Annotated in this window: 49 protein-coding genes and 2 pseudogenes (1 of these 51 running past the window's edge); 21 read left to right on the top strand and 30 right to left on the bottom strand. The window is 59.6% G+C overall.

Going from position 1 to position 56,534, the window contains the following annotated elements; all coding sequences use genetic code 11:
• From AC1Q6Y_RS23025 to AC1Q6Y_RS23015, 3 genes are all read right to left on the bottom strand, one after another.
• On the bottom strand, positions 1–1,519 hold the 5' portion of the coding sequence (locus tag AC1Q6Y_RS23025; protein WP_492625220.1) for a DUF5666 domain-containing protein. 143 nt of this gene lie to the left of the window's left edge; only the first 1,519 of its 1,662 coding nucleotides appear in the window; it begins with the start codon at positions 1,517–1,519; its stop codon lies beyond the left edge, outside the window.
• A complete protein-coding gene (locus tag AC1Q6Y_RS23020; RefSeq protein WP_492625219.1) occupies positions 1,516–2,358 on the bottom strand; it encodes a DUF6502 family protein in 843 nt (280 codons plus the stop codon). The genes AC1Q6Y_RS23025 and AC1Q6Y_RS23020 overlap by 4 nt, the downstream gene beginning before the upstream one ends.
• A 219-nt stretch (positions 2,359–2,577) precedes the next feature.
• A complete protein-coding gene (locus AC1Q6Y_RS23015; protein ID WP_218498384.1) occupies positions 2,578–3,150 on the bottom strand; it encodes a hypothetical protein in 573 nt (190 codons plus the stop codon).
• 267 nt (positions 3,151–3,417) lie between these two features.
• Here AC1Q6Y_RS23015 and AC1Q6Y_RS23010 point away from each other — a divergent pair, with 267 nt between their 5' ends.
• Positions 3,418–4,050, top strand: a complete 633-nt coding sequence (locus AC1Q6Y_RS23010) for a dihydrofolate reductase family protein (RefSeq protein WP_492625218.1) — start codon at positions 3,418–3,420, stop codon at positions 4,048–4,050.
• A gap of 90 nt (positions 4,051–4,140) precedes the next feature.
• Complete coding sequence (locus AC1Q6Y_RS23005) at positions 4,141–4,947, top strand: glycosyltransferase family 2 protein (protein WP_218498382.1); 807 nt, start codon at positions 4,141–4,143, stop codon at positions 4,945–4,947.
• Between the two features lie 75 nt (positions 4,948–5,022).
• Here AC1Q6Y_RS23005 and sorB read toward each other — a convergent pair whose 3' ends face one another.
• From sorB to mqo, 3 genes are all read right to left on the bottom strand, one after another.
• Positions 5,023–5,661, bottom strand: a complete 639-nt coding sequence (gene sorB / locus AC1Q6Y_RS23000; protein ID WP_492625217.1) for a SorB family sulfite dehydrogenase c-type cytochrome subunit — start codon at positions 5,659–5,661, stop codon at positions 5,023–5,025.
• 10 nt (positions 5,662–5,671) lie between these two features.
• The gene (sorA, locus tag AC1Q6Y_RS22995) at positions 5,672–6,931 is read right to left on the bottom strand and encodes a SorA family sulfite dehydrogenase catalytic subunit (RefSeq protein ID WP_492625216.1); all 1,260 of its coding nucleotides are present in this window, start codon (positions 6,929–6,931) and stop codon (positions 5,672–5,674) included.
• A gap of 636 nt (positions 6,932–7,567) precedes the next feature.
• Positions 7,568–9,214 (bottom strand): malate dehydrogenase (quinone), encoded by a 1,647-nt coding sequence (gene mqo / locus AC1Q6Y_RS22990; protein ID WP_150815240.1) that lies wholly within the window; start codon positions 9,212–9,214, stop codon positions 7,568–7,570.
• Positions 9,215–9,605: 391 nt separating this feature from the next.
• Here mqo and ilvD point away from each other — a divergent pair, with 391 nt between their 5' ends.
• Complete coding sequence (gene ilvD, locus AC1Q6Y_RS22985) at positions 9,606–11,288, top strand: dihydroxy-acid dehydratase (protein ID WP_492625215.1); 1,683 nt, start codon at positions 9,606–9,608, stop codon at positions 11,286–11,288.
• 191 nt (positions 11,289–11,479) lie between these two features.
• Here ilvD and AC1Q6Y_RS22980 read toward each other — a convergent pair whose 3' ends face one another.
• Complete coding sequence (locus AC1Q6Y_RS22980) at positions 11,480–12,130, bottom strand: DUF2238 domain-containing protein (protein WP_150815242.1); 651 nt, start codon at positions 12,128–12,130, stop codon at positions 11,480–11,482.
• Positions 12,131–12,287: 157 nt separating this feature from the next.
• Here AC1Q6Y_RS22980 and AC1Q6Y_RS22975 point away from each other — a divergent pair, with 157 nt between their 5' ends.
• Complete coding sequence (locus tag AC1Q6Y_RS22975; RefSeq protein WP_102672517.1) at positions 12,288–12,719, top strand: nuclear transport factor 2 family protein; 432 nt, start codon at positions 12,288–12,290, stop codon at positions 12,717–12,719.
• A 155-nt stretch (positions 12,720–12,874) separates the two neighbouring features.
• Here AC1Q6Y_RS22975 and AC1Q6Y_RS22970 read toward each other — a convergent pair whose 3' ends face one another.
• Both AC1Q6Y_RS22970 and AC1Q6Y_RS22965 read right to left on the bottom strand, forming a co-directional pair.
• Positions 12,875–13,963: a polyamine ABC transporter substrate-binding protein gene (locus AC1Q6Y_RS22970; protein ID WP_492588081.1), complete on the bottom strand. Its 1,089-nt coding sequence runs from the start codon at positions 13,961–13,963 to the stop codon at positions 12,875–12,877.
• A gap of 54 nt (positions 13,964–14,017) precedes the next feature.
• Positions 14,018–15,319: an NAD(P)/FAD-dependent oxidoreductase gene (locus tag AC1Q6Y_RS22965; RefSeq protein ID WP_492625214.1), complete on the bottom strand. Its 1,302-nt coding sequence runs from the start codon at positions 15,317–15,319 to the stop codon at positions 14,018–14,020.
• A gap of 163 nt (positions 15,320–15,482) precedes the next feature.
• On the opposite strand from AC1Q6Y_RS22965, the gene AC1Q6Y_RS22960 reads away from it, so the two are divergent.
• Positions 15,483–16,382, top strand: coding sequence for a LysR substrate-binding domain-containing protein (locus AC1Q6Y_RS22960; RefSeq protein ID WP_492625213.1), 900 nt, complete (start codon positions 15,483–15,485; stop codon positions 16,380–16,382).
• Between the two features lie 121 nt (positions 16,383–16,503).
• On the opposite strand, the gene AC1Q6Y_RS22955 is transcribed toward AC1Q6Y_RS22960, so the two are convergent.
• The 3 genes from AC1Q6Y_RS22955 to AC1Q6Y_RS22945 are packed head-to-tail and all read right to left on the bottom strand — an operon-like array spanning position 16,504 to position 19,477.
• On the bottom strand, positions 16,504–18,012 hold the full coding sequence (locus AC1Q6Y_RS22955) for a tripartite tricarboxylate transporter permease (RefSeq protein WP_492625212.1): 1,509 nt from the start codon (positions 18,010–18,012) through the stop codon (positions 16,504–16,506).
• A gap of 15 nt (positions 18,013–18,027) precedes the next feature.
• Positions 18,028–18,510 carry a tripartite tricarboxylate transporter TctB family protein gene (locus AC1Q6Y_RS22950; RefSeq protein WP_154910566.1) on the bottom strand — a complete coding sequence of 161 codons (483 nt, stop codon included), beginning with the start codon at positions 18,508–18,510 and terminating at the stop codon, positions 18,028–18,030.
• 1 nt (position 18,511) lies between these two features.
• A complete protein-coding gene (locus AC1Q6Y_RS22945; RefSeq protein WP_057715393.1) occupies positions 18,512–19,477 on the bottom strand; it encodes a Bug family tripartite tricarboxylate transporter substrate binding protein in 966 nt (321 codons plus the stop codon).
• Between the two features lie 331 nt (positions 19,478–19,808).
• On the opposite strand from AC1Q6Y_RS22945, the gene AC1Q6Y_RS22940 reads away from it, so the two are divergent.
• Positions 19,809–22,205, top strand: a complete 2,397-nt coding sequence (locus AC1Q6Y_RS22940; protein ID WP_492625211.1) for a DUF3772 domain-containing protein — start codon at positions 19,809–19,811, stop codon at positions 22,203–22,205.
• A 106-nt stretch (positions 22,206–22,311) separates the two neighbouring features.
• Here the strand turns inward: AC1Q6Y_RS22940 and AC1Q6Y_RS22935 are convergent, their stop codons facing one another.
• The 7 genes from AC1Q6Y_RS22935 to feaR (AC1Q6Y_RS22905) all read right to left on the bottom strand — a co-directional run bounded on the left by AC1Q6Y_RS22935 (position 22,312) and on the right by feaR (AC1Q6Y_RS22905) (position 30,617).
• Complete coding sequence (locus tag AC1Q6Y_RS22935) at positions 22,312–23,802, bottom strand: aldehyde dehydrogenase family protein (protein ID WP_057715395.1); 1,491 nt, start codon at positions 23,800–23,802, stop codon at positions 22,312–22,314.
• 48 nt (positions 23,803–23,850) lie between these two features.
• On the bottom strand, positions 23,851–24,240 hold the full coding sequence (locus AC1Q6Y_RS22930; RefSeq protein ID WP_090454817.1) for a c-type cytochrome: 390 nt from the start codon (positions 24,238–24,240) through the stop codon (positions 23,851–23,853).
• 237 nt (positions 24,241–24,477) lie between these two features.
• Positions 24,478–25,215, bottom strand: coding sequence for an AAA family ATPase (locus tag AC1Q6Y_RS22925; protein WP_057715397.1), 738 nt, complete (start codon positions 25,213–25,215; stop codon positions 24,478–24,480).
• Complete coding sequence (locus AC1Q6Y_RS22920) at positions 25,215–25,958, bottom strand: ABC transporter permease (RefSeq protein WP_492588072.1); 744 nt, start codon at positions 25,956–25,958, stop codon at positions 25,215–25,217. Before AC1Q6Y_RS22920 ends, AC1Q6Y_RS22925 begins: the two co-directional genes overlap by 1 nt.
• Positions 25,959–25,969: 11 nt before the next feature.
• Positions 25,970–27,169, bottom strand: coding sequence for a YcaO-like family protein (locus AC1Q6Y_RS22915; protein ID WP_492588071.1), 1,200 nt, complete (start codon positions 27,167–27,169; stop codon positions 25,970–25,972).
• A gap of 786 nt (positions 27,170–27,955) precedes the next feature.
• Positions 27,956–28,813: an McbB family protein gene (locus AC1Q6Y_RS22910; RefSeq protein ID WP_492588070.1), complete on the bottom strand. Its 858-nt coding sequence runs from the start codon at positions 28,811–28,813 to the stop codon at positions 27,956–27,958.
• A gap of 895 nt (positions 28,814–29,708) precedes the next feature.
• Positions 29,709–30,617 (bottom strand): transcriptional regulator FeaR, encoded by a 909-nt coding sequence (feaR, locus tag AC1Q6Y_RS22905; RefSeq protein WP_492625210.1) that lies wholly within the window; start codon positions 30,615–30,617, stop codon positions 29,709–29,711.
• A gap of 281 nt (positions 30,618–30,898) precedes the next feature.
• On the opposite strand from feaR (AC1Q6Y_RS22905), the gene AC1Q6Y_RS22900 reads away from it, so the two are divergent.
• From AC1Q6Y_RS22900 to AC1Q6Y_RS22875, 6 genes and pseudogenes are all read left to right on the top strand, one after another.
• Complete coding sequence (locus tag AC1Q6Y_RS22900; RefSeq protein WP_057715399.1) at positions 30,899–32,221, top strand: alginate export family protein; 1,323 nt, start codon at positions 30,899–30,901, stop codon at positions 32,219–32,221.
• A gap of 54 nt (positions 32,222–32,275) precedes the next feature.
• Positions 32,276–33,001: pseudogene (locus AC1Q6Y_RS22895) on the top strand (cache domain-containing protein); the annotation flags it as partial.
• 363 nt (positions 33,002–33,364) lie between these two features.
• A pseudogene (locus AC1Q6Y_RS22890) lies at positions 33,365–34,402 on the top strand (methyl-accepting chemotaxis protein); the annotation flags it as partial.
• Positions 34,403–34,924: 522 nt separating this feature from the next.
• Positions 34,925–36,238: an amino acid permease gene (locus AC1Q6Y_RS22885; protein ID WP_492625209.1), complete on the top strand. Its 1,314-nt coding sequence runs from the start codon at positions 34,925–34,927 to the stop codon at positions 36,236–36,238.
• Positions 36,231–37,511: an aspartate aminotransferase family protein gene (locus AC1Q6Y_RS22880; protein WP_492625208.1), complete on the top strand. Its 1,281-nt coding sequence runs from the start codon at positions 36,231–36,233 to the stop codon at positions 37,509–37,511. Before AC1Q6Y_RS22885 ends, AC1Q6Y_RS22880 begins: the two co-directional genes overlap by 8 nt.
• Positions 37,512–37,520: 9 nt before the next feature.
• Positions 37,521–38,537: a phosphotransferase enzyme family protein gene (locus AC1Q6Y_RS22875; RefSeq protein ID WP_492625207.1), complete on the top strand. Its 1,017-nt coding sequence runs from the start codon at positions 37,521–37,523 to the stop codon at positions 38,535–38,537.
• A 193-nt stretch (positions 38,538–38,730) separates the two neighbouring features.
• Here the strand turns inward: AC1Q6Y_RS22875 and AC1Q6Y_RS22870 are convergent, their stop codons facing one another.
• The gene (locus tag AC1Q6Y_RS22870) at positions 38,731–39,027 is read right to left on the bottom strand and encodes a DUF6124 family protein (RefSeq protein ID WP_492625206.1); all 297 of its coding nucleotides are present in this window, start codon (positions 39,025–39,027) and stop codon (positions 38,731–38,733) included.
• A 474-nt stretch (positions 39,028–39,501) separates the two neighbouring features.
• Positions 39,502–40,011 carry a 4-hydroxyphenylacetate 3-monooxygenase, reductase component gene (gene hpaC, locus AC1Q6Y_RS22865; protein WP_057715405.1) on the bottom strand — a complete coding sequence of 170 codons (510 nt, stop codon included), beginning with the start codon at positions 40,009–40,011 and terminating at the stop codon, positions 39,502–39,504.
• A 258-nt stretch (positions 40,012–40,269) separates the two neighbouring features.
• Here hpaC and AC1Q6Y_RS22860 point away from each other — a divergent pair, with 258 nt between their 5' ends.
• Positions 40,270–40,899: a response regulator transcription factor gene (locus tag AC1Q6Y_RS22860; RefSeq protein WP_053161157.1), complete on the top strand. Its 630-nt coding sequence runs from the start codon at positions 40,270–40,272 to the stop codon at positions 40,897–40,899.
• Positions 40,900–41,181: 282 nt separating this feature from the next.
• Here AC1Q6Y_RS22860 and feaR (AC1Q6Y_RS22855) read toward each other — a convergent pair whose 3' ends face one another.
• The 9 genes from feaR (AC1Q6Y_RS22855) to AC1Q6Y_RS22815 form a co-directional block, all read right to left on the bottom strand.
• Positions 41,182–42,099 (bottom strand): transcriptional regulator FeaR, encoded by a 918-nt coding sequence (gene feaR / locus AC1Q6Y_RS22855; protein WP_218498465.1) that lies wholly within the window; start codon positions 42,097–42,099, stop codon positions 41,182–41,184.
• Between the two features lie 152 nt (positions 42,100–42,251).
• Entirely contained in the window at positions 42,252–43,202 is a 951-nt protein-coding gene (locus AC1Q6Y_RS22850; protein WP_492625205.1) for a PDR/VanB family oxidoreductase, read from the bottom strand.
• 158 nt (positions 43,203–43,360) lie between these two features.
• Positions 43,361–44,101, bottom strand: coding sequence for an SDR family NAD(P)-dependent oxidoreductase (locus AC1Q6Y_RS22845; RefSeq protein WP_218498463.1), 741 nt, complete (start codon positions 44,099–44,101; stop codon positions 43,361–43,363).
• 10 nt (positions 44,102–44,111) lie between these two features.
• A complete protein-coding gene (locus AC1Q6Y_RS22840) occupies positions 44,112–44,612 on the bottom strand; it encodes an aromatic-ring-hydroxylating dioxygenase subunit beta (protein ID WP_492625204.1) in 501 nt (166 codons plus the stop codon).
• A complete protein-coding gene (locus tag AC1Q6Y_RS22835; protein ID WP_223503127.1) occupies positions 44,609–45,892 on the bottom strand; it encodes an aromatic ring-hydroxylating oxygenase subunit alpha in 1,284 nt (427 codons plus the stop codon). The genes AC1Q6Y_RS22840 and AC1Q6Y_RS22835 overlap by 4 nt, the downstream gene beginning before the upstream one ends.
• Positions 45,893–45,915: 23 nt before the next feature.
• On the bottom strand, positions 45,916–47,040 hold the full coding sequence (locus AC1Q6Y_RS22830; RefSeq protein ID WP_492625203.1) for an amidase: 1,125 nt from the start codon (positions 47,038–47,040) through the stop codon (positions 45,916–45,918).
• The gene (locus AC1Q6Y_RS22825; RefSeq protein ID WP_492625202.1) at positions 47,037–47,507 is read right to left on the bottom strand and encodes a nuclear transport factor 2 family protein; all 471 of its coding nucleotides are present in this window, start codon (positions 47,505–47,507) and stop codon (positions 47,037–47,039) included. Before AC1Q6Y_RS22825 ends, AC1Q6Y_RS22830 begins: the two co-directional genes overlap by 4 nt.
• A gap of 3 nt (positions 47,508–47,510) precedes the next feature.
• Positions 47,511–47,882: a hypothetical protein gene (locus tag AC1Q6Y_RS22820; protein WP_057715413.1), complete on the bottom strand. Its 372-nt coding sequence runs from the start codon at positions 47,880–47,882 to the stop codon at positions 47,511–47,513.
• A 31-nt stretch (positions 47,883–47,913) separates the two neighbouring features.
• Entirely contained in the window at positions 47,914–49,077 is a 1,164-nt protein-coding gene (locus AC1Q6Y_RS22815) for an acyl-CoA dehydrogenase family protein (RefSeq protein WP_492625201.1), read from the bottom strand.
• 339 nt (positions 49,078–49,416) lie between these two features.
• Between AC1Q6Y_RS22815 and AC1Q6Y_RS22810 the strand changes: the two genes are divergently transcribed.
• From AC1Q6Y_RS22810 to AC1Q6Y_RS22775, 8 genes are all read left to right on the top strand, one after another.
• On the top strand, positions 49,417–50,898 hold the full coding sequence (locus AC1Q6Y_RS22810) for a sensor histidine kinase (protein ID WP_492625200.1): 1,482 nt from the start codon (positions 49,417–49,419) through the stop codon (positions 50,896–50,898).
• A 363-nt stretch (positions 50,899–51,261) separates the two neighbouring features.
• A complete protein-coding gene (locus tag AC1Q6Y_RS22805; protein WP_057715416.1) occupies positions 51,262–52,410 on the top strand; it encodes an amine dehydrogenase large subunit in 1,149 nt (382 codons plus the stop codon).
• A gap of 11 nt (positions 52,411–52,421) precedes the next feature.
• Entirely contained in the window at positions 52,422–52,961 is a 540-nt protein-coding gene (locus tag AC1Q6Y_RS22800; RefSeq protein WP_102672308.1) for a MauE/DoxX family redox-associated membrane protein, read from the top strand.
• 5 nt (positions 52,962–52,966) lie between these two features.
• Positions 52,967–53,593: a methylamine dehydrogenase accessory protein MauD gene (gene mauD / locus AC1Q6Y_RS22795; RefSeq protein ID WP_090454794.1), complete on the top strand. Its 627-nt coding sequence runs from the start codon at positions 52,967–52,969 to the stop codon at positions 53,591–53,593.
• Positions 53,594–53,611: 18 nt separating this feature from the next.
• Positions 53,612–54,133, top strand: a complete 522-nt coding sequence (locus AC1Q6Y_RS22790; RefSeq protein WP_008050506.1) for a methylamine dehydrogenase light chain — start codon at positions 53,612–53,614, stop codon at positions 54,131–54,133.
• 227 nt (positions 54,134–54,360) lie between these two features.
• Entirely contained in the window at positions 54,361–54,882 is a 522-nt protein-coding gene (locus AC1Q6Y_RS22785; RefSeq protein ID WP_150815140.1) for a cytochrome C, read from the top strand.
• Positions 54,883–55,002: 120 nt separating this feature from the next.
• A complete protein-coding gene (locus AC1Q6Y_RS22780; protein ID WP_057715420.1) occupies positions 55,003–55,221 on the top strand; it encodes a DUF4287 domain-containing protein in 219 nt (72 codons plus the stop codon).
• Positions 55,222–55,332: 111 nt separating this feature from the next.
• Entirely contained in the window at positions 55,333–56,004 is a 672-nt protein-coding gene (locus AC1Q6Y_RS22775; protein WP_090454791.1) for a class I SAM-dependent methyltransferase, read from the top strand.
• Positions 56,005–56,534: the final 530 nt, after the last annotated feature.

The following is a 56,534-nucleotide window of genomic DNA, read 5'->3' as shown; positions in this document are numbered from 1 at the left end:
CTTTCTCCACCTTCTCCACCTTCTCTACCTTCTCTACCCTCTCCACTTTCTCGATTCTGCCGGATTGCTCGACCCTCTCGACTCGCTCTGACTTGCCGGACTTGTCCACATCCACATCCACATCCACATCCACGTCCACGTCCACGCGTTCAATCTTGTCGCCACCGCCATGACTGTCACTCCCCCCGTGGCGAGCATCGTCGACAACGCGGCCTTCGCTCTCGGAGCGGCCGTTCCTGTCACCGCCCGAGCTCCCTGAACTCCCCGAGCTGTCAGAGTTGCCGGAGTTGTCGGAGCCACTTGAGTCGATCGAGTTGCCCGAGCCGCTTGAGTCGATCGAGTTGCCCGAGCCACTTGAGTCGTCGGTGTCTAGCTCGTTGGTGCCATGTCGTCCGTGCCGGTTGCTCACTGGTGAATCGGAGCGATCGCGGGGCAATTCAATACGCGTTGCCTGCACCTCCCGCGCGCCGGTGAACACGCCGTTGATCCGCACCCGTCGATCCAGCGCCAGCTCCGAAGCCTGCACACCGACAAACACGGTGTCGTGCGCCAGCGTCACATTAATGCCGCCCACCACCAAATGGCGGTCCTGCCGGCCCTGTACCAGACCCTCGATCACCGCATTGTGTGCCCGGCCAATGAAAGGCAGGCTCGGATCGGGGCGGCTTTGGTTCACGTCCAGCTCGCGGCCGGACCAATGGCCGCGCACCAGCATTTCCTGCGCCGGGCCTGGGTAATTGCTGAGCTTGAGCCCCTGGAGATAGCCACTGCGATCCACCGGGCCGATGGCACTGGCCTCCTTGAGGCCGGGCGCCCGATCGATGCGACTGGCCACCACTTCGCCACGAGCATCGCGCAGCCCGCTGACCCGCACGGGATCCCCCGGACGCAGGCCGGCAGCGACCTGGGCACCGTTGGCCAGGCGTACCGGTTGCCCCATGACGCGCATCGGCATGGAGTCGCGCGGCAGGGCTGTCAAAGGGCCTTCGTAGGCGTGCAGTATAGAAATGCGCCCGGCCTCCAGACCGCGCCGGGAGTTGAACGCCTCCACGGCAATCACTTGGCCTACCGCCAGGCGGGCACTGGAGCTGGCGATGCCGTTCTCGCTGACAGGAACGTTTTTGTTGAAGTGCACTTCCACACCATTGACGCAGATCGAGGCGAACCCGGTGATGGTGCCGACAATGCCGGTGCCACCGATTCCTCCGTTATCGTTGCTGATGCCCGTGCCACCCACTCCGCCTGCAACGGCACCGGTGCCGCCAATGCCGCCAGGGCTCTTTTTCAGTGGTACGCCGGTACCACCGATCCCGCCGTTGTCGGTGTCGATGCCGGTACCGCCCATGCCGCCAGGTGCTGCGCCCGTGCCGCCGGTGCCACCAGGTGCCTCGATGACCGGCACTTCGCTGGTGCCCGCATCATTCTGGCTGACACAGGCTGGGGCGGCTTGCAACACACTTGCAAGCCCGAGGCCCAGAACGAGGGCGACTGCACGAATCAGGCGCAATTTGACGGTCATGGTTCAGGGGCTGTTGGCGAATTGGGATCGGAAGCTTCAGTGTAGAAGTACAAGCCGACTGTGATGCGCTGGCGCGGTTCAAGGCTGGGCAGGTCCCGGAACTCCAGTTCGGCAGCGAGTCGGTTGAAGCTCAACAGGGCCTGCATTCCCTCGCTGGCCACGGCTTCGCGTAACGCCTCGACGCTCATCGGGGCCAGTGCGTCATAGTGGACGCTGCGTTCAAAAAAGGCCGGGGCTTCGCTGCTCAGGTTGTGAACCGCAGCGCAGGCATGATCGTGCAGATTGTGCCCCAGATAAGCCGCTTTCTCATCGAAGCCCTTTTGCGGCACGAAGGCCTGGGCTTCAAGGTGCACGCGCTCTTGTTCGTCAAGGCGCACGACCCCCAGGCGCAGCCACTCGTCCAGCACCACCCGTGCCCTGATATCGGTACTGACCTTCGCCACCAAGGCGTCAAAGGAGCGGTCGCCGCCGACACTGGCCAATCGAGGCAACGGCAGTGGCTGGCCGGCGTCGTTGCAGAAGGGCGCGCTGGCCCAGGCGTTGACCAATTGCGCACCGAACGTGATGTTTTCCGGAAGCGTGGAAGCAGCCGGATCAGCGGTATTGCGCAAGCGCCGTACATCCTTGCGGTGCACACCGGTGAGTAGGCTGATGCGGCTGTCGGTCGGTGCCTTCTCGCCCAGGCGGAACTCACGGTCCGCCACTTCGACGAAAACCTCCTTGAGCAGGTCGGCAAACACCAGGTAGGTGACGCCTTTGCGCAGCATCAGGCGCACCAGCGGCTGCATGACATGCCGCAAGGCTTTGAGGAGCGAGGTGGGCAGCGTTGACGATTGCATTCAGCGAATTCCTGGGTAGATAACCCCAGTATAGCCGCGTGGGAAATAATCCCATGAATTTACCGAGAGCCGTGCCAACGCAATACCCGTTGCTATCCGGGAGCAGCTTGGGAGCAATTCGTCAGACTTACAGCTTCGCCTGAATTTTATGCGCGGGAACTTTTCCCGCGCAATGAAGCTGACCCGAATTTACAGGTATGAAATACGCCGTGCTGATCGCTACCCCGGTACCGAGGATTTTGGCGCATCGACACTGCCCGCCCTGCCGGCAACTGCCAGTGCCACGCAACAGGCCAGCAACGAGAATGCGACGAATGCGCCCATCACATGCAGGTAAGGCAACACGTGATTCCAGGCTCGAGCCACGCCCAGGAAAGCGGCGAATAGCCAACCGCTCATGGAAAGCGCACCCAACAAGGCGAGCCGCGTGCGGCCTGCACTGCGCAGTGCGACGAATGGAGCCTTTTGCAGCAGCGGGAAGCCGACTCGATGCAAGAGTGCACCGTTGAGGCTCAGCAGCGCGACGACCGTCACCTTGGCCCAGAGTTTCTGATTGAGCAGATACGCGTCGCCTTCATTGAGGTAACCCTGAAGCACCAGCAACAGTCCACTTGCCCAAAGGGCCAGCAGTGCAAGGCTGACGATCTTCTGAGTTTCATCGAGGTATTCAAGCCTCGCCTGGTCCAGTACTTCCTTGCGCCAACTCCAAAGCTTGTGATCCGCCTGCAACACCCTCCCCAGGGCAATACACGTAGCGAGCAGATGACCGTACACGAGAAGCATTTTGAGCATTGCCTTGACCTTATTATTGTTTTGGCGCTGCGTTCCCTGCTTCGCTGAATTGAAACCGAATGATACAAATTTGCAATTGCACCTTCAAGACAAATCCTCGCTAACACGCACCCACACAGACCACCATACGACCTTCGTCGTATATGGGCCGCGCACTTTGTTGTCGATCTCACAGCGTCTGGTTCGACTACCTTTCAGGGAACGGTCTCAAGGAATTGCAGACTTCCCTGTCTAAACGCTTAAACCGGAATGAATCAGGAGAAGAGCATGCGCACACTGACCGTTGCCGCATTCGTGAGTCTGGACGGCGTCATGCAAGCGCCTGGCGGGCCCGAAGAGGATTCCAGTAGCGGATTCCGCTTCGGTGGCTGGATCGTGCCCTACGCCGACAAAACCACCGGCCAGGCCGTAATGGACCTGTTTTCACAGCCATTCGAGTTGCTGCTGGGGCGTCGCACCTACGACATCTTCGCCGCCTATTGGCCGAACATTCAGGCCGATTCAACCCATCACACCATCGCTGACCTGTTCAACGCCGTCCCCAAGCATGTGGCCACCCATCGCGCCGACTCGCTGGCCTGGCACAACAGTCATGCGCTGAAGGGCAACCTGGTCGACGCGATCAACGCGCTTAAACACCAGGACGGTCCTCAGCTACTGACCCAAGGCAGCGGCGATCTGGTGCGCCAACTGCTTGCCGCCGGCCTGGTGGACGAGCTGCGGCTGATGATTCATCCCATCCTGCTGGGGCGCGGCAAGCGCCTGTTCGACGACAACGCACAAGCGTCTGCCTTCACCCTGGTGAATTCGATCAGCTCACCCGGGGGCGTGCTGATCGCCCGCTACATCCGCAGTGGCGAAGTACGCACAGGTTCGTTCGAAGGCGTCAGGCAGCGATAGCCCGCATCTGTGTCGCCCAGGTGAAATTAAGCTTGGGCTAAGGTTGCCCCTTTAGTCTTCGACACTTTCGGGTAGTCGAGCATTTCGAAGATGGGTAGTGTCGATACAAACGCCAAGCCACCGTTCAGCATCGTTCTGGTCAATTACAAAACCCCGGAGCTCACCAGGATCTGCCTGGAACTGTTGCAGGAGCATGTCCAAAAATCAGGCATTGCGGTCTGGGTGGTCGATAACGGTTCGGCGGACGCCAGCGTCGAGTATTTGCGCTCGCTCGACTGGATCAACCTGATCGAACGCGATGCCCCCACCAAAGAACCGGGGCACATCGCCCATGGCAAAGCGCTGGACATGGCGCTGGCCAGGGTCAATACCGACTACCTGTTCCTGATGCACACCGACACGTTCGTCTTCGATGCAAACGTCTTTGCGATGATGATGGACCACTGCACCAAGGATCAAAACGTCATCGCGGTCGGTTGCACGGAGCAACTCAACCGCGGACTGCCAAGGACCGTTTGGCGCTTCACTTCACGCCTGATCAAGCACCACTACCGACGCCTGAAGCAATCGCTCGGCCTGCGCTCGAAGGACCCGAAGCCCTACAAGGAAACCCACTTGAAAAGCTTTTGCACGCTATGGAATGGCAGGCTGATGAAGCAGCAGGGTTTGCATTTTCAGATCGATGACCGCGTGCCCGGTTATGAGCTGCAAGACCGCGTGATCAGGCTTGGCTACAAAGTCGTGTTCCTTTCGCCCGGCAAAATCTTCAAGTACCTGGACCACGTCCAGTCTGGCACCGTCGCTGCTGCGGGCGGATATGGCCAAGGTCATCGACGGACGAAAATGTACCAGGACATTCTCAAGCGCTTCAGTGCAACCCACTCCTCGATGTCTTGAATAAACCAGCGCCCACAAGAAAGCCCGCTGACCGTCGCCGGTTCAGTGGGCTTTTCGCAGCAGGCTGAGACTGACCTACTGCTGCAGGATAAAAGTCGCCAGGCTTTTCAGGTCGTCCGGGCTCAACTGCGCGAACGGCGGCATAGGCACATCCCCCCACTTTCCGCTGCCGCCGTGCTGGATGCTGGACATAAGCCTGTCCATTGCCTGCGGGTCCTTGGCATATTTGGCCGCCACATCGCGGTAGGCCGGGCCTACCACCTTGTGATCGGTCGCGTGGCAGGACAGACAGGCGTTGTTCTGCAGCAAGACCTTGGCATCGACTTTTGCCCCAGCCCCAGCCACCACCGGGGCGCTCGAGGCCGCCAGAACATCGGCATCATTGGCCTTCGCACTGCCGTAGGTCACCGCCAGGTAAGCGCCGATAACACTCACATCCCGGTCGCTGATCGGGGCACCGTACACGTGCTGCATCTTGCCCGCTTCAGCGGTCCACTGCGCCAGGCTCATACCAGGCGGCTGGAAGTTGATGTAGTCGGCCGAATGGCAGACGGAACACTTCTGCTGCGCCAAAGCGTAGCCAGGCATCGTGCTGGGCTTGAACGCAGCCGTTTCAGGCGGCAGCGTGATGGTCAGCGGTGCGGCGCCAGCCAGGGTCGCCAGACAAACCTGAGCCGCGCAGAGCAAGGCGGTCATGCATTTCACAAGTTTCATGCGGCCCTCCTCAGGCGACGGTCACGTGGGTGGTTTCGACGACGTGGCGGCGGTAGCCCGCTGGGTTCCAGTCGGCCTGCAGCGGTTGCGTCTCGCCAGCACTGTTGCTGGCCCGCACCATCAACGGTGTGGCGCCCTTGCCGGTAAAGGTGATCGGCAGCGTCCACTCACGGAAGGAGTAACGGCCAAGGTCCTGCCCGAGCGTGGATTCACGCCAGGTTTTTCCGCCGTCGATCGACACCTCCACCTTGTTGACCCCAAAGCCACCGTCGAACGCGATGCCCTTGAGCACCACGCTTTTGTTCAGCGGCAATACATCGCCGTGTTTAACACTGGTGATGAAACTGCGGACCGGCAATCTGGAAATCGGCTGGGTTTTCGCCGCCGTGGTGCCTGGGGCAATGCAGAAGCAATCGTTATCCGGAACCCGGTAACCCTTGGCCATGAAGAAACCGTCGTAGGTGTGGTCGACGACTTCGATCTCACTCAGGTGCTTGACCCAGTACGTGCCGAAGTAGCCTGGCACCACCAGACGAATCGGGTATCCGTTGAGAAATGGCAGGTCGGTGCCATTCATCGACCAGGCGATCATCGGCTCGCCGTCCATGGCATGGCTGATGTCCAGCGCCTTGATGAACTCCGGCGTGCTCGGCAGCACCGGTTTGTCCAGCCCACGGAAAGTCACCTGCGCGGCACCGGCTTTCACACCGGCCTTTTCCAGCACCGCCTTGAGCGGTACCCCCACCCACCGCGCATTGCCCATGGAGCCATTACCCAACTGCGCGCCGAACACCCGAGGCATCGAGAAGCCACGGCTGTTACCCGAACACTGATTGACGGCCACCACTTCCACCGGGGCGGCAAGGGCCTTGAGCTCGGCAAGGGAAAGCGACAGCGGCGTGTCGACCGAGCCCTTGATCGTCAGGCGGTAGCTGTCCGGATCGATGCTGGTAGGGAAATTGGCCAGGTGGTAACGCACGAAAAAGGCGTCATTGGGCGTGATCGGCCCTTCATTGAACACCGGGAACGGCGTCTCCAGATGCGGCGGCCGAGTGGTCACCAGGGTCAACGGGCGTTTTTGCGGGTATTGCACCAGCGGTCGTGGGCCTGCGGCAAAGGTCACGTCTTCGACGGATTCGCTGGCCGCTGCGGATTCGTCGGCTGCCCTGGCCAGGCTTGCCAACGGCGACGCCGCCAAAGCCAAAGTGAAAGCATCGCGTAAAACCCGCCGGCGGCTCGGCTGGCTGCTGTCTACAAAACTGAACTTCATTCTGCGCTCTCTATGATTGTTTTATTGAGATGCAACTGATTGTGGGAGCGAGCTTGCTCGCGATGATCGTTAACGAAAACGCGTGCTTACTGACTAAACGCAGCGCACTTGAGTCCATCGCGAGCCAGCTCGCTCCTACAAATTCCCGCCAGGGCGGAGAGGTATCAGGCTTACGGTTTCGCCTTACCGAGGTCGGAAAACAAACCAGTATCGTCAGGGCCAAACTGACTGCTTCTCATTGAGCGTCAGTGACTTGACAATTGATGACAAGAACTCCTGATATGGCCGGCGTAGACACTCCGAGTTCAAAGCGCTGCCTGTGCCATCGCCCATAAAAAAACCCACTGACCGTCGCCGGTTCAGTGGGCTTTTTCACATCAGTCTAAAAACTGCCCTCGTCTGCTGCCGCCAAGGCAATGGTCTGTCCAAATTGCATAAACGCCAGTTTGTAGGAGCGAGCTTGCTCGCGATGGACGTCAACGATAACGCGCGCTGCCTGAGTGCCCGCGTTGTCCTGGCGTTTTTCGCGAGCAGGCTCGCTCCTACAGGGAATCAGGGGTATTTCGAGGGATCCGAGAGCAAAAAAGCCCACTGACCGTCGCCGGTTCAGTGGGCTTTTTTTGATTTAGCTTCTAGTTACAGAGCCATATCACTCGCAGCATTAGCCTTCGGCGCTTTCGCATCCGTATCGACAGTCACTGGCTTCACAGCCGGCGCAATCACCGCTGGTGGCGGAGTCAGTTCCAGCACCTTGGCGGTGTAGGCCCACTCTTCAGCAACCTTCTCAGGGCTGGCGTTCAGTTGGGTGCCGTAGCTCGGCACGATCTGGTGCAGTTTTGCCTGCCACTCAGGGGTCGCGACCTTGTCCTTGAACACTTTCTGCAGCACGGTCAGCATGATCGGTGCGGCGGTCGAAGCGCCTGGGGAGGCGCCCAGCAGGCCGGCGATGCTGCCGTCTTGCGAAGCGACGATTTCGGTGCCCAGTTTCAGCACGCCACCGGCGGCTTCGTCACGCTTGATGATCTGCACGCGCTGGCCGGCCTGCCACAGGCGCCAGTCTTCAGCCTTGGCGTTCGGGAAGTATTCCTTCAGGGCGTTGAGGCGGTCTTCGTCAGACAGCATCAACTGGCCTGCCAGGTACTCGACCAGCGGGTATTCCTTGATGCCGACCTTGGTCATTGGCCACACGTTGTGGGTGGTCGTGGTGGTCAGCAGGTCCAGGTACGAACCTTCTTTCAGGAACTTGGTGCTGAAGGTCGCGAACGGGCCAAACAGGATCACGCGCTTGCCGTCCAGCACGCGGGTGTCCAGGTGCGGAACCGACATCGGCGGAGCGCCAACAGAGGCTTTGCCGTAGGCCTTGGCCAGGTGTTGCTCGGCGATGGTCGGGTTCTCGGTCACGAGGAACGAGCCGCCTACCGGGAAGCCTGCGTATTCCTTGGCTTCAGGAATGCCGGACTTCTGCAGCAGGTGCAGGGCACCGCCGCCGGCGCCGATGAACACGAACTTGGCGTCGGTTTCGGTCTTGCTGCCGTCTTTCAGGTTTTTGTAGCTGACACGCCAGCTGCCGTCTTCGTTCCGGGTGATGTCCTGTACTTCGCTGGACAGCTTCAAGTCGAACTTCGGCGTGGTTTGCAGGTGCGCAACGAACTGGCGGGTGATTTCGCCGAAGTTCACGTCGGTACCCAGCGGGCTCCAGGTGGCCGCGATCTTCTGGCTCGGGTCACGCCCTTCCATCATCAGCGGCACCCACTTTTTGATCACAGCCGGGTCTTCGGAGTACTGCATGCCGGCGAACAGCGGGCTCGCTTGCAGGGCTTCGTAGCGTTTTTTCAGGAACTTGATGTTGTCATCGCCCCACACGAAGCTCATGTGCGGTGTGGAGTTGATGAACGAACGCGGGTTCTTCAGCACGCCTTGCTGAACCTGCCAGGCCCAGAACTGACGGGAGATCTGGAACGCTTCGTTGATTTCAACGGCCTTCGGGATCGAAACCTTGCCGTTCTCGTCTTCAGGGGTGTAGTTCAGCTCGGCCAGGGCGGAGTGACCGGTACCGGCGTTGTTCCAGCCGTTGGAGCTTTCCTGGGCGACGCCGTCGAGGCGCTCGATCATTTCCATCGAAGTGCCGGGTTCCAGCTCATTGAGCCACACACCCAGGGTCGCGCTCATGATGCCGCCGCCGATCAGCAGTACGTCGACTTTCTTGGCTTCTTCGGCCTGGGCTGTCGTCATCCCCAACGACAAGGCCAGCCCCAGCAGGGCTGTGTTCACTTTCTTAAACATCTGTAGCACCTATGATAAAACGCCATCCGCCCTTCCATCCTCATGCGCACAGCCCCGTGTTTCACGGCAGTCACGGGTGCGGCACTCAAGGATTGCAGGGTGGGCACACAAGGCCGACGAACCGCATCGACCCCACTTTAATGTCCCTTCTGAACTGACTTTTTATCTTTATTGGCTTCAGCTACTTGAGCGACAGTGATTCTGCTCGCCCGTCTCAAGGACAGGAAAACTGAATAGATCAAACCAAGTTGTCGCGAAGAATATCACGACAAGGCTTACCCGCGCGTCTGTTCCCGACCGGTTAGCCCGGGCCCGGGAGCCCGGCCTTCTATACTCATCCTGTTTTTCTCAACGAATGTGTGAGCAACAGCCATCAGCAATAGGAGCAGTCATGAGCGACAAAGACGATCTGCGCAAGTACTCCTCTCAGGTAATCGACGGCGTAGAGGCCGCACCGGCACGCGCGATGCTGCGGGCCGTGGGCTTTACCGATGCAGACTTCACGAAGCCGCAGATCGGCATCGCCTCGACCTGGGCCATGGTCACGCCCTGCAACATGCACATCGACAAGCTGGCGCTCGAAGCCGAAAAAGGCGCGAATGCCGCCGGTGCCAAGGGCGTGATCTTCAACACCATCACCATTTCCGACGGCATCGCCAACGGCACCGAAGGCATGAAGTATTCGCTGGTGTCCCGCGAGGTGATCGCCGACTCCATCGAAGTGGTCACCGGTTGCGAAGGTTTCGACGGCCTGGTGACCATCGGCGGCTGCGACAAGAACATGCCGGGGTGCCTGATCGGCATGGCGCGGCTGAACCGACCTTCGATCTTTGTCTATGGCGGCACCATCCAGCCGGGGGCTGGCCACACCGACATCATTTCCGTGTTCGAGGCCGTGGGCCAACACGCGCGGGGCGACATCAGCGAGATTCAGGTCAAGCAGATCGAGGAAGTGGCGATTCCCGGTCCCGGTTCCTGTGGCGGGATGTACACCGCCAACACCATGGCCTCGGCCATTGAAGCCTTGGGCATGAGCCTGCCCGGTTCCAGCTCCCAGGACGCCATCGGCGCCGACAAGGCCTCGGACAGTTTCCGCGCCGGCCAGCAGGTCATGGAGCTGCTCAAGCTCGACCTCAAGCCTCGCGACATCATGACCCGCAAAGCCTTCGAGAACGCCATTCGCGTGGTGATCGCCCTCGCCGGCTCGACCAACGCCGTGCTGCATCTGCTGGCCATGGCCAATGCGGTGGATGTCGAACTGACCCTGGATGACTTCGTCGAGCTGGGCAAGGTTTCCCCGGTGGTCGCCGACCTGCGCCCCAGTGGCAAATACATGATGAGCGAACTGGTGGCCATCGGCGGCATTCAACCGCTGATGAAGCGCATGCTCGATGCCGGCATGCTGCACGGCGATGTGCTGACCGTCACCGGCCAGACCCTGGCGGAAAACCTGGCCAACGTACCCGACTACCCGGCCGGCCAGGACGTGATCCGGCCTTTCGACCAGCCGATCAAAAAGGACTCCCACCTGGTCATTCTGCGCGGCAACCTCTCGCCCACCGGCGCCGTGGCCAAGATCACCGGCAAGGAAGGCCTGCGCTTCGAAGGCACGGCCCGGGTCTATCACGGCGAAGAAGGTGCACTGGCCGGCATTCTCAATGGCGAAGTCCAGCCCGGCGAAGTGATCGTGATCCGCTACGAAGGGCCAAAGGGTGGCCCGGGCATGCGCGAAATGCTCTCGCCGACGTCGGCGGTCATGGGCAAGGGCCTGGGCAAGGAGGTTGCGCTGATCACCGACGGGCGTTTTTCCGGCGGTTCCCACGGTTTCGTGGTCGGTCACATCACGCCGGAAGCCTTTGAGGGCGGACCGATTGCACTGGTCGAGAATGGCGACAGGATCATCATCGATGCTGAAACCCGGCTGATCACGGTGGATGTCTCCGATGCCGTGCTGGCCGAGCGCAAGTCGCGCTGGGTGCGGCCGCCATCCAAGTACACACGCGGGGTGTTGGCCAAGTATGCGAAGACGGTTTCCAGTGCTTCGGAGGGGGCTGTGACGGATAAGTATCTTTAGGCCGCTGGTCCTGCGTTTTCTGGGCTATTGCCATCGCGAGCAAGCTCGCTCCCACAGTTGATCTCCATTTGCCGAAGATCCCCTGTGGGAGCGAGCTTGCTCGCGATGGCGTCCTGTCAGGCAACCTCTACCTCAAAACCTGAACCGATCAACCGACCGCGACAGCTGCCCCGCCGAAGCCGTCCACCCGATCACCTTGCAGTCGTCACCGGTTGCTTTTGCGCCATGCCCCGCAAAGACACCAGCAACAGGCTGACAAACGCACCGGCGACCGCGATGGCCATGTCCTTTTGCGAATCCCAGGGATCGTTTTGCGCACCGACGAAGGCCTTCGCCGTGTCTTTGCCCAGGAAAGCACCGCCGATCCATTCCACCAGCTCGTACAAGGCGGATGTCGACAGCATGATGTTCAGGGTCACGAAAAACAGCCAGAACCCGCGCAGTGGCGTCAGCCGCCACAGCACTTCGCGCACCGGATAAACCAGCAGCAGCCCATAGCTCAGATGTACCAGGCGGTCGTAGTGATTGCGATGAGCACCTGTCGCCCGGTCGAAACTGAAGCCCAACCACGCCGAAGACCATTGTTCGTAAGGCACCAGGGAATAGGTGTAGTGGGCGCCCAGTTCATGCACGCACAGAAACGCAAACACCAGCGTGATGGACACCGCAGACAAGCGGAACCGCCGTGAAACCGCCACCAGCGTCCCCACCAGCAACAGCACCAGCAGGTTCTCCAGCGCCCAGTCCACGCGGCTGCGGGGAGCAAAACCCGACACCACGACAATCACCAGAAACACCATGAGCAACGTCAGGTCGTGCCGTAAACGCGGGTCAGGCTGCATGGCGCAATACCTCGAAGTCAGGGCATCGCCCTTTTAACTTCGAGGTACGGTCACCGGGCAAGTTCGCTTTTTTCCTCCATCGCATGCTACGTTGTACGATGACTGACGAATACTCGAGCAGTCGTCGCGCTATCCCTACAACAACAAGGAAACACCCATGAAAAAAGCAACAGTGCTGATTGGTTTTCTGTGCCTGTTCAGCGGCTACGTCGCCGCCACCCCGGCCGCCGCGGACAAAGACGTGGCCCAGGCGGTCGACCACCTGACCCAGGCCATGCTGCACAAAGACATCCCGGAGCTGAACGCCTTGACCGCCGAGAACCTGACCTACGGGCATTCCAGCGGCAAGATCCAGGACAAGCAGGCCTTCATCGCCGACATCGAAACCGGCAAAAGCGCCTTCAAGACCCTTGAGATGCAAAACCAGACCATTACCGTCTCGGGCGATGTCGCGCTGGTCCGCCACCACTTCTCGGCCCAAGCGCTCAAAGGCACCGAAGTGGTGCCGACGGAAATCGAAAACTTCCAGATCTGGCAAAAGCAGAACGGCAAATGGCTGCTGGTAGGACGGCAAGCGTTCAAGTTCTGATGCATTGCTAAAACCACCCCATAACCTGTGGGAGCGAGCTTGCTCGCGATAGCGTCATGCCAGTCGACATTGATGTTGAATGGACTACCGAATCGCGAGCAAGCTCGCTCCCACAGGTTCAGCGTCACTTCAGATTGATCGCGATCATAAGACGATCAGGTATTGGTTTTCAGCTTGGTCCACAACCTCGTGCTCAACCGTGCGATGGCCGCGGGCAAGTCCTCGACGGTGAACAGCTTGTCCATCACGTTTTTCGGCGGGTAGATCGCCAGGTCCTGCTTCACCGCCGGGTCAACGAAGGCATCCGCCGCACTGTTGGGGTTGGCGTAATGGATGCTGTTGCTGATGTTGGCAATCACCTTCGGCTCCAGCAGGTAGTTCATGTAGGCGTAGCCGTTGCGCTCATGGGGCGCGTTCTTGGGCATGACCACCATGTCCAGCCACAAGGTGGAACCCTCGTCCGGGATCGAGTAGGCAATATCGATCCCGTTTTTCGCCTCCCTGGCACTGGCGGCGGCCTGCACGATGTCGCCGTTGAAACCGATCACCGCGCAGACGTTACCGTTGGCCAGGTCGCTGATGTATTTGGACGCATGGAAATACTGGACGTAAGGCCGGATCTTCAGCAGCGCCTGCTCGGCTTTCTTGTAGTCGGCAGGCTCATGGCTGTGGGGCGGCAGGCCCAGATAGTTAAGCGTGATCGGCAGGATCTGCGTCGGGTTGTCGATGATCGCCACCCCACATTCGCTGAGTTTCTTGATGTTGTTCTCGTCGAAAAACAGGCTCCAGGAGCGAGTTACGTCGGTATTGCCGAAGATCGCCTTGATCTTCTCGACGTTGTAACCGATGCCCGCCGTGCCCCACATGTAGGGGTAGCCGTACTGGTTGCCCGGATCGTTGACCTCAAGCTTCTTCATCAACGCCGGGTCGAGGTTTTTCCAGTTGGGCAACTGGCTCCGGTCGAGTTTCTGGATGGCACCGGCCTTGATCAGGCGCGACAGGAAGTGGTTCGACGGGCTGACCACGTCATACCCGGTGTTGCCGGTCATCAGCTTCGATTCCAGCACTTCGTTGCTGTCGTGGATGTCGTAGGTCGCCTTGATCCCGGTTTCCTTGTTGAAGTTGACCAGGGTGTCGTCGGCGATGTAGCCGTTCCAGTTGGAAATATTGACGGTTTCGTCGGCATGAGTCACGGCGGAAAAGGTCGAGATCAGGGCCACAAGGGAAAGCGTATTGACGCGCATGTTGAATCACCTTCGATGGGAAGTGCTTTTGTTCTTGTTGTGAAACGGGTGTTTTCAGATTTCGCTTCTGGCCCGGACCGCTTCCACGCGCATACGCAGCATGGCACCGATATCGAGCAACGGCTTGGGCGGCAGCCAGCCGGGTTGTGCCCGTTGAATGACCGAGTGCAGCAACGGCGAATCACGACCCGAGGCCAGCTCCGCCAGCAAGCGGCCCCACAGCGTGCCCCGTGCCACGCCGGAACCATTGCACCCGGCCACGGCGAAAACGCCCTCCTCGACTTTGCCGAAATACGGCTGCCCGGAACGCGAAGCGCTGAGATGACCGGTCCAGGTGTATTCGATGTCCTGCTCGCCGAGCATCGGGAAACGTCGTTGCAACCCCAGCACATGGTGCTGGCGGCGGATCGACAATTCGCTCAATGAAAGATCCCGCGAGCGGTATTCCGCGGTGTTGCGAATCATCACCCGGCGATCCGGGGTCAGGCGCACCGTGGCGCCCAACGGGCGGGTCGACAGCACGCCCCAGGACGCTGGCGCACCAAGGGTTTGAAACTCTTGATCGCTGAGCGGCCGCGTAAGGCTGGCGCTGAGTTCCATTGCGAAGGTGCCGCTGTCATCGATGCCCGCGCGAGGGATAAAGGCGTTCAGGCAGACCAAAACCTGTCTGGCTTCGACACTGCCGTTTTGGCCCCGGGCGCGAATCCGGCCGTCACCCAGGCGCTCAAGACCTGCGATATCGGTGTTCTCGTAGACCGTCACTGTCGGCGGCAGGGCATCGAGCAAGCCCCGAACGTACTTCGCCGGTTGCAGCAGCGCATTGCCGTTGCCGCACCAGATCGCGGCGCGGTAGTGCCGGCTGCCGAGTTTTTCGATCAATGGCTCGCCTTGCAGAAATTGCGCGCTGGCGCCAACGGCACGCAGGGTCTGCAGCTTGGCCTCGACGTGAGTCAGCTTGCGTGGGTCGCTGACGGCGAAGAAGTAGCCCGATTCCCTGAAGTCGCATTCGATGCCATGGCGGGTGATCTGCTTGCGGACTTCGTCGGCGGCTGCGCGGCCGATTGCCGTATCCGCTTGATACCCGGCGAACCCGTCGCTACCCACTAGTTCGCCAGCGGCGGGATGCTCATGAGCCACCACAAAACCGGAGTTGCGCGCCGAAGCGCCTTGCGCGGCACGCTGGCGGTCAACAACCACGATACGTGCCTGGGGGTGCATTTGCGCCAGAGCGTGCGCCGCACTGAGGCCGGTGATGCCAGCACCGATCACCAGCCAATCGGCTTGCTGCGCGCCTTTGAGCGGCTCGCGCAAGGGGGAACTCCCCGCTTGCGCAATCCAGCCACAGATATTTTCCATGTGTCACCTCAGGTTCTTGTTCTGCGAACCGTCTCGATCCAAAACAGCACGGCATGCAGAATTTGCATAAGCTGTTTTCGAGGACGGTGGCAATGACTAGAATCTAAAGGCTCAAAACGCAGGCAACCAACGTTATTAAATCATCGAGGCATTCTGAAAACGCATGGACAAGATTCGCCACGTGCCTTCGCTGCAGGGCTTGCAGGCTTTGGTCGAGGTTGCCGGGTCAGGCAGCTTCACCCAAGCGGCGCAAAAGCTCTGCCTGACCCAGAGCGCGGTGAGCCGACAGATTCAGCAACTGGAGAGCCACTTTGGCCTGCCGCTGTTTGTCAGGAGCAGCCGCAGCCTTCAACTGACCGCCGAGGGCGAACAGGTACTGGCCAGCGCCCGCAGCATCCTTGAACAGTTGCGCACCCTCGAAGACCGGCTCGCGCCGCAAAAACGCCCGTTCCGCATTCGCATGCACGTGTCACTGGCGGTGCGCTGGCTGCTGCCCAAACTGAGCGATTTCTACCGGCATCACCCGGACGTATCCCTGGCAATCGAAACCGTGGCCACCGAAGTGGTCGAGCCGGCCAGCGACAGTGACGCCTACATTCTCTATCTGCCTGAGCCGTCCACAGCGCCCGATTGCCTGACCCTGTTCGAAGAGGCATTGGTGCCCGTGTGCGCACCAGGGCTCGGCACCAACAACCGGCCATTGGCTTCGCAAGAAGATCTGTCGGGTTTCGCGTTGCTGCACCGCTCCTCTGATCAACATGACTGGAAGGTCTGGCTGTCAGCCCATGGTGGCATGTCGCTGCATGACTACCGGCACATCCCTTTCAACCTCGACGAACTGGCACTCGATGCCGCCGCCCGGGGCCTGGGCGTGGCGATGACCGACATGACCCTGGCGGGTGAGTCGATTCAACGGGGCGAACTGGTGATTCCGTTCGGGGAGCCGTTGAAGACACGGGGGATCTACTCGTTGTGCCTGCAACCCTCGGCGGCATCGCACCCAGCCTGCGCACCGGTCATGCAATGGTTTGCCGCGCAAACCACAACACCGCCAGTCAACTAAGCCCCAGAATCTGTGGGAGCGAGCTTGCTCGCGATGAGGGCGTGCCAGTCGGTATCACAGGTGTCTGACACACCGCTATCGCGAGCAAGCTCGCTCCCACAGGAATTGCGCATCGCAGGACTCAATCATCCTCATGCAACTTGATGCCGCGTTTATGCAACACATAGGGCACCAGCAGCACCAGCAACGTCAGGGCGAGGAAGAATGCCGAGATCGGTTGCGTGACGAACACCGTCCAGTCGCCCTGGCTGATGGACAAGGCGTTACGCAGTTGTTTCTCGGCCATCGGCCCCAGCAGCATGCCGACGATCACGGGGGCGACGGGGAAGTCGAAACGCCGCATCAACACCCCGCCCCAGCCAATGGCCAACATCAGTATCAGGTCGAAGGATGAGTGGCGCATGCCGTACACGCCAATGGTGGCGAACACCAGGATGCCGGCATTCAGGTATGGCCGGGGGATTTGCAGCAGTTTGACCCACAGCCCCACCAGCGGCAGGTTCAACACCAGCAGGATGACGTTGCCGATGTACAGCGACGCCACCAATGTCCAGACCAGGTCGGCGGAGGTTTCGAACAGCATCGGCCCCGGTTGCAGGTTGTAGTTCTGGAACGCCGCCAGCAGGATCGCCGCGGTAGCGGACGTCGGGATACCCAAGGTCAGCAACGGCACCAAAGACCCGGTCGCGCTGGCGTTGTTGGCCGCTTCCGGGCCGGCGACGCCTTCGATGGCGCCCTCGCCCTTGTTGGCGGAAAACTCCTTGGGATACTTGCTGAGCTTGCGCTCGGCGGAATAGGACAAAAAGGTTGGAATCTCGGCGCCACCGGCCGGAATCGAACCAAACGGGAAACCGATCAGCGTGCCCCGAAGCCACGCGGGCACCGAGCGTTTCCAGTCCGCGCGGGTCATCCACATCGAAGTCAGGCGATGCCGTCCTTCGTTTGATTCCCCTTGATAGAGCAGGCTGTACAAGGCCTCGCCCACCGCGAACAAGCCGACCGCCACCAGCACCACTTCGATGCCGTCCACCAGTTCGGGCACGCCGAGGGTGTAGCGGGCAATGCCCGAGGTCGAGTCCAGCCCGATCAAACCGATGGTCAACCCGACGCCGAGCGAAGCGAACCCGCGCAGCATCGAAGCGCCGAGCACTGCCGACACGGTGGTGAACGACAGCACCAGGATCGCGAAATATTCGGTCGGCCCAAAATTCAGGGCCAGCCTGGCCACGACGGGTGCGAACAGGGTCAGCAAAACGGTGGCGATGGTGCCGGCGACGAACGAGCCTATCGCCGCCGTTGCCAGCGCAGGTCCCGCCCGGCCGTTGCGCGCCATCAGGTTGCCTTCCAGGGCCGTGACCATGGAGGACGATTCACCGGGTGTGTTGAGCAGGATCGAGGTGGTCGAGCCACCGAACTGTGCGCCGTAATAGATACCGGCGAACATGATTAGCGCGCCGGTGGGGTCGACCTTGGCGGTGATCGGCAACAGCAGGGCCACCGTCAGCGCCGGACCGATCCCCGGCAATACGCCGATGGCGGTGCCGAGCAGGCAGCCGATGAACCCCCACATCAGATTGATCGGCGTCAGTGCCGAGGAAAACCCCATCGCCAGGCTTGAAAGAATGTCCACGGTGTCGATCTCCTTTCAAAGCCAAATGTTGATCAGCGACGGCAGGGAAACCCCCAGCCCGGCGTTGAACAGCCAATAGATCGGCAAGGTCAAGGCAATGCCGATGGCCAGGTCCCGCACGGGATGACGGCTGCCAAAACCCCGCGCCGAACAGGCGAACAGCAACCCGGCGGCCAGTACGAAACCGATCAAGTTGATCAGCAGGGCCACCCCAACCAACCCTCCAGTAACCCAGGCGGCTCCGGATTTACCGCCAGGGATCGCACCATTGCCGCTGTCCAGTTCGCGAAAGCCGCCGGTGAGCGCCTGATAACTGAGCAACAGGCCCACCACGCCGAGAAAGCCGGCGACGATCCAGGGATAGACGTAAGCCGGCAGAATCACGAAGCCCATCTCGGCTGGAAAGCGGTTGGCCCCCACGGCCAGCAAGGCGCTAAGGGCGATCAGTCCAAGGCCGATCGCCAATTGCGTCGGTACGATTGCGCGTGACCCGGCCATCTCAAAGCAGCCCGACCTTGACCAGCATCGCCCGCAGACGCACGTGCTCTTCGTCGACGAACTTGCCGAAGTCATCACCGGTCAACACGCTCTCGGTCCAGGCATTGGTTTTAATGTTGTCTTGCCAGACTTTGCTTTTGCTGGCGGTCACGACCGCGTCCGTCACTTCTTTACGCTGCTCGGCTGTGAGGTTCGCAGCACCGTAGACACCGCGCCAATTGCCGATGATCACGTCGTAGCCGCTTTCCTTGAGGGTCGGCGCATCGATCCCCGGGACACGCTCGGGCGCACCGATGGCCAGCACCCGGATCTGGCCGTTCTTGATGTATTGACCCAGTTCGGCGTAGCCCCCGGTGAGCACCTTGATCTGGCCGCCCAGGGTCTGGGCCACGATTTCACCCCCGCCGCCGGTGGCGATGTAATTGACCTTGTTGACCGGGACATCCAGTTTGCCAGCCAGCTCGGCGATGCCGATGTGGTCGATCGACCCCTTGGAACCACCGCCAAAGGTGACGCCGGTGGGCTTTTCCTTGAAGTCCTTGATCAGGTCATCGAGGGTCTTGTATGGCGAATCCTTGCGCACGGCAATCACGTTGTACTCGGTGAACAGCCGGGCAATGGGCGTCACATCCTTCAGGCTGATCTGCGGTTTGTTCTGTTCGATCCCCGCGACCATGATCGCGCCGACCACCAGCAATGCGTTCGGGTCACCCTTGGTGCTGTTGGCAAATTGCGCCAGCCCCAGGGTCCCGCCCGCCCCGCCCTTGTTCTCGAAGGTCGCGGACTTGGCCGTATTGGCCTCGACCATGGCCTTGCCCAGCACCCGGGCGGTCTGGTCGTAACCACCGCCCACCGAACCCGGGGCCATGAATTTCACGGTATCCAGCGCGAAGGCTGGTGCGACCAGCACGGCAGCGGTCAAACCGGCGGCCATGCAGCGACTGAAACGACGGATCAAGGCGGACATGGGATCTCCTGATTACATTGTTTTTATCGGTGCCGCTTGCCCATCGAGGTGTGCGATGGACCGGGGCCTGCAAACAAGCTTAGGCCATGGATTCATGGGTTGACTTGTTTTGCTGAAACCACCCGCCAAAGGCGCCGCCCCCCCTTGTAGGAGCCCCCTGTGGGAGCGAGCTTGCTCGCGATGACGGAGTGTCAGTCGACATTTTCGGTGTCTGACACACCGCCATCGCGAGCAAGCTCGCTCCCACAGGTTCTCGGGTTCCATTGCGACAAAACAATGTCCAGGGCCTAACCTCATTGGCTAAGTGACCAACAACCCGTCGAGCTCGCCGATGCGCAATGTCTTGAAGTCAATGATTTACGTCGCCTTCGCGGTTCTGGTGGCAAGCCCGGGATGGCTGTTGGCGGGGGATATGGCCGACGCTCCTGCTCTTGCCCCCGCCCCCGCCCCCGCAGCCCCGATCATCAGCATCTCCGACAGCGAATTGCTGGGGGTGCAAAACCAGCTCAACAGCCTCAAGCAGCAGGTTTCCCAAGCCAGCAATTACACCCAGCTGGAAAGCTCACAGGACCAGGTGCAAGTACTGATTCAGGAGATTGAACGCCTGTCCACATCGCTGCTGCCTGGCCAGGCGCAATTGCAGGCGCAACTGAACGTGCTGGGGCCCGTGCCGCTTGACGAGAACGCACAGGTGACATCTGCAATTACTACCCAACGAGACGCCCTCGGCGAGCAAAAAAACAAGATCGACAGCCAACTCAAAACCCTGGCCGCGCTTAAAATAAGTGCCGCCGAGCTGATCACCCAGATTGCCAGCATTCGGCGCAGCTTGCTGGAAGCGGAAGTGACTCAGCAGACCAGCAGTATCCTGAGCCCGAGATTCTGGTCGCCATTGTTCGCTCTTCCGATCGAGGACCGTCAACGTTTCAGCGCCCTCATCGAGCAACTCGAGGCCACGCACCGGGCCGCCTGGCAACCCGGACAACGCGGGATCACGGCCATCCTGTTGATCCTGGCCCTGCTCATATGGACCGTGGGTCGAAACCTCGCCAGCCGGATTCTGGCGTGGCTGTGCTTTCATCGAATGCCTGCAGGCCGGCTGCGGCGCAGCTCCCTTGCGCTGGCGTCGGTGATGGCGACGGTGCTGACCGCTGGCATCGCCCTGCAACTGCTGCATTTTGCCGGGACCCGGCAACTGCCCTACCCCCCCCTGCTGGCCGACCTGGCGCAATATCTGGAAAAGCTGGCCTATACCTGCGTACTGATCACCGGATTGAGCCGCGCACTGTTGTCCACCAAACATCCTTCCTGGCGCCTGCCCGATATTGCCGATCCGGTGGCGCTGGCGATGGAGCCCTATCCGAGGTTGCTGGCCAGCCTGCTGCTGGTGCTGGTGACCCTGGTGCAGATGAGCAATGTCACCGGCATGAGCGCCGAAGTGGTGTTGTTCGGTCGGGGCATCGTGGCATTGGTCGCGGCACTGGTGATCGGTGCGCTGCTGTTGCGCGTCAGCAAGACGCGCAGAGACCTGATCGTTGCCGGAGAAGCCCCCGAAGGCGTCACCACCTTCGCCGGCCTGATTTACACGTTCACGGGCGCTGCCGTGGTGGTGTCCCTGTTCGCCCTGTTGATCGGCTACGTGACGATGGCCCGGTTCATCACCTATGAAATGGTCTGGATATTCATCATCTGCGCCGGTTTCTACCTGCTCACACAGGTCTATCAGGACACCTGCGACTACGTTTTTTCGCCCCGGCAACCCACCGGCAAGACCATCAAACAGCTGCTGGGCATCGGCAATCCGCGCCTGGAACAGATCTGCACCGTGTTATCCGGAGCCGGCCGCGCCATCCTGATACTGATTGGCCTCATTGCGCTGTTTGTCGGCGGGATCGGTACGACACTCGGGCAACTGTTCACCGGCACTGTGGCCGTACTCGGCGGTGAAGGGCTGCGCAAGCTGAACATCGTCCCGGACAATTTGATGCATGCCCTCCTGACACTGATGATCGGTGTCTACCTGATTCGTACCCTGCGCCGCTGGCTGGATCGCGAATTCCTGCCGAAAACCGAGATGGACCCGGGCATGTGCGCCTCGCTGAGTACCCTGTTCGCCAACATCGGCTACGTGTCCGTCGTTCTGCTCACGCTGGCGTCGCTGGGGATCAAGTGGACCAACCTGGCCTGGATTGTCAGTGCTTTGTCGGTGGGTATCGGCTTTGGCCTGCAGGAGATCGTGAAGAACTTCATCTCCGGCCTGATCCTGCTGACCGAGCGCCCGGTGAAAGTCGGCGACCTGATCAGCATCAGCGGCGTCGAAGGCGACATCCGCCGGATCAACGTACGGGCCACGGAAATACAACTGGCCGACCGCTCGATCATGATCGTGCCCAACTCCCACCTGATTTCGCAGAACCTGCGCAACGTCACCCTCGGCGGCAGCGCCCAGGGCGTGGTGATACTCGAGCTGATGTTCCCGTTGGATATCGATCCGGAGCTGGTGCAAAACCTGCTGATGGACACCTACACCGAGCATGAATCCATTCTGGATAAACCAGCGCCGTTTTTGCGCTTCAGTCAGCTGAAACCCGAAGGAATCACATTGACCATCACCGGCTATGTCGGCAGCCCACGCACGGTCGGCGCGATCAAGAGCCAGCTGCTGTTTGAAATTCTCAAGCGGTTGGGGGCCGCCGGGATTGAACTGGCGAAACCGCCTGCAGCGTGATGTGGGGGCGAGCCTGCTCGCGATGGTCGCCAACGATAACGCGAACTAACTGACAGACCGCATTATCTTGACGTTTTTCGCGAGCAAGCTCGCTCCTACAGGTTGATCAATGTGCGATGCACACCGACTTGAGCTCGGTGTAAGCCTCGATCACCGCACGACCGAACTCACGGCCCATGCCCGATTGCTTGACGCCACCGAACGGCATCGCCGGGTCGAGCAGCACGTGGGCGTTGACCCAGACCGTACCGGCTTCGATGCGAGGCACCAGGTTCATCGCTTTGCCCAGGTCATTGGTCCACAGGCTGGCCGCCAGGCCGTAGCGGTTGTCGTTGGCCAGTTCGATCACGGCGTCTTCGTCGTCGAACGGCATCACGCCCAGAACCGGGCCGAACACTTCTTCGCGGGCCACGGCCATGCTGTGGTCGATGTCCGCCAGAATGGTTGGCTGCACGAAGAAACCATCACCCTCCAGCAACTCGCCGCCAGTCACCACCCGCGCACCTTGCTGTCGGGCCAGTTCGATGTGCTTGAGCACGCTTTGTTGTTGCTTGCGCGATACCAGCGGGTTGATTGCCGCGTCGCAATTCATGCCAGCGCCAATCGGCATCGAAGAAACGGCGGCGGCCAGGGCTTCGACGAATTGGTCGTGGATCGAACGGTGCACGTAGAAGCGCGAGGCCGCGGCGCAGACCTGGCCATTGTTCAGCAAGCCGCCGAGGATCGCGCCTTGCACGGCTTTTTCGATGTCGGCATCGGCGAGCACGATCATCGGGTTCTTGCCGCCCAGTTCCAGGGAGAAGCGCGTCATGTTTTCCATGCACGCCACGCCGACACTCTTGCCCACGGCGGTGGAACCGGTGAACGACACTTTGCTCACCAAAGGATGCTGGGTCAGCACGCCGCCAACGGAGGCGCCACCACCGGTGACCACGTTGAATACGCCAGCCGGGATGCCGGCTTCCAGCGCCAGTTCAGCCAGGCGCATGGCGGTCAGCGGGGTTTCCATGGCTGGCTTGATGATCACCGTGCAACCGGTGGCCAGGGCTGGCATCAGCTTCCAGGCGGCGATCAGCAGCGGGAAGTTCCACGGCACGATGCCGACCACCACGCCCACCGGCTCACGCTTGGTGAACGCGGTGAACTTCGCACCCGGTGGCAACGGGATCGACACATCGAAGGTCTGGCCTTCGATCTTGGTCGCCCAACCGGACATGTAGCGCATGAATTCCACCGTGGCGTTGAGGTCCAGGGCGCGGGCCATGTTGATCGACTTGCCCTGGCTCAGGGTTTCCAACTGAGCCAGTTCTTCGGCGTGTTCTTCAACCAGGCGGGTGAAGTTCAGCAGGATGCGTTCACGGTCCGCCGGGCGCAGGCTCGACCACACGCCAGATTTGAAAGCCTTGTGGGACGACTGCACCGCACGCTCGACGAGTTCCAGCGGCGCATCCAGGGTTTCACACAGGGTTTGCCCGGTGGCCGGATTGACCACGGCGATGCTGTCGCCCTCGGCAAGCACCCACTGGCCGTCAATGAAGCAGCCGTGACGACGTTCGAGGAATGCAGCAACCTGGGGCAGGATTTCAACGTTGCTCATAATTCACCTTTCATTCAGACGATGTGTTCAGGCGCAAATCCGGCCTGATCAGTGTTGTTCTTTGAGGAAGCACGCGACCGCCTGGCGGTCGTCGGCGGAAGCCAGGCCCATGTAGGGCATGTAGGTACCCGGCACGAAAGCCTGGGGCTGGGTGATCAATTGCGTGATGTTCTCGGCCTGCCAGTCGACGTCTTTGTCGCGCATGGCCTGGGAGTAGCTGAAGCCCGCCAGCGAGCCGGACTTGCGTCCATACACACCGAACAGGTTCGGCCCCATCATGCCGGTCGTGCCCTTGGTCACCGCGTGGCAGACGCTGCACTCAGTGGCAAACACTTCGGCACCACGGCGCGTGTCCGGGGCGCACTCGGCGGCGGACACCGCCTGAACCAGGGTGAAAGACAGCAAACCGATCACGGGCAAACGCAGCGAAGTGAACATAGGAAAACGACCTTGAAAATCCACGCGCCCGCCAGCAGGCGAACGCCAACACTAAAAATGCCGAGGCAACGGTGCTTCGGCAGGTTGGTAGGGATTGTCGGTGGTCGCCGACACGCAGGTTTTGCCCTGCGTGCCAGTTGTGTTGGCGGTTGTGCCAGATTGCGTATTAGAAACAGCACGTGCAGGTATGCGACATCAGGAGCTCGTTTTAGCTGAGCTGAGAAGGCGGTGACCTCGTTATTTTTTTTGAGTAGAAGGCGCCGTGAACACGGGTGCAACCGCCGCGCGGATAAAAGCTTCATCCAGAGTGCTTGCACCGTAAGAGTCCAAGAACTCTTTACCGGAGCTGAACGGTACAAACCGTCGCATGCTGATCATATAAAAGTTGTCACAGTTGCTCACAACCTCCTCGATGTTATGTGAAGACACTAGAATTGCCGTTCCCTCAGCAGCAGCTCCACGCAAACACTTCCAAATGTAGTGTCTGAACTCAGGATCAACTCCAGCGGTGGGTTCATCCAGTATCACCAGATCCGCCTCTACAGCCAGCAATGATAGAGTAAAGAACCAACGCTTTTCGCCATAGCTGCAAACAGAAGACTTTTTGCTCCAGATTTCCTTATATCGCTCAATTATTTCCGGGCTCCAGACAGCGAGCTTTTTCAAAGCATGCTCTTGCGACATTCGGATCGGAGAGCAAAGTAATGTAGTCATTTTAAAGATATCGAACATACGCAGCACGGGGGGCGTCATGATCGTCTGTGATAAATAAAGCTGCCTGACAAACCTATTGACAAGCTGCCCTTCTTTCGCCTTTTTCAAGCCGCATACAATATCGAAAAACGTAGTCTTTCCAGAGCCGTTTGGACCCAGCAGACCGGTAATAGAGCCTGGAATCACACTGATAGATGCGTCATTGAATATTGTTTTTTCAGAATACTCAAAACAAAGCGAACTAGCTTTTATAATACCCATCAATACCGACTCCACACTGGATTTATGCGCAAAAATCGCAAGGACAACAAAAATACAGTAATAAAAGAAAAGAAAACCCCCAATATCAAAACCGGGTGCCTTTCAACCCCCCCAATCATTATTTGATTTGCAATATATAAAGGATTAAACCTTTTGATAATATCCAATACAGGATGCAAATCGCGAACACTTAGAACACCCAACACAAGCATTCCAAATGACGTCACGGAGAAAATTGTATTGGCATTCTGAAAACTAACAGGCAACAAGCTCAACAGAACTCCAGGCACACAAAACAATACATAGCAGATATAAAACCGAGAAAAAACCAATAAAAACTCAGCCACATCAAAGCCTCCAAAAGAAAAACATGTCAACACATAGAAAGCGGCACAGTAAATCGAAGAAATAAGTGAGCAAGCAAAAAACTGCGCCAACATAAATATCAGCTTGGCTTCGGATGTATAAACAAACGATCTAATGAATCCACTTTCCCTTCTACCTACGATGTAAAAGGAGAAGCCAAAAAAAGCGACACTTGAAGAAATATAAGCATGAAACCAAGAAGTGCTTTCTAAATAGCTCATACCCGAAGGAGAAAGCTCTCCTCTGGAGTATGCCAGCAAATAATAGGTCGCTACCGGCGAAACAATAATCCAAAAAAGCGCAACAGGTTCTTTTAGCTGTTCCTTCACAAACAACCACGTAAGCTCGAAAGATCTTGATATTGTAAAAGCTGTCATGAGTCACCCTTTCATGGAAATGGAACCATAATTTTCTTCCGTTCAGAAAATATCTGCCCCATAAATCTCTCAGAGTATTTATTGCGGAAATTTATCCCCCTAGAGTTATTCATATGCAAAAATAAATCGGGAGAAACAAACTTACAGAAAAAATACAAGCCGCTCTGCATCACAAGAGAATTAACGTAGAGATAACCATCAATCCGCTGAGACTTGAGCGCAGCCAAAAGTCCAGACAAGTTAAACTCAAGCGAAGACTCTGATGTGTCGGAACCACGGAAATTTACCGAAGTTATCTCCTTGTATGTTCCATAGGTGTTACAGCTTAAAAAATACTTCAAATATGAATCTTTAACCTCTTCGACGTCACCCTCAGTAGCTCGAAACAAATCAATGAATCTGTAGGTTTGCCACAGCTCATAGATTGATTTCTCAAGTGCGCTGCTTAGCGTTTCCGCATACGACATTCCGGCGCAATACCTAACGTGACGCTTATTATCCTTTTGACCGTAAACAGCCAACAAACATACACCTGGGTAATCATAATCTGTTATATCGATAACCGTAATCTCACCTGACTTGCATAGTGCGTCGTATAACGTTTGAGCGCGACCTTCACTCAGGGCTATTTTGATGTCAGTTTCAAGAACCAGCTGAGTGCATTCCTTTGTGAGCCAAAATCTTGCTAGAAACTGCCTTTCCAAATATTCCTTTATCGACCCAAAAGCTGCATCCTCAAATCGGTAGTGAAAACTGCAACCGCATGTATCTCGCAGCGGATATATTGAATTTTCACTTTCAATTTTATTATAGTTAAGAGAAACACATGCGGTAGGTATGTGACAGCAAGAAAAATCCGATACACGCAACACCTCCGTCAAATTATATGAATGTTTGGCAAGCTGCGCGGATGTCAAATTACTCTCATTAGTTTGAGAAAAAGCATAAATAAACTTCCCAGCTTCAAATCTCGACAATGTATGAGTGATACCCCCTACTACGTCGGGCTTAACCTCCATGTAGAAATGCCGTCTTTCAAAGTACTCACCTAGCGCCGCTTTTATAGAGGAGGAACCGTTCCCTATTCCAGATCCTCCGTTTAACCAAGGGTCTTCTACTTCAACAGAAGACGGAAGAGACAGTAAGCAGGCTGGCTGACAAATCAATGCACCAGGTAACGTTGAGTAGTGACTAGAATTATATAGAATCACATTGCTCACCAATGAAGTGCACACACATAGGAAAGAAAAGAGTTGGATTAAGACCTATTGCCTTACACAGCATCGTGTCTGTGTACGCGGACCACAACCTGCATCGCAATCCAAGCTTTTTGGCTTGCAATTCGATCAGCATGTAAATTGATCCAACCTCCATAAGCGCAAGTCTGTACCCTCGATATCTGTACTTAAATAGTGTTTTAGGTATGTAGACGGCATAAACTATCGCTATACGAGGTGTGCCAATACTACCTGGAGATGACAAAATTGCCCTCTTAAAATCATCGATATTTTGTGTACCCTGCATTACTTCAAACCTCCTCGACCGCGGTAGTAAATGCAAGATCTTTTCAGAACATGGCCAACTTTCCTCATCATCCATCAGAGAACAAATAAACATCTCAACTGGATATAATGCACCACCGCTTGGATATCCACGCTTATAACTATTTTTTCTTGGGGAAAGCACAGGAGACATAAGCTTTTCTAGCTTCGAAAAAACTATATTTGTGCTGGAGAAGGTTTCACATGATTCATCACGACAAACATCCGAATCCAAATTCAATTCAGAGCGAACAGGGAATTCCAAATTTAGATCCGGGTAAATCCGCAGTTCGTTCCCGGTTAACTGAGTAAGCTGCTCATTGCTGACATTATGAAGACGAGTTGCATGCTTGAATGCATCATGGATCGTATAATTCCCCTTTACGTGAAAGTCCAAGGTTTCCGCATGAACAGTTGAACTCATGAACTTCAGATAATAGTCATGGGGTATATACTTCATCCCTGCACCCTCAAACAGTCGCACATATACCAATGAGAGGCCGAGACATCCCTCACGAAGTTACCATTAAAATCAACATAGGAGTCTTGAAGTACATTATCCTGATAACGATATTCACTACCAGGTTTCGTTAGCAGCTTTATTTTCTTTGCAATCGCCCCAACAACCAATGATCGCTGCAGGATATTTAGCGAATCGGTAGGAACGGCTATATGCTTATTTTTGCAAAAATTAAGCAGCCTTGACCAAGTATTCCTGCCACTATGATATTCCTCATAGTTTATCAGCCTGTCTATGCTGCAAAAATGACATGGATTTCCGACTTTCGGCAAGTACGGCTGACTGATACAGAACGAATTACCCGAGCGATAACAAACACTGATCGCACTGTCCGGCGCAGCATTTACAACATCGAAGTATATTTTCTTTATAAAATCATAATCATAATTCATGCAAGCGATTACGATGTAGCATTTCTTACTTAAAACAATGTCCTTAAGCGAGTCTGAGATATCACTTATTTCTAACGGGGTATCGATCTCACTTCTTAACAATGCCTCTAGTTCGGTGGTTTTGTCCCAATCATGGGCCACAATTGTTTTCTCAAAGTAAATTTCACCAGGGTCTTCTTTAATAGAGAGCGCTTTTTCTAAAAAATCATAGGCGGCTTCTGGATTTAAGCCATGCTCCGACAATATCTCCAAAAACTCAGCCTTTGAAATATTCTTATAATTTTTTAACTTAGTCAGAGCCGCCACCAAAGATGGCGAACTGATCTTCGAAACACCTTTCCTTGAAACTACTAAATTATCAGAGTGAAAATTAAGTATTTCGTAGCTTTGTATATTTAACATCATCCAGTTCCTTTATATGGCTTTTCTGGCTAACACCAGAAAAGCCATACTTGATGAATTGTCAGTCGTTGTCGGACGATACCTGAGGAGTTACTGCGTTCCCTCCACTCCCACCGCTTCCGCCGCTCCCGCCACTACAACCGCCGCCACCCCCACATCCGCCGCTACCTCCACATCCGCCTTGACCGCCAGACCCTCCAGCCATGTGTGGGCATGAGCCGTATTCAAACTCATCGCCAAGATAAAGAACGTCTCCAAAGTTTTCGCTGTTCATCATTGTTTACTCGCTATTAGAGAAAACGCCACCAAAGTTAGTGACCCTTCTATATTTAGTAACTTCCAGAACTTGACGCAAGAGGCCATTTTTTTGTGCGTAGGAATTTTCACTCAACATCTAAGGAAAATTCGTGCGAGATTTCCGGATCGTTTTTCGTTCACTCTCTGTTTAAAAAATGGCATCGCACTGGCAGATATCTATAAGTACTTAAAATCCAAAACCAAAGTTGACTCAAAACTAAAACAAGCCGAAAGACACTGAACTCAGAGATCTGTAGGACAGAGTAAGAAATGTCTTTCTTTTTCAAAGGATATTTTTTGAAGTTTGATTTTAAATTTTAAAAAATACGACGAACGGTAACCTTGATGATCGTATGCCGTTCTGTGGTGAGCTTCTAACTGGCGACGATGGTGTCCGCTACGTTGTTGGCAGTGGTGTTTGGGGATGCACTGCTCAGTCCGTGCAGTAGGAAAAGGAACGCACCCGCCTACAGAGCTTCAAGCGATGCGGAGCTACCGTAGGCTCGAGCCGCGTTCGGACGATCATTTGAGCTTATTTTTTGAAAGCAAGATCAAAAGATCGCAGCCTGCGGCAGCTCCTACCGGGAAATGGTCACGCTCAATTCATGTAGCGCTTGCGATACTCACCCGGCGAAACACCAAAGCGCGCCTTGAACGCCGTGGAAAAATAGCTCGAATCGTTAAAGCCCCATTCGTAGCCCAGCGCACACAATTTGCCCTCACCCCGCGCATGGCGCAGTTGTTCGGCGCAAAGGTCCAGGCGGCGGTTTTTCATGTATTGCGCGACCACCAGGCCGTGTCGGGAAAACAGCCGGTACAGGCCGCGCACGGAGACGCCCACCTCGGCCGCCAGCCATTCGGGGCACAGCGCCTCGTCACCAATGTGTTCATCGATAACGCGCAAGGCCTTGCGGAAGGTGCGAGCCTGGGGTGAGTCGTCCAACTCGCTCGCCCCCATCGCCGGGCGCAGCAGGCTGATCACCGCGTCCAGCGTCGCTTCGCTTTCCGCGTGATTGAGGCCTTGCTCCGTTGAACCGAGGATCAGGCGCTTGGCCAACCCCGCCATCGGCGCCGAAGCCGGAATGCGCTGCGCGGGTTTGACCGTGGTGTAACGCAGGTGCTGTTCGACCCGCTCCCGGGGCAGTATCAATGACAACTGACGGGCGTTGTTGCGGTACACAAAGTTGCTCGGACGCGTGGAGTCGATCAGCGTGATATCCCCTGGCAACAGGGTGATGCAACTGCCCTGCTGCTCCATCACGGCTTCGCCGGCCAGCTGGAACGCCGCGTAGAAATGCGAGCCTTCGCCCTGATCGATCTCATGCTGGGTGCGGAACAGTCGGGCCTGGGCCACGTCGACAAAACTCATCTTGAGCTCACCGCTGCGGTACTCATCGATAGAGCCCGCAAACTGCGCCCCCAACACATTGGCACCAAAGCGCCCGCAGACCTGATTGACCTTGTCGAGCCATTGATCAAAGCGCTCGACCTGTTGTGCATTGCTCATCGCAGCCTCATCCATCGCATTAGTCGCTGCGAGGCGCCCTGCACTTTTCGTTCCTGTCGCTCGCCACCGAGAAATACCGCGGTGGTCATGCCGATCCGTGCGCGATTACTGCGCAGCGCCTGGTCTCGTGCACCAGGAACCGGCGTCGTGGCAACGCGCCATGCAATCTGGCATGCACAACCAACTAATTGGCAAACAGGGAAAAGGGCAAACAATAGCCGCGCCTTAGTATCCGGACAGACCGCAAACCTGCGCTCAAGAACAAGAACGGATGCCACACCATGCTCAAGTCCCCCTTGCTTCGTCTCTCGACGCTCGCGCTGATGATCAGTGCCGGCAATGCCGGTGCCTATGAACTCTACGCCGATGACGACAGCCATCTGAACGCTACCCTCGAAGCCGTGTTCGGCATTTTCCACAGTCAGGAAAACTACGCCCTGTCCGGTCGCCTGAATGAAGGCAGCTCGTCGTGGCGCGAGGGCTACATCAAATACGGCTTGAGCTTCGATCAAGGCCTGGGCGGTGTGGGCACCGCGTACGGCGCGGCGAACATGCTCAGCTCCGGCACCTGGGGCGATGGCGATGCCGCCGGCTTCTCCGATGGTTCGGAACGCACCACCAAGTTCGAAGACGCCTACCTCGGCTGGCGCTCGGCCGATCTGTTCGGCGCGCTGGGCAGTGACGGCGTCGACCTGTCCTTCGGTCGCCAGAACATTGTGGTCGGTGACGGTTTCCTGATCGACGGCGACGCGCTGAACATGGGCAAAGGCCTGGCCGACGGCGAATTCAACCGGGGCGGCGCCTACTACCTGGCGGCACGCAAGGCCTTCGACGAAACCGCCGTATTGCGCCTGGGCGGCAAGGAAGGCTGGCGCAGCGACCTGATGTGGCTCAAATCCGACAACCGCGCCCAGGCCAAGACCGAAATGTACGTCGGCACCCTGGAGCACGTGGCCGAGGCCGGCACGGTCGGCCTGACCTTCATCAAGACCACCGATATCGATGAACAGTACGCCTCGCCGATCCAGCTCGAACGCGACGGCATGAAGACCTACAGCCTGCGTGCGGCGGGCAACGCCGGGGTGAAAGACCTGTTCCTGTCCGGTGAATACGCCAAGCAGGACAAACCCAACACCTCCAGCGAAGACGCCTGGTACCTGGAAGCCGGCTGGACCTTCTCCGACGCGGTCTGGACGCCTAGCGCCAGCTACCGCTACAGCCGCTTCTCGGAAGGCTACGACACCCTGTTCTACGGTTTCAGCCGTGGCTACGGCACCTGGTTCCAGGGTGAAGTGGCGGGCAACTACGCCGGGCCGTTCAACAGCAACTCGCGCATCCAGAACGTCACGCTGAAAGTTTCGCCACTGGAGAACCTCACCGTCGGCGCGATGTACTTCAACTTCGACACCATCGACCGCAACCTGGGCAACACCGATGGCCACGAAGTCGACCTGTACGCCGAATGGCACGTCAACGACCACCTGACCGTGATGCCACTGGTGGGCATCTACCAACCGGACAAGAGCGCCGAAGACGGCGGTACCCAACTGGGTAACAACGACAAGAACGTCTACGCCCAGGTGGTGTTCGCCACCGGCTTCTAATCTCGGCCGCGGGCAGTGGCCACGCCATTGCCCGCGTGGAAAAAGGTATTTCCAATGCACAGAACATTCCTGACGATCCAGAGCAAGATCGCCCTGCTCGCCGGTCTCTGCCTGCTGTTGGTCGTCGGCTTGTTGATGGGTTTGTCGCTCTATCAGACCCACAAGAGCAGCCGGCAAGTGGCCGAGGCCAGCGGCGACATGCTCGCCAATGCGGCCAGGGAACACATGCAGGCCCTGGGCAAAGTGCAGGCCATGCAAGTGCAGCGCACCTTCATGCAGACCCACGAATACGGCCAGGGGTTATCGCGCTACTTGTTGTACCTGCGACAGTTGCAGCATCAGGGCAGGCTGACTCGCCCGCAACTGCGCCAGGAACTCAGCACCCAGCTTCACCAAGCCTTGATCGACAAGCCCGACCTGCTCGGGCTTTATGTCATTTTCGAACCCGGTGCACTCGATGGCGCCGATGCCGGTTTCGCCAACCATGCGGAACTTGGCAGTAATGAAACCGGGCGCTTTGCGCTCTATTGGGTGCAGAGCAAACCCGGCGAACTGCAAGCGGTGATCGGCGACGAAAGCCTGCTCGCCAACACCGAGCCGGGGCCGAGCGGCGCGCCGTACAACGCCTTCTATACCTGCGCCCGCGACAACCGCCAGGCCTGTGTGCTGGAGCCGTACTTCGATGAAGCCTCCGGAAGCCGCAAACTGGTGACCAGTGTTGCCTTCCCGCTGCTGGAAAACGGCAAGGTCATCGCCGTGGTGGGACTGGATATCAACCTTGCCGCCTTGCAACGCAACAGCGAAGCCAGCGCCCGTGAACTGTTCGACGGCAACGGCCAGATCAGCATCGTCAGCCCCCGTGGGGTGATTTCTGCCAACAGCCAGGACGTCGGTCGCCTCGGTCAGCCGATGGACAATGCCGATGTGATGGACAGCCTGCGTCAGGGCCAGCCGAAAGTGTTTGTCGACGCCCGGCAAATCAAGGTGCTTGAACCTCTCTCACCGATTGCCGGAGCTGCGCCATGGGGCGTGTTGGTCGGTGTGCCGCAGAACGTGTTGCTGGCACCGGTCACTACGTTGCAGAAAGAGCTCGATGCCCAGGGCGTGCAAAGCACTGCGCTTGAACTGCTGCTCGGTGGCGGCTCGGCCCTGCTCGGCCTGTTGTTGATCTGGTACACCGCGCAACGCATAACCAGGCCGCTGCAAGTACTGACCCGGGTCATGGAAGACATCTCCCTCGGCGAAGGCGACCTGACCCGTCGCCTGCAAGTGCAATCGCGAGATGAAATCGGCCAACTGGCGACCGCCTTCAACCGCTTTGTCGAGCGCATCCACCATTCGATCCGCGAGGTGTCATCGGCGGCGTTGGGGGTGAACGAAGGCGCTCGGCGGGTACTGGATGCTTCAAACTCGTCGATGAGCAATTTCGACGATCAATCCACCCGCACCAACAGCGTGGCGGCGGCAATCAACCAGCTCGGCGCCGCCGCACAGGAAATCGCCCATAACGCCTCCGATGCCTCGCAACAGGCTTCGTCCGCACGGCAGCAAGCCGAGGATGGACGCCAGGTGGTGCAGCGCACGATCGAGGTGATGAACGAACTGTCCGGCAAGATCAGTGCCTCCTGCGCCAACATCGAAGTGCTCAACGACAAGACCGTGAACATCGGGCAGATCCTCGAAGTGATCAAGGGCATCTCCCAACAGACCAACCTGCTGGCGCTCAACGCAGCGATTGAAGCCGCGCGGGCGGGTGAAGCGGGTCGTGGGTTTGCGGTGGTGGCGGACGAAGTGCGCAGCCTGGCCGGACGCACCCAGGCCTCGGCGCTGGAGATCCAGCAGATGATCGAAGAGCTGCAAGTGGGCGCGCGGGAATCGGTCACCACTATGACCGTGAGCCAGCGCCACAGCGAAGAAAGCGTCACCATCGCCAACCTCGCCGGCTCCCGCCTGGGCAGCGTGACCCAGCGCATCGGCGAGATCGACAACGTCAACCAGTCCGTCGCCGCCGCCACCGAAGAACAGACCGCGGTGGTCGAGGCCCTGAATGTCGATATCACCCAGATCAACACCCTGAACCGGCAAGGCGTGGAGAATTTGCAATCGACATTGAGGGCTTGTACCGAGCTGGAGCAGCAGGCCGGGCGGTTGAATCAGTTGGTGGGGAGTTTTCGGATCTGAGATTTGGGTTGCCTGATATGCCGCCATCGCGAGCAAGCTCGCTCCCACACTGGATTTTTGCCATACACAAACTTTGTGGTCACCCGAGATCCCTGTGGGAGCGAGCTTGCTCGCGATGAGGCCACCACATCCAACACCATCGTTGACTGACACTCCGCCATCGCGAGCAAGCTCGCTCCCACATTTGGATTTCTGCCGTGCACAAAATCCGTGTACACCGCAGATCCCCTGTGGGAGCGAGTTTGCTCGCGATGAGGCCACCACATCCAGCACCATCGTTGACTGACACTCCACCATCGCGAGCAAGCTCGCTCCCACAGAGATCAAGGCAAGCCCGCACAAATCTGGCACCCACAACCAACCACATGGCATGCGCGCAAACATGTCGCCGCGCCCCCCGGGCGTAGTATCGAACCCGACCTCGGGGCACAACCCGCTCCAGGGCGCCCTGCAAAGCAACGCTGAACCCCTCCATTTCTCACTAACAACAATAAATCGACCCTCGGGTCGCGGGAGATTTCTGTGCTCAAGAAAAGTGCGCTGGGCTGGCCAAAGATTGCCGGACTCGGAATTGCGTTGGTGGTGGCCGGGCAGTTTTCCGGCTGGAACTTCGGGCTGGCGGCAGGTGGCTGGCTGAACATGCTGATCGCTACGTTGTTGATGGCCCTGCTCTGCGGCGGCCTGGCGTTGTGCGTGGCGGAAATGTCCACCGCGCTGCCCAGTGCTGGCGGTGTATTCGTCTATGCGCAAAGTGCGTTCGGGCCGTTCGTGGGTTACCTCGTTGGCGTGGCCTGTGCCCTGGCTTTGACCATCGGCACCGGTGCAGCCGCGACCTTTATCTGCGCCTATACCGAATCAATTTTCGGCCTCGGTGGCTGGCCGGTGAAGATCGCCCTGTTCGCCGTGATCATCGGCATCCACATGCGCGGTGTCGGTGAGGCCATGGGCCTGACGTTCATTGCCGGCGTGATTGCCGTCGTCGCCCTGCTCACATTTGGCGTGGCCATGGCGCCCCATGTCGAGTTGGCCAATTTGCTGAAGTTGCCCGCCAGCGTCGCAACACCGGTCAGCCTTGGCGGTATCTTCGCCTGCGTGCCATTCGCCATCTGGCTGTTCATCACCGTTGAGCAAACCGGCTCGGCCGCCGAGGAGGCGCACAATCCCGGTCGCACCATGCCCCGCGGCATTCTGGCGGCCATTGGCACGTTGCTGGTGACCGCGCTGGTGGTGCTGGTATGCGCACCGGGTGCCGGTGGTGTCGAGCTCGTCGGTTCGGCAGGTGATCCGCTGTATGCCGCGATGTCCAGCAACAGCGCCTTCGGTGAAGGTTCATGGCTGGCCAGGGTGATTGGCTGCGGCGCGGTGTTCGGCCTGATCGCGACCTTCTTCTCGCTGGTCTACGCCGCGTCCCGGCAACTGTTCGCCATGGCCCGCGACGGCTTGTTCCCGCAATGGCTGGGCAAGACCGGCAAGCGCGGCACGCCCTACCCGGCATTGTTGCTGATCGGTTCCATCGGCCTGCCGCTGTCCGAAGTGGACCCGGCCACGGTGATGCTCGCGGTCGTGTTGCTGCTCAACGTTTGCTACCTGTTCATTTTCGGCGCGTACCTGCACATCAAACGCAACCAACCGGACCTGCCACGGCCGTTCACCCTGGTCGGCGGCAAACTGGTTGCCTGGCTCGGTCTGGCCCTGACGCTGGTGGTGATCGCCGCCTGCTTCCAGCTCGACATGCTGATGCTGATCGCCCTGGCGGTGACCTTCACCCTGTGCATTTTCAATTACCTGTTGCGCAACCGTCGCGCCACCGTCATCGAGGTTCCAGACCATGCCTGAAGACACTCTGCTGCAACGCCGCCATCGCGTGCTCGGCAGCGCCTCGCCGCTGTTCTACGACAAGCCCTTGCATCTGGTGCGTGGCGAAGGCGTCTGGCTGTTCGACGTCGACGGTCGCCGCTACCTCGACGTCTACAACAACGTTCCCTGCGTCGGTCACTGCAACCCCCATGTGACCGAGGCCATGCACCGCCAGGCCACCACGCTGAACATCCACACCCGCTACCTGGATGAACACGTGGTGCGCTACGCCGAGCGCCTGACCGCGACCTTCGCCGCGCCGCTGGACACCGCCATGTTCACCTGCACCGGCAGCGAGGCCAATGAACTGGCGCTGCGCCTGGCGCGGTTCACCAGTGGCGGCACCGGCATCATCGTCAGCGACTACAACTACCACGGCAACTCGGCATCGCTGGCCGAAGTCACCACTGCCCTGCCCTCGCCGGAACCCTTCGCCGCCCATGCCCGGGCCGTGCCGATTCCGTGCCTGTACCACGCACCGGCCGGCACCACCGAAGCGCAACTGGCCGAGCAGTACGCAGCCAACATCGCGGCGGCGATTGCCTCGATGCAAGCCCAGGGCATTCGCCCCGCCGCGCTGCTGATCGACACCCTGTTCGCCAACGAAGGGCTGCCACGGGTACCGGCCAGCTTCGTCAACAAGGCGGCAGCGCTGATCCGTGCAGCAGGCGGATTGTTCATCGCCGATGAAGTGCAGTCCGGCTTCGGCCGTACCGGCGATCACCTGTGGGGCCATCAGGCCCACGGCGTGGTGCCGGATATCGTCACCCTTGGTAAACCGATGGGTAACGGCTATCCACTGGCCGGGTTGATCACCCACAAGGTGCTGGTCGAATCCTTCGGTCGCCACGCCATGTACTTCAACACCTTCGGCGGCTCGCCGGTCGCGGCAGCGGTTGGCATGGCGGTGCTGGATGTGATCGAGCAACAGCAACTGCTCAAGAATGCGCAAAACGTCGGCGCTTATGTGCAGCAACGCTTGCAGGAGCTTGCCAACAAACACTCGATCATCGGCGACGTGCGCGGCAAGGGTCTGTTCTTCGCCATGGAGCTGGTACGTGATCACGCCAGCAAGGAACCGGCCGGACTGGAGGCGCGCAAGGTGGTCAACGACATGCGCGAGAACGGCGTGCTGATCAGCAAGATCGGCGCTGGCGACAACATTCTCAAGCTGCGCCCGCCGCTGGTATTCAGCCGCGACCACGCTGACTTGTTCGTCGACACACTGGACAGCGCCCTGAGCGCAATTTGAGGCCTTGCCATGACTGAATTCCACACCCTGCCCCATGACCAGCAAGTAATCCGTCTGCACGAACTGGCGCGCCATGCCCTGCAACAGTGGAACGGCGAATTCGCCGACATTGAACTGGTGAAGTTTCGCGAGAACGCAGTGTTCTCGGCCCGCCGCCACGACGGTCAGCGCGTCGCCCTGCGCATCCATCGCAATGGTTATCACTGCGAGGCCGCACTGCGTTCCGAGCTGCAATGGATGGAAGCCCTGGCCAGCGCAGGTATTACCGTGCCGCAGATTATCCGCGCACAGAATGAAAGCCATCTGATCGAAGTCACCCACCAGGCCATCGGCGAGGCGCGTCACATCGACATGCTCGCCTGGCTGCCCGGTGCCACCGCCGGTACTTCCGAGGCGGGTGTGCAGGCCGATACGGAGATCGATTTCCTGTTCAATGAGGCGGGGGCGATTGCCGCGCGTATCCACCTGCATTCGGCGGATTGGCAGCAACCGGACGAGTTTGTCCGGCATGCCTGGGATGAAGAAGGCCTGATCGGCGCCAATCCGTTCTGGGGGCGTTTCTGGGAGCTGGAGCAGCTGAGCGACGAGCAACGGGATCTGCTGCAACAGGCCCGGCGTACGGCGCGCAAGGACTTGCGCCAGTACGGTCGGCACCTGGGCAACTTCGGCATGATTCACGCGGATCTGGTGCCTGAGAACCTGCTGATCGAGGGCCCGCAACTGCGCCTGATCGACTTCGACGATGCGGGGTTCGGCTGGCACATGTTCGAGTTGGCCACTGCCTTGTACTTCTGCCTGGATGACCCGCGCTTTGATCAGATCAAGACGGCGCTGCTCGACGGCTACAACGCGGTCAAGCCGCTGACCGAGGCGGATCGCAAGACACTGGCGTTGTTCCTGATGCTGCGTGGCACCACGTACCTGGGCTGGGTTCACACCCGCCAGGGCACGCCGACAGCGATTGAAATGGCGCCGATGCTGATTGAGCGGGCTTGCTTGTTGGCTCGGGAGTATTTGCAGGCCTGATACATCGAAATCGCGAGCAGGTCGGATCGCCGCACCGTCGCTCCCACACTGGATTTCAGTGAACTCAGAACTTGTGTTCGACGACGATCCACTGTGGGAGCGAGCTTGCTCGCGATGGGGTCATCACATCCAGCATCATTGCTGACAGATACTCCGCTATCGCGAGCAAGCTCGCTCCCACAGTGTTTAGTGGTTAACCGGGCCGATCGACCTGATCCAGCGCCCGACTCACCGCCAACTCCCCCAGCATGATGACTTGCGCGATGCCCAGCAGGGTGTTGCGGTGCGTGCCTTGCAGAAAACCCGCCAGGTCATTGGCCATGACGCTCGCCGAGGCCAGCGATTCGCAGGCGTGGGCCAGCAGGGTTTCGGTGTTGATGTCGGGGTTGATGGTGAACAGTGTGGAGGGTTTGTGCGAGGTGGCCATGATGTGAGCGGCCGGGTTGGGGCAGGAATCGTTGTCTGGTGGATCAGGCGTAACCTTGAACATGATGTTCTTTTCCGTTGTGATGCAGCCACGCCGTCGCTGCTAAACGAGGGGGTGGCGGCTGTACGCAGGTTAGCAGACCGGGGAAAAGAAGAAAGCCGGCGCGCCCAAGGACGCCCTACGCACAGCCACCATCAAATGCAGGTATGGAATACCTGCCTGACGGACACTCGTACGACCTTCAAATACCACGGGCTGCTAAACCCGATCACTGGGAATCAGTGACGCGGACCAAGTTACCGATGGCCTCCAGGGCGCACAAGCCGGCGGATTCTGGCGTAGCTGTAGGCAATGACGCAAGGCGTTGTGGCTTGCAGGAAATTACTCCTACAGCCGTTAAACATGCATTCCAAACTGGCACCGCCATCGCGAGCAAGCTCGCTCCCACAGTTGATCTCAGTCGTACACAAACTTTGTGTTCACTACAGATTCCTGTGGGAGCGAGCTTGCTCGCGAAGAACGATAACGCGGTCTCAATCAAGCCGCGCTGGCATGCTCAACGCGATGAAACAACCGGTTGAAATACACCAGGCTGTCGCGCGGCTCGCGCACGCCCACCTTCGTCAGTTCCACGAACATCACCGAATGCGACCCCACTTCCTTGCACTCGCTGATCCGCCCTTCGAGCTGCACCAGGGCATCGCGCAGCACCGGCACATCGGCCGCGCCGTCGTCCCACAGGTCCCAGGCAAAACGCTCGGCCATCGGCACCTGGGTCATGCCGGCGAAATGACGGGCCAGTTCTTCCTGCTCGCCACACAGCACGTTGACGCACAGATGGCCGTTGGTGCGGAACACGTCGTGGGTGGCGCTGTTGCGGTTGACGCACACCAGCACGGTGGGTGGCGAGTCGGTCACCGAGCACACGGCGCTGGCGGTGATGCCGCAACGACCGCCGGGGCCGTTGGTGGTGATGATGTTCACCGCGGCAGGCAGCTGCGCCATGGCGTTGCGAAAGTCGATTTGCTGCTGGCTCAGGTCGGCCATGTCGATGCCCCTTCCTTCAGGAGGACCGCTATCTGGCGGCCCGTAGGTGATGGAACAAGACTAAGGCTGCGGGTGCGCCGCAACCATTCTGACGATCCCCATGGCAGGGTTGGGTTTCCGCTAGTCGACTAGGTGGTTTCTTTATCGCAAGGGCCGGCCACAGTGGGTATTCTGCATACAGGCTCCAGAACGATGAGCCGATGCGTGCCGCGCGTTCGCGTGCGAAAACAATAATTAGAAATTATCGTGGCAGCCCCGATGGAAATCCGAAAACCGATTGTTTATATCGTTGACGACGACAAGGACCTGCGAACCTCACTGGCCTGGTTGCTGGAGTCGGTGAGCGTGCAGGCGCAGTGCTTTGCCGGCGCCGAAGAGTTCCTCAGCCAGTACGACCCCAAGCAGCCCGCCTGCCTGGTGCTCGACGTGCGCATGCCGGAGACCAGCGGTTTCCAGTTGCAGGAAATCCTCAACCAGCGCGGCAGCACCCTGCCGACCATTTTCGTCTCGGCCCATGGCGATATTCCGATGTCGGTCACGGCGATGAAGAACGGCGCGCTGGATTTCGTCGAGAAGCCCTACAACCCGCAGCAGATGATCGACCGCATCCAGGCCGCGCTGAAGACCGCCGTACACGCCCAGGCCGATCAGCAGCAGCGTCAGAACCTGCAAGGCAAACTGGCACTGCTGACCAGCCGTGAGCGGGAAGTGTTGATGCTGGTGATCGATGGCAAGGCCAGCAAGGTGATTGCCCGGGAGCTCAACATCAGCGTGAAGACCGTTGATGTGCACCGCACCAAGATCAAGGAAAAGATGGGTGTGTCCAGCATCGCCATGCTGGTGCGCGAGGTGCTGCATTTACCGGTGGATGAGCCGGTGCGGCACTGAGTGATTTGCAGCGGTCATGAGGCCGCCATCGCGAGCAAGCTCGCTCCCACAAGTTGATCTCTGTCGTACACAAACTTCGTGTTCACTGAAGATCCACTGTGGGAGCGAGCTTGCTCGCGATGGGGTCGGCACATCCAACATCGCTGGCGACTGACATACCGCTTTCGCGAGCAAGCTCGCTCCCACAGGTTGATCCCGGTCGTACACAGACTTTGTGTTCACCGCAGATCCACTGTGGGAGCGAGCTTGCTCGCGATGGGGCCAGCCCATTCAACATCGAATTCAGCAGCTATAGCGCTTGCGATAAGCCCCCGGCGACACGCCAAAGCGCGATTTGAACGCCGACGAGAAGTAGCTCGAATCCGAGAAGCCCCAGGCATAACACAGTGCCGATAGCTTCTGCTCGACATCGGCGCGGCGCAGGTTTTCGGCGCAGAAATCCAGGCGGCGGTGCTTGATGTATTGCGCCACCACCAGGCCGCGCTTGGAGAACATCCGGTACAGGCCGCGCACGGAAATCCCGACTTCACGGGCGATCAGCTCGGGGCACAATTCTTCGTCGCTGAGGTGGGCGTCGATGAAGGCGATGATCTTGCGAAATTGCCGCTCATGGGCGTCAGCACCGCCGTCCCGGGCGCTGATGCCCGGCAGCAACAGGCTGGCCAGGGCATCGAGCACGGCCTCGCTTTCCTGCATGTCCAGCCCCTCCTGCTGGCGGGTGTCCAGCACCAGCTTGTTGGCCATCGCCGCCAGGGGGCTGCCGGCCGCGATGCGCGTGGCGCAGTTGACGGTATTTAAGTGCGAACCCCGCTCGACCACCTGGCGCGGAAGAATCAGCGACAGCTGTCGGCAATCGTCGTTGTAGATCATGTCGCTCGGACGGCTGGCGTCGATCAGGGCGATGTCGCCACAGCCCAGTTGCGCGCGGTTGTCGCCCTGCTCCAGTTGCGAGCTGCCGCGCATCTGGAACACCGCGTAGTAGTGGCCGTCGCTGCTGGTGCTGACGTCCTTGCTGGTGCGGTACAAATGCACGTGCGCCATGTCGACCACACTCAGGTTGATCGCACCGCTGCGAAATTCCGCCAGTTCGCCGTAGAAATCGGTGTCCAGCGCCCGGGCATCGAAACGCCCACAGGCCTGGTTCACCTGGCTCAACCAACTTTCGAACGCCTCGTTGCGCACCGTCGATGCTGTAATCATGTCCGCAAAGCCTCACGTTTTTGTTGTTATTTTTCGACCGCTTCATCGAGCGGTTCGTCAAAACGGTTATTTCTGTAGCCATCTCCTCCTTCGACGGCCGCCGGGCGCCCATTCAACAGGCTCCGGCCCAAGCTTTCCAGTCGACCTACGGGTTAAATGTCCAATACCAGACGAGCGGAAAGCGCCCGTGATACACACGCGCAAATCTGTTTGTTGGACGCCTTTTCCTTGTTCGACAGGCAGTTGTCGCGGTGCTCCGGCACGCCGTCCAGTACCTCGACGATGCAGGTGCCGCAGATGCCTTCGCGGCACTCGGTGTCGATGTCGCAACCGTGGGCCTGCAACACGTCGACCAGGCTGGCGTTGGCCGGCACCTGCAGCACCACGCCGGAACTGGCCAGCTCCACTTCGAACGTGCCGGCCGGGGCGCTGTTGGCGGCCGGGTCTGCGGCAAAGTGTTCAAGGTGAATCGAATCGTCAGAGCGACTGCGGGACGCCACTTCCACCACTTTGTTCATGAAAGGTGCCGGGCCGCAGGTATAGACGTGAGCGACGCTGCCGGCACGCGCCAGGCATTCGCTCAACGCGCCGTCCAGATCCGCCGGCTCTACGCCGTAATGAAATTCCACGTGGGCGGCGAACTTCGTCGCCAACAGCTCTGTAAACGCCGCGTACTGCGCCGAACGGGCGAAGTAATGCAAACGATACGGCTGGCCGCTTTCCGCCAGTCGATAAGCCATGCTCAACAGCGGCGTCACGCCGATACCGGCGGCGAACAGCACGTGTTCGCGGGCACTGTCATCGAGACGGAACAGGTTGCGCGGCGCGCCCATTTCCAGCTCCATGCCCTCTTCCACTTGCTCGTGCAACGCCAGCGAACCACCGCGCGACTGCGCTTCTTTCTTCACCGCCACCAGATACGCACGGCGATCCTGCGGCGGGCTGCACAGCGAGTACTGGCGGGTCACCCCGGTCGGGCCGGTGAGGTCGACGTGGGCACCCGGTTCATAGGTGTCGAGCGGCTGGCCGTCACTGCGCACGAGGCGAAAGGAACGGATATCCAGCGCTTCGTCGACGATCCTTTCGATCTTCACCTTCATCATTGCATCACCTGAATACTGTTGTTTTGGTTTACTGCCCCTTGTAGGAGCGAGCCTGCTCGCGATGAACCTGAGAACAACGCGGGGTGTCAGGTTTCCCGCGTTATCGTTGGCGACCATCGCGAGCGAGCTCGCTCCTACAGGGGGCATTTTTCTGCTGCTCAGCGCATGAACAAACCGCCATTGATGTCCCAGCACGCACCCGTTACCGAGGTGGCGTTCTCGGCGATCAGCAGCAACACGCTGTCGGCGATGAACGTTGGGTCACCGAGGGTGCCGGCCGGGATCATCTTCAGGATCTGTTCCAGACGCTCCGGAGCCACGGTTTCGCGTACCACCGGCAAGTCCAGCGGACCTGGCGAGATGCTGTTGACCGTCACGCCCTGGGGCGCCAATTCACGGGCGAAGACCTTGGTCAGGGTCGCCACGCCACCCTTGGCCGCCGCGTAATGCGCGCCGGTGGCGGTGCCGCCGTTCTGCCCGGCCAGGGACGCAATGTTGACGATGCGACCGAAGCCGCGCTCGGCGAAGTGCGCGCCGAATACCTGGCAGGCCACGAAGGTGCCGCGCAGGTTGATCGCCATCGACTCGTCGAATTCTTCTGGTGTGATGTCCATCAGCGCGGCGACTTTCGACACACCGGCGTTGTTCACCAGAATGTCGGTGCCGCCCCAGCGCTCGGCGAGCACATCGCGGGCACGTTGAAAGTCGGCCTTGCTGCGCACATCCAGCTCGATGGCCACGGCGCTGGCGCCGCTGCCATCGAGTTCCAAAGCCAGTTGCTGCACGCCATCGAGGCGCACATCCGCCAGGCCGACGCGATAACCGGCTGCGTGCAGACGGCGGGCGATGCATTCGCCCAGTCCGCGCGAGGCACCCGTTACGAGGGCTACTCGACTCATGATGTTGCCCTCACAAAAGGAAGCCGAGCGCGCTCAGGCTGTCGGTGGAGTTGATCAGGCGCACCACTTTTCGCTCCAGGGTCGGCACGCCGTCGGCGAAGCGGATACGGTGGTTCAGGTCGGCCACGAACGGCGTGTGCACGCCGCGCTTGTAGGCGTACAGCAGCTGCGCCGAATTGACTTCGACGATATCGCCGGCCGCTTCCACCAGGCGGAAACGCGAGATCGTGCGAATGGTTTTAGCCGCGTCCACCGCCGACGGCGAGTAGCCGGCGGTCAGGCGTTCGATGCGCAGGTCACGCATGCGCGCATCGTCGTAGGCGTAGTTGAGGGTCGCTTCGAAATCTTCGGTGTCCGGGTCGATCGGCACGATGTACTTGCCGCTTGCGCTCCACAAGGTTGCCCATTCGGCGTAGTTCTTGTGGTCGAGCAGTTCGGCTTCGCGCCAGATGAACTCGATGGCCTGGGCCAAGGGGCCGGAAAAACCGTTCAGGGTGTCGTGATTGCTCATTGGCTCATCATCCTTTTCCACATGTCGTAGGCACCGCGCATGCCGCCTTCGTCGGTGGCGTGGCTGACCTTGTCGCCGTTTTCAGCGGTGATTTCGCGGTTCAAGCCGCGGTTGACCAGGATCGGCGCATCGACGCCGGCGTACGAGCCGCGCTGCACGCGGTCCCAGGCTTCGGCATCGTCAGGGCTGCCGAAACCGAACGGGCCCTGGAAGTGTTCGTGGATGCGCATGCGTTCGCGGTTGGCGACTTCCGGGCCGCCGTCCATGCCGAGGGCCACGTGGCGGATCTCGGTTTCGGTGACCGACACCGGGCGCAGCACGCGGAAGAACGACATCGACATCGCCACGTTGGGGAACAGGTTCAGGTTGAAACCGGCGCCGTGCAGCGAGCGCACGATGCGACGGACCTGATCGGCCGGCAGGGTCTTCGACAGTTCTTCGGTCACATGGGCGAAGCGCTCCTGCAACTGCTCGGTGCCGTCGTCGTGATCGAGGTCGACGTGCTCCGGCACCATCACCATCACGCTGTGGCCGTTGCCCAGGGAGTGGGTCACGGCTTGTTCGTCGGTCATGAACGAGAGCATTTCCGAGGTTTCTTCATCCACCGACGACATGAACGACTTGTGCACGATCGGGAAGTGATAGCCGTCGGTGGTGTTTTCCAGCTGGATCTTCCAGTTGCCCTTGAAGCTGAACTTGTGTTCGCCCTGGGTCTTGATCGGGTAGCCGGCGCCCTGCTTCATGAACAGGTCCATCCAGTGTTTCGCGCCGCCGAGGAAGTCCTCCAGCGGTTCGATCTCGTCGTTGTAGCTGGCGAACACCATGCCGGCGTAGCTCTCGACGCGCAGGCTGGTCAGCGGCAATTCCGACTTTTCCAGAATGCCTTCGTAGCCGTCCGGATACGGCAGCGCACGCAGCTTGCCGTCCAGGCCATAGGACCAGCTGTGGTACGGGCAAGTGAAACCGGTGGCGTTGCCCTTGTGCTTCTCGCACACGGTGGCGCCACGGTGCCGGCAACGGTTTTCCAGCACGTTGATGTTGTTCTTCTTGTCGCGCACCACAATCACCGGGCGGCGGCCGATGGTGGCGGTCTTGAAGTCGCCGCTATTGCGCACTTCGCTTTCGTGGGCAACCCACACCCAGGTGCGGTAGAAAATCTTGTCCAGCTCGGCTTCGAACAGCGCCGGATCGTTGTACAGCGAGACGTCGACGCGGTCATGCCGGACCAGGTCTTCGGGGCTTTTCGACGTTGCGATCAGCTGATATTCATGAGTGCTCATGCGGTTCTCCTCATGGCTTCTTTTTATGATTGAGTGGTAGAGGCTTGCAGCTGCGCACCAAAGGCGCAGACCAGTTCGTCCTGACCTTTGCGGCCAACGATTTGCAGGCCGACTTTCAGCCCGCCGCAATCGAGTTCCACCGGCACCGTCAGCGCGGGGTGACCACTGAGGTTGAAAGGCCGCACCAGCGGGGTCATGCCGGCCACGGCTTTGCTGCCAGCGCGGGCTTCGCTGAGGGTTGGCGGCAAGGTTGGCAGTGTCGGCAACAGCAATACGGCGAAGTCTTCCAGTGCTGCATCCACCTGTTGGGTGAACCGCGTGCGCACGGATTCGGCCTGGGCCAGTTCTTCGCGCGTGGTGCGGCTGGCCGCCAGCAAGCGTGTTTCCACATCGGCGCCGATCAGGCCCTTGCCGGTCAAGTGGCCGAACGCCGCCCAGTTTTCGAAATTGATCACGGTCAGGCCGGCGGCAAACGCTGCTTCGAATTCGCTCAGGTGCAGGTTGCTGCGACGCCATCCGGCGCGGTCCGCGGCGGCACCCAGGCTGGCTTGCAGGTGCAAATCACAGGCCACCTCGAGAAAGCCGACCCTGGCGCCGTCGCCTGGCAGGCCTTGAGCGGAAAACCCCGGGCAGATCACCTGCATCGCGGCGATCAGGTCGTCCATGCTTTTGGCGAACGGCCCGACGCAATCGAGGCTCGACTCCAACGGATGCGCACCCACACGGCTGACGCGACCATAAGTCGGCTTGAGCCCGGCAATCCCGCAGCACGCTGCCGGCACCCGCACCGAACCACCGGTGTCGGTGCCGATGGCGATGTCCGCCAGGCCTGCCGCGACCGCCGAAGCCGAACCGCTGGACGAGCCGCCAGGCACACGGTCCGGCGCTTGCGGATTGATCGGAGTGCCGGTCCAGTCGTTGATGCCGGTCACGCCGAACGCCAGTTCATGCAGGTTGGTCTTGCCAACGATCTGCCAGCCAGCATCGAGGATCGCATCGACCACCTCGGCGTTTTGCGTCGCCGCCGGTGCATCGGCGAACGCACGGCTGCCTGAGCGGGTCGGATGGCCGGCGATGTCGATGGAGTCCTTGATGGCGACGCGCTTGCCGTTGCCACCGAGGAGGAATTCGCTGATGAAAGTACTCATGCGCTCAGCTCCGAATTGAACAAGCGTTGCGTGCGGAAATGCGCGATCAGCCAGACGCCGTCGACACAACGGAAATCGATGTTCAGGCGCGTGCCGAACAACTCATTGCGGCCATCGGCGTAGGTGGAAATCTGCTGCATGATCCACTGCCCCTGCGCCGCCTTGCCGTCGACCACGATCGACTCGCTGGTGAGGTAATGCAGGTTCAGCTTGAAGTGGTTGGACGGCGGCAGATAACCGCCGACAAACGCCGCCACCGCCTCACGTCCACGGTGTTGACCGAAGGTCTTCGCGGTCTGTGTGCCGAGGCCTTCCCAGACCGCATCCTCGGTGAACAACTGCGCCAACTGGTCGAGATGAATCGCCGCCCGCGGCACATCGCACAGGTCCATGTAGTGCGCCATCAAACGGCGCACTGCGCTTTCCCCTTCGAGCGTCGCCAGACGCTGCAGCAAGGCCTCGTTCATGACTTACACCTTGGCCGCGTCAGGAATGGTCAGCGGACGACCGATGCGCGCTTCGATCTTGGCGTAGCGCCACAGGCTGTATTGGCCAACCGGTGTGGTGCGGAACAGGTTGCAGGCGTCGATCACCGACTGGTGGCAGTCGACGTCGGCCATGATGTACACGGTCCAGGGCGAGGTGGTGGACGGGCCGACCATCAGGCGGTCGTCATCCATCGCGCCGAGCACGGTGATGCCGGGCATCGCGCCAAGGTCACCCATCATCTGGCTGAAGCCTTTCCACACGCTCAGGCCTTCGCCGGTGGGCAGGTCGAAAAAGTTCTGGGTGATGCCGATGCAGAAGACGACGCGCAATGGCTCTTGGGTGGTTTGCGACATGGGTGTGGTTCCTTGAAAAAGTAATGGGGATTCAGATGTAGCCCGGGAACGGCGGTACGCCGAGGAACACCGAGCCGGCGCCGTCGTACAGGCCTTCGCTGAGGAAGGCGTGCTGGGTCACCACCATCGAGTCGCGCAGATAGCGTTGCAGCGGATGGCGCAGGTAAATGGCGGTGGTGCCGGCCAGGCCGTAGGCGCTCTGCACCACCTCGGCACCGGCCTGGGACACATGAATGGCCGACAGGCGCAACAGGCTGGTCTGCTCCGGCGTGACCGGGTTACCGGCCAGGATCGAGTTCCACACCTGTTCGGTGGCGTTGTAGAAGAAACCGCGCGCAGCGCTGAGCTTGGCTTCAGCCTTGGCGATCTCGATGCGCACGTAAGCGCGGTCGGACAATTTCGGCGCGCCGGTGATGCCGCTGCCACCCGCCATGCGGCTGATTTCGTCCAGCGCGGCACGGGCCAGTCCGAGGTTGACCACCGCCAGCACTTGCGCGGCGTAGGCGATCGATGGATAGCGGAACAGCGGCTCGTCGATGGTCGAGGCACCGCCGCGGATGAACGTCCAGCGCTCGTCAACGCGTTTATCGGTCACCCGCAGGTCATGGCTGCCGGTGCCTTTGAGACCAACCACTTCCCAGTTCTCGACGATGTCTACCTGCTCCGGGCGGAACACCGCGGTGCGCGGCTTGCCGCCAGCGGCGCCGATGCCAACGCCCAACAGGTCCGCGCCTTTGCAGCCGCTGGCGAATTTCCAGGTGCCGCTGACCTGATAACCGCCTTCTACGGCCTCGGCCGGTTGCAAGGGGAACAGGCCGCCAGCGAACACCAGGTCAGGGCTTTCGGCGTAGAGTTCAGCGAGGGTTTCCCGAGGTAAAGCAGCCAGGTAGACACCGGCGCTGCCGAAGCTGGCCACCCAGCCCGCCGAGCCGTCGGCTTCGGAGATGCGTTCGATCATTTGCAGGAACAGGTGCGGTGCCAGGGCGTCGCCACCGAAGCATTTCGGCGTGGCGGCACGGTAGATGCCCACTTGTTTGAAGCGCTCGATCATGTCCCGTGGCACGTGGGAGCCAGCATCGAATTCTTCGCGGCGCCGGCGCACTTCATCCAGTACCTGCGCAAAGGCCTGGCTGTCGACGACATTCTCGTCAACGCCGATCGATGCGTCTTGTTGCGCAACCGCTGAACGCAGCATGGGCATTCTCCGTTTTGTTTATTGTTAGTGGGGCTACACGCATGCCCCGTTGTAGGAGCGAGCCTGCTCGCGATGGTCGTCAACGATGACGCTGGAAACCTGGCACCCCGTGGCGCTCTCAGGTTCATCGCGAGCAGGCTCGCTCCTACAGGGAATCGGCGTGGTCACCCTTGCATTGCGGTCCAGTGTAAAAACCGCATCCGGCCGCCACTATTGGTGCGTGCAGCCCCCTCGCTAAAGAAAACCCCTAGACCCACACCGGTAACCTCTGAGCGCATCCCGCTGTGCGAGCAGGTATAAAACGCCATACTGCAAATCTCTGCCGCCAGGGGCCGTGCGATGTACCAGCCAAAACCGAACGACTTTTATGCGCTGATCGAAGCCATGCCGCTGTGCATCATTCTTCATGACGCGCACACCAAGGAAATTCTCTGGGCCAACGCCGCTGCCCTGGCGGCGTTGGGCTTTACCCTGGAGGAACTGACGCCGCTGAAGGCCTCCGACATGACCCGCGATGCGCCGAAATACCGGCGTTCCATAGGTTTACGCTGGCTCGAAAGGGCCGCGCGCACCGGGCAACGGACCATCGAGTGGTGCTATCGCTCCAAGCAAGGGGTGGAGATTCTTTCCGAGGCGGTGGCGACCCTGGTGCACCTGGACGGTCGCGATGTGTTGATGGTGCAGTTCCGTGACATTTCCAAAGAGGACAAGGTCAAGCGCGACCTCAAGCGTTTCGAGAGCCGGCTCAAGGCCTTCATGCAGGACCTGGCCGAAGGTGTGGCGGTGCTCGGCCCCGAGGGCGATATAGGTTTTATCAGCGACTCCGGCGCGCACCTGCTCGACAGCGAAGTGCACCAGCTGATGGGCGAGAACTTCCTGGCCTGGTGCGACGACGCTTCGCGTCAGCGCTTGTTGCAACAGTTCGCCCATGAGACGCCGGAGCACGCGCCGTTCAACGTGCACTACAAGGTGCAGCGCCGGGACGGCGAATGGCGCTGGCATGACGCAACCTGCCGCTACATCGAGATCGAGGACGATCTGGTCGGCCATCTGCTGCTGTTCCGCGACGTGACCGAGCAGGTGCAGGCCGAAGAGGCGCGGCGGGTCAGCGAACAGAAACTCGAGTACCTGGCGCGCTACAACGCCATGGGCGAAATGGCCGTGGCCATCGCCCACGAGCTGAGCCAGCCATTGGCGGCGACCCGCAACTTTATTGAAGGCGCAGTGATTCGCCTGGGCAACACGGGGGAAACCGATCAAGGCGTCGCCTGGGGTTTGCAGAGCGCCGTGCGGCAAATCGAGCATGCCTCGGTGATCATCAAGAGCGTGCGCGATTACGTGGTCAAGCTGGAGCAGACTGAAGAGCTGGTCGACCTTAATGAGCTGCTGCGCGAAACCCGCTACTTCATCAGCCTGCGGGCCGATCCGAGCCTGGTGCGCGTGGAAGTAGTCACCGCGCCGGAACCGCTGCAGGTCAGTTGCGAGAAAGTCCTGATCGGCCAGGTGATCCTCAACCTGGCCTTCAACGCGATTGAAGAAATGGCCGACCTGCCCACTGAACGACGCCTGTTGCGTATCCACGCCAGTCGCGAGAACGATGTGGCCCTGGTGCGCATCGAAGATTGTGGTCGCGGCATCCAGGCCCAGGCGCAGGAGAAGCTGTTCGACGGCTTTTTCTCGTCCAAGGTCAGTGGCAATGGCATCGGCCTGGCGCTGTGCAAGAACATCATCGGCCGCCACCGTGGCGATATCTGGGCGCAAAACCTGGAGCCGTGCGGCGCGGTGTTTACCTTCTCCCTTCCCCTCGCCAATCCCGCCTGACCTGCACCACTACTGTGGTCTGACATACACAAATCCTGTGGCGAGGGGGCTTGCCCCCGTTCGGTTGCACAGCAGCCGCAAAACCTGCTGGCACGGTGTGACTGGCAAATGCTGGGGCCGCTTCGCGACCCAACGGGGGCAAGCCCCCTCGCCACAAATGCAGCTTCGCCCTTCCCACCTCTGACGCCAGTCAAACCCCCGCCTTATCAGATTGTGCAGCCAGTTTCATGACACTGGCACAGACACACAAACACTTGGCAGGCAGGGCAATTCTCCCGATCTCGGGGCACGGCAGAATCAAAGGGTAAAAATCTGCCAAAGCACCCGCGATCCGCGTTACCAACAATTCAGGAAGTTCCCCTTATGCGAACAAACAGGATCTCCGTACAGTCAGCGCTAGGCCTGAGCCTGCTTGTACTCGGTTTGAACAGTGCCCACGCGGATCTACCCGCCGGTACGATTGGCCAGACCGTTCTGGCGTTTCCACCCGAAGCTCACCGCGCGTTTGTCATCGACGTCGAGTTCGACAGCTTTGTGGCTGGCCGCGTGACCGTGGTCGACCCGGACCAGAAGCGCATCCTCGGCATGGTGCCGACCGGTTTCGCAGCGCCGTCGACCCTCAGTCACGACAAAAAAACCATCTATAGTGCGGACATCTGGTATTCCCGCGGCACCCGCGGCACCCGCACCGACGTGCTCACCGCGTGGGACAGTTCGACCCTGTCGCCGGCCTGGGAAGTGCTGATTCCAAACAAGCGCGCCGAATCGCTGACCCAGCGTTATGCGCTCAAGCCAAGCGGCGACGACAAGTTCGTCTACGTCTACAACTTCACCCCGTCGACGTCGGTGACCGTGGTCGATACCCAGACCAAGGCGGTTGCCACGGAAATCGCCATCCCCGGTTGCGTGCTCAACTACCCGGTCGGTAACCGCCGCTTCGCCTCGCTGTGCGGCGACGGCAGCCTGCAAGTGGTGACCCTCAACGATCAGGGCCAGGAAACCGCGCGCAGCCGCACGCCGTTCTTTGATCCGAACGCGGAAAAACTGGTAGAGCGCGCCGTCAACGTCGGCGACACCTACTACTTCACCACCACGACCGGCACCGTACGCCCGGTGGATTTCGCCGGTGATGCGCCGAAGGTCCTGCCGTCCTGGTCGCTGGTTTCCGACGAAGACAAGAAGGCCGGCTGGGCGCCGGGTGGCTGGCAGATGATGGCCGTGGCGCCGAAGCTGGACCGCCTGTACGTGCTGATGCACGACGCCCACGAACCGATGAAGTGGGAAGACCCGAGCCCGCTGATCTGGGCGTTTGACCTCAAGACCCACAAGAAGGTGGCGACACTGGAAGCCCCGGTTCCGGTGTGGAGCATGCAGGCAACCGGCGACGACAAGCCGTTGTTGCTCGGCACCGACGTGGAAGGCGGTTTGCAGATTTTCGATCTGAAGACCAACAAGCTCACCGGCAGCATGCCGAAAGTCGCCAAAACCGCGACTCAGGTCCTGAGCTACTAAGAGGTTCGGCCATGCACACAGATCCGATCTTCATCATTGCCAGCGCCATCGCCATCGCGGTGTTGCTGGCCAGCGCCGCGACCCACAAGTTACGCGCGCCGGCCCGCTTCGCCCGGCAACTGGCGGACTATCAACTGCTGCCCGAGGCGCTGGTGCGCCCGACGGCACGGTGGGTGCCGCTGTTGGAACTGGCCATTGCCTTTGCCCTGCTGGTACCGGTCAGCCGTGGTTACGCCGCGTTGAGCGCCGCCAGCCTGTTGGCCCTGTACGCCGCCGCCATCGGCATCAACCTGTGGCGCGGTCGCGCGGACATCGACTGCGGTTGCGCCGGTCCCGACCAGGCACAGCCGCTGCGTCCGGTGCTGCTGGCACGTAACAGCGCACTGATAGCGCTGGCGCTGGTGGCCAGCGTGGCGCCGGTTGCCCGCGACCTCAACCTGTTCGATGGCTTCGTGACCCTGGCTGCCGCCGCAGTTGCGCTGCTCATCTACGCCGCCGCCGATGGGCTGCTGGCGAACTCCCCTCTTCTGCTCAAATTGATTGGTAGGTAATCGAAATGGAAGGCTTGATTGTTTCCAACGTTCTGCTCTGGGTGCTGCTGGTGGCCGTGGCGTTTGTCGTCATGGGCCTGGTGCGGCAGATCGGCGTGCTGCACGGTCGTCTCGCCCCGGCTGGCGCGCTGATGGTCGACAAAGGGGTGGCGGTCAATGAACCCGCGCCGCAAGTCACCGCCAGCGACCGTCACGGTCGCCCGGTGAACTTCGGTTACGCCGGCGAGAAATCGCAATTGCTGTTCTTCCTCTCGCCGACCTGCCCGATCTGCAAGTCGCTGCTGCCAGCGATCAAATCCATCGCCAAGGAGCAATCGGACCGCCTCGATGTGGTGTTCGTCAGCGATGGCGACATGGACGCCCAGCAAGCGCTGATCCGCGAACACAAACTCGAAGACGCCACCTACGTGGTCGGTCCGGAAGTGGGCATGACCTACCAGATCGGCAAGCTGCCGTACGCCGCGCTGATCGACAAGGCCGGCACCCTGCGTGCCAAGGGTCTGGTCAACTCCCGCGAGCACCTGGACAGCCTGTTCGAAGTCGAGCATTTGAAGCACGCAACGCTGCAGCAGTACCTCAATGCCCAACCGCACACCCACGATCACGACCACAGCCACGGCCATAGCCACTGATAAGGCAGGGAGACCTTTATGAAACTGCTGGATCTGTTGTTTGAGCGTTCGTCCCGCCGTGTCGCCGACACCACTTCGCGCCGCAAACTGCTGGCACGCATGGGTTCGCTGATGGTGGCCGGTGCCGCCCTGCCCCTGTTGCTGCCGCTGGACCGCACCAGCAAGGCCCTGGCCGCGGAGCCTGCGCAGGCCGGCGACCCGGGCGATCCGAACAGCTGCGACTACTGGCGCTACTGCTCCATCGACGGGTTTCTGTGCAGCTGCTGCGGTGGGTCGGTGACGTCCTGCCCACCAGGCACCGAAGCCTCGCAAGTGACCTGGATCGGCACCTGCCGCAACCCGGCCGACGGCAAGGACTACATCATTTCGTACAACGACTGCTGCGGTAAGCAAAGCTGCGCCCAGTGCGCCTGTACCCGTAACGACAGTGAAGAACCGGCCTACCGCCCGTTCAACAACAACGATGTGAACTGGTGCCTGGCCGCCAAATCGCACATCTACCACTGCACCGTTTCGGTCATCCGCGGCGTCGCCGTTTAAAGAACGCGCTTTGCGCCGGTTGCTCGCGCAATCGGCGCTTTTTTTCTGTGGCTGCTTTTCTTTTTTTACTGCTTTGTGTGTGTGTGTACCTGTAGGAGCGAGCTTGCTCGCGAAGAACTCAAGGGCGACGCGTTAAACCAGATAGCCCGCGTTATCGTTGACGTCCTTCGCGAGCAAGCTCGCTCCTACAACAGGTGCCAAACCGGTCATCAGCGGAGTTGGATTACATGCGTAGTTTGATATTGCTCGGTCTCGTCTGCGCCCTGAGCGCCCCGCTCGCTTTCGCCCGGGCAATTCCCGACCCGGCGCAGAGCCATGCGCCGGGCAACGAAGATGTTCAAACCCCGATTGCCCAGGCCGGTTACAGCGTCGGCGTGAACTACCAGCTGCAATGCGCCGGTTGCCACCTGGGCGACGGCACGGGTTCGGCCGCCAACGACACGCCACGGATGAAAGGTTTCGTCGGTAACTTCCTGAAAGTGCCCGGTGGCCGCGAATTCCTCGTGCGAGTGCCGGGCATGTCGCAGTCAGCGCTGAACAACGCACAACTGGCGGACTTGCTCAACTGGCTGTTGCGCGAAGACGGCATGGCGGGTAGCAGCATGCCGGCCGATTATCAGCCTTACACCGCCGAAGAAGTCATGACATTGCGCGCCAAGACCATGCTCAACCTGCCCGGCACCCGTGGTGAGTTGATCAAGGCCATGCGTGCCCAAGGCCTCGCGATCGATGACGGGATGAATTACTGAGAACATTTGCCCCGCCCCGCTTCAACATCAACCGCCCGGACGATGGACGCGTTGACGGCAAATAAGTAACGTAACCGGTGCTGTTTTCGAACCTGGAAAATCGAAAAGGGAGTTTGCATCGTGACCGAAGAGACAAAAACCAAAGGACCGGCTTCGTACTTCCCGTCCATTGAAAAAAAGTACGGGCAGCCGATCAGCCATTGGCTGGACCTGCTCAAGTCTGTCAGCGACAAGAAACACATGGAGATGGTGGCCTGGCTCAAAACCGAACACGGAATGGGTCATGGTCACGCCAATGCGCTGGTTGCCTATCATCTGGCCGCCACCAAAAGCGCCTAGCCGCGGGTCCATCCTTTGCTGTGCTATCGGTGGTGCCGGGTAAAACCGGCTCCACCGTAAGTCTTCTGTTGCCCTATTCTTTCATCCAACCCATCACGCCGGACATCGACCATGTCAGCCCCCGAATCCACCCTCCTCGACAGCTGGCACCACAACGCCCGGGCCTGGATCGACGCCATACGCAGCGGCACCATCGAAAGCCGCCTCAAGGTCACCGACCAGGCCATCCTGCTGGCGGTGCTGGGTCGCCAGCCCGAGCGTGTGCTCGACCTGGGTTGCGGTGAAGGCTGGTTGCTGCGTGCGTTGGCAGACCGGGCCATCGATGCGGTCGGCGTGGATGGCGATGCGACGCTGGTGGAGGCGGCGCGGACGGCGGGCACTGCGCGGGTGCATTTGGCGAGCTATGAACAACTGGCTGAAGCGAAAGTCGACATCGGCCGCGACTACAACCTGATCTGCGCCAACTTCGCCCTGCTGCATCAGGACATCATCCCCCTGCTCGCCGCCATGAACACCCTGCTCGCCCCGGGTGGCGCGCTGCTGATCCAGACGCTGCACCCGTGGGCGGCTGCGGCGGGCGACTACCAGGATGGCTGGCGGGAAGAGAACTTCTCTGGCTTCAAGGGGCAGTGGCAGCCCATGCCATGGTATTTCCGCACCCTGTCCAGTTGGCTGAATGCTCTGGACATGGCCGGTTTTGCATTGGCCGGCCTGCAGGAGCCACAGCACCCGCAAAGCCCCGTGCCGCAGTCATTGCTGCTGGTGGCCGAGCCACGGCGCTGAGTGGCTTTAATATCGCACACAGTTCTTGCCCCGCCGAACATCCCTGCGGGAGCGAGCTTGCTCGCGAAGAGACCGGCACATTCAACATCGATTTCGCCTGTCATGCCGCCATCGCGAGCAAGCTCGCTCCCACAGGTTCAGCGGCTGTACGCAAAATCTGCGAATCACCCAAATCCCTGTGGGAGCAGGCTTGCCCGCGAAGAGGCCGGCACATTCAACATCGATTTCGCCTGACATTCCGCCATCGCGAGCAAGCTCGCTCCCACAGGTTCAGTGGCTGTACGCAAAATCTGCGAACCGCACAAATCACTGTGGGAGCGGGCTTGCTCGCGAAGAGGCCGGCACATTCAACATCGATTTCGCCTGACATTCCGCCTTCGCGAGCAGGCTCGCTCCCACAGGTTCAGCGGCTGCACGCAAAATCTGTGAATCACCCAAATCCCTGTGGGAGCAGGCTTGAACTGGTCAAGTAATCCCGGACACCGGTTACGGTGTTTATGCCGCTTTTTGCTCCATGGCTATTGGCGACA

Source organism: Pseudomonas sp. GW823-FHT06E10 (genome assembly GCF_058794995.1).
This window is presented reverse-complemented; position numbering and strand designations above follow the sequence as displayed.

Bases quoted from the DNA above. Each gene is read 5' to 3' on its own strand.
- AC1Q6Y_RS22975 (WP_102672517.1), top strand. From the start codon at position 12,288: ATGAAAAAAGCAACAGTGCTGATTGGTTTTCTGTGCCTGTTCAGCGGC.
- AC1Q6Y_RS22940 (WP_492625211.1), top strand. From the start codon at position 19,809: ATGCGCAATGTCTTGAAGTCAATGATTTACGTCGCCTTCGCGGTTCTG.
- AC1Q6Y_RS22850 (WP_492625205.1), bottom strand. From the start codon at position 43,202: ATGATGAAGGTGAAGATCGAAAGGATCGTCGACGAAGCGCTGGATATC.
- AC1Q6Y_RS22880 (WP_492625208.1), top strand. From the start codon at position 36,231: ATGCCTGAAGACACTCTGCTGCAACGCCGCCATCGCGTGCTCGGCAGC.
- AC1Q6Y_RS22965 (WP_492625214.1), bottom strand. From the start codon at position 15,319: ATGGAAAATATCTGTGGCTGGATTGCGCAAGCGGGGAGTTCCCCCTTG.
- hpaC (WP_057715405.1), bottom strand. From the start codon at position 40,011: ATGGCCGACCTGAGCCAGCAGCAAATCGACTTTCGCAACGCCATGGCG.
- feaR (WP_492625210.1), bottom strand. From the start codon at position 30,617: ATGAGCAATGCACAACAGGTCGAGCGCTTTGATCAATGGCTCGACAAG.
- AC1Q6Y_RS22980 (WP_150815242.1), bottom strand. From the start codon at position 12,130: ATGCAGCCTGACCCGCGTTTACGGCACGACCTGACGTTGCTCATGGTG.
- AC1Q6Y_RS22900 (WP_057715399.1), top strand. From the start codon at position 30,899: ATGCTCAAGTCCCCCTTGCTTCGTCTCTCGACGCTCGCGCTGATGATC.
- AC1Q6Y_RS22860 (WP_053161157.1), top strand. From the start codon at position 40,270: ATGGAAATCCGAAAACCGATTGTTTATATCGTTGACGACGACAAGGAC.
- AC1Q6Y_RS22910 (WP_492588070.1), bottom strand. From the start codon at position 28,813: ATGTTAAATATACAAAGCTACGAAATACTTAATTTTCACTCTGATAAT.
- AC1Q6Y_RS22785 (WP_150815140.1), top strand. From the start codon at position 54,361: ATGCGTAGTTTGATATTGCTCGGTCTCGTCTGCGCCCTGAGCGCCCCG.
- AC1Q6Y_RS22835 (WP_223503127.1), bottom strand. From the start codon at position 45,892: ATGAGCACTCATGAATATCAGCTGATCGCAACGTCGAAAAGCCCCGAA.
- AC1Q6Y_RS22810 (WP_492625200.1), top strand. From the start codon at position 49,417: ATGTACCAGCCAAAACCGAACGACTTTTATGCGCTGATCGAAGCCATG.
- AC1Q6Y_RS22775 (WP_090454791.1), top strand. From the start codon at position 55,333: ATGTCAGCCCCCGAATCCACCCTCCTCGACAGCTGGCACCACAACGCC.
- AC1Q6Y_RS22925 (WP_057715397.1), bottom strand. From the start codon at position 25,215: ATGGGTATTATAAAAGCTAGTTCGCTTTGTTTTGAGTATTCTGAAAAA.
- AC1Q6Y_RS22960 (WP_492625213.1), top strand. From the start codon at position 15,483: ATGGACAAGATTCGCCACGTGCCTTCGCTGCAGGGCTTGCAGGCTTTG.
- AC1Q6Y_RS23010 (WP_492625218.1), top strand. From the start codon at position 3,418: ATGCGCACACTGACCGTTGCCGCATTCGTGAGTCTGGACGGCGTCATG.
- AC1Q6Y_RS22805 (WP_057715416.1), top strand. From the start codon at position 51,262: ATGCGAACAAACAGGATCTCCGTACAGTCAGCGCTAGGCCTGAGCCTG.
- AC1Q6Y_RS23015 (WP_218498384.1), bottom strand. From the start codon at position 3,150: ATGCTCAAAATGCTTCTCGTGTACGGTCATCTGCTCGCTACGTGTATT.
- AC1Q6Y_RS22840 (WP_492625204.1), bottom strand. From the start codon at position 44,612: ATGAGCAATCACGACACCCTGAACGGTTTTTCCGGCCCCTTGGCCCAG.
- sorA (WP_492625216.1), bottom strand. From the start codon at position 6,931: ATGAAGTTCAGTTTTGTAGACAGCAGCCAGCCGAGCCGCCGGCGGGTT.
- AC1Q6Y_RS22820 (WP_057715413.1), bottom strand. From the start codon at position 47,882: ATGTCGCAAACCACCCAAGAGCCATTGCGCGTCGTCTTCTGCATCGGC.
- AC1Q6Y_RS23005 (WP_218498382.1), top strand. From the start codon at position 4,141: ATGGGTAGTGTCGATACAAACGCCAAGCCACCGTTCAGCATCGTTCTG.
- AC1Q6Y_RS22920 (WP_492588072.1), bottom strand. From the start codon at position 25,958: ATGACAGCTTTTACAATATCAAGATCTTTCGAGCTTACGTGGTTGTTT.
- sorB (WP_492625217.1), bottom strand. From the start codon at position 5,661: ATGAAACTTGTGAAATGCATGACCGCCTTGCTCTGCGCGGCTCAGGTT.
- AC1Q6Y_RS22950 (WP_154910566.1), bottom strand. From the start codon at position 18,510: ATGGCCGGGTCACGCGCAATCGTACCGACGCAATTGGCGATCGGCCTT.
- feaR (WP_218498465.1), bottom strand. From the start codon at position 42,099: ATGATTACAGCATCGACGGTGCGCAACGAGGCGTTCGAAAGTTGGTTG.
- AC1Q6Y_RS22845 (WP_218498463.1), bottom strand. From the start codon at position 44,101: ATGAGTCGAGTAGCCCTCGTAACGGGTGCCTCGCGCGGACTGGGCGAA.
- AC1Q6Y_RS22945 (WP_057715393.1), bottom strand. From the start codon at position 19,477: ATGTCCGCCTTGATCCGTCGTTTCAGTCGCTGCATGGCCGCCGGTTTG.
- AC1Q6Y_RS22875 (WP_492625207.1), top strand. From the start codon at position 37,521: ATGACTGAATTCCACACCCTGCCCCATGACCAGCAAGTAATCCGTCTG.
- AC1Q6Y_RS22825 (WP_492625202.1), bottom strand. From the start codon at position 47,507: ATGAACGAGGCCTTGCTGCAGCGTCTGGCGACGCTCGAAGGGGAAAGC.
- AC1Q6Y_RS22790 (WP_008050506.1), top strand. From the start codon at position 53,612: ATGAAACTGCTGGATCTGTTGTTTGAGCGTTCGTCCCGCCGTGTCGCC.
- mqo (WP_150815240.1), bottom strand. From the start codon at position 9,214: ATGTTTAAGAAAGTGAACACAGCCCTGCTGGGGCTGGCCTTGTCGTTG.
- AC1Q6Y_RS22970 (WP_492588081.1), bottom strand. From the start codon at position 13,963: ATGCGCGTCAATACGCTTTCCCTTGTGGCCCTGATCTCGACCTTTTCC.
- AC1Q6Y_RS22830 (WP_492625203.1), bottom strand. From the start codon at position 47,040: ATGAGTACTTTCATCAGCGAATTCCTCCTCGGTGGCAACGGCAAGCGC.
- mauD (WP_090454794.1), top strand. From the start codon at position 52,967: ATGGAAGGCTTGATTGTTTCCAACGTTCTGCTCTGGGTGCTGCTGGTG.
- AC1Q6Y_RS23020 (WP_492625219.1), bottom strand. From the start codon at position 2,358: ATGCAATCGTCAACGCTGCCCACCTCGCTCCTCAAAGCCTTGCGGCAT.
- AC1Q6Y_RS22870 (WP_492625206.1), bottom strand. From the start codon at position 39,027: ATGTTCAAGGTTACGCCTGATCCACCAGACAACGATTCCTGCCCCAAC.
- ilvD (WP_492625215.1), top strand. From the start codon at position 9,606: ATGAGCGACAAAGACGATCTGCGCAAGTACTCCTCTCAGGTAATCGAC.
- AC1Q6Y_RS22800 (WP_102672308.1), top strand. From the start codon at position 52,422: ATGCACACAGATCCGATCTTCATCATTGCCAGCGCCATCGCCATCGCG.
- AC1Q6Y_RS22815 (WP_492625201.1), bottom strand. From the start codon at position 49,077: ATGCTGCGTTCAGCGGTTGCGCAACAAGACGCATCGATCGGCGTTGAC.
- AC1Q6Y_RS22930 (WP_090454817.1), bottom strand. From the start codon at position 24,240: ATGTTCACTTCGCTGCGTTTGCCCGTGATCGGTTTGCTGTCTTTCACC.
- AC1Q6Y_RS22935 (WP_057715395.1), bottom strand. From the start codon at position 23,802: ATGAGCAACGTTGAAATCCTGCCCCAGGTTGCTGCATTCCTCGAACGT.